We start from the raw sequence: 57,671 nt of genomic DNA, 5'->3' as shown, positions 1-57,671 counted from the left end.
TTAAATACGCCAGCGCGAAAGGCCATCGCGAGACCCAGTGCGATCAGCAATATAGGGGTGGAACGAGCCAGCGTCGACATGAAAAAGTAAAAGCTGCCAAATGCGCCGTTCCACATCTGCTGGTACGTCTCTGTGATCGATGCGCCCACGATGCTGATAAATACCGCGCCTGCCGCCAGACCGATTGCCGTGGCAATCAGCGGCTGCAGCAAGGAATTACGCAGTTGCTTGAGTGCTTCCATCGCCACGACCTCCCGCCATTAACATGCTGATTTTTTCCTCGGTTGCCTCCGCACGGGAGAGTTCTCCGACGATCCGTCCTTCGAACATGACCAGGATCCGGTCAGACAACGCTAAAATTTCACTCAATTCGGAAGAGACCAACAGGATGCCGTCGCCCTTGTTTCGCTTTTCCAGCAACGCTTGATGGATCGTCTCCATCGCCCCGATATCGACGCCGCGGGTAGGCTCTGCAGCCAGCAGCAGCGGTGTTTCCCGTCCCATTTCCCGAGCGACGATCAGCTTTTGCAAATTACCGCCAGATAAGTTCCCTGCCTTTTCGTGCGCAGAGCTCGTCTTAATGGCAAAACGCTCAATCCATGCCGCCACCAGATGGTGGAACCATTTCCGCTGGATGATGATCCCGCGTGAAAAAGCTGGTAGGCGGTGATACCCCATCAAGGCGTTTTCCGCCACCGTCTCCTCCTTGGCCGCTCCCCAAAAATAGCGATCCTCCGGTATGTGCGCCAAGCCTGTCTCCCGGATCAATGCGACGGTACGATTCGTCACATCGGTATCCTTCAATCGGATCGTTCCTGATTGCACCGCAGCGAGTCCTGAAATGGCCTGCAGCAGCTCGGATTGCCCGTTGCCCGAGACCCCTGCGATGCCGACAATTTCGCCATGATGCACTGCAAACGAGACCTGATCGAGGACAGGTTTTTTCTTTTTCTCCTGCATCGTCACTTGATGGACGACGAGAAGCGGCTCTCCACGCTGCTCCGTCCGTTCGCTCAGCTGCTCCAGATCACGCCCGACCATCAGCCGTGCAAGCTCTTCCGCGGATGTATCCTTTGCGGCAACCGCCCCCGTCACTTTTCCGCCTCGCAGCACGGTAATCCGATCAGCTACTTCCATGACCTCCTGCAGCTTGTGGGTGATCAGCAGGATGCTTTTGCCAGCCTCTGCCAGCGTACGAATGGTTGCCAGCAGCTCACTCACTTCCATAGGAGTAAGCACGGCGGTCGGTTCGTCCAGGATAATGATTTCCGCACCTTGGTAGAGGACCTTCAAAATTTCCACGCGCTGCTGTTCTCCGATCGAGCATTCGCCGAGCACAGCCGTTGGTGAAACCGGGATACGATACCGCTCGGCAAGAGCCGTAGCATCAGCCATTGCTTTTGCGCGGTCAAAAAAGCCACCCCGTTTTGGCTCATAGCCGATCACGATATTTTCAGCCACGGTGAAATCGGGAAACAGCATAAAATGCTGATGGACCATGCCAACCCCATGGCGAATCGCATCATCGGGTCCACGAAACGAAACCGGTTTGCCATCTAACAGGATCTCTCCCGATGTCGGCTCCTCCATCCCGTAGAGCATGCGCATCAGGGTGGTCTTTCCAGCACCGTTTTCGCCAACAATCGCGTGGACTTCGCCTGCTCCCACGGCAATCGATACGCCTTCGTTGGCAAGAAACTGGCCGTACCGCTTCGTCATATTTTTCATTTCCAGACGCACACTCATCCGCTTGCTCTCTCCTTTTCGCGTTGCTTGAATAGGAAACCGACTACGATCAAGCCGTAGTCGGTACAGTGGTTACTGTTTCAATGGATCTGGAACCTGCAATTTTCCGGATACAATCTCTTCATTAATCGCTTTTACTTTATCCACAACCTCTTGGCCGACAAAGGCATGGAGCGGAGTGGTGCTTTCATGAGTGATGTGGGTTACCCCAACGCCTTTTTCTTTCAATCCGTAAGAAACCACCCCTGGCTCAAACTTGCCTTCTGCAAAAGCTTTTACTGTTTCATACGCTGCCGTATCCGTGCCTTTCAGCTGGGACAGCACGATATGCTCCGGATCGATCGTGGTGCGGTCCACGTCTTGCCCTGCTGTATAGAAGCCTTTCTCCTTCGCGGCTTCAAATACGCCAAGGTCACCTACAGCAGCCGCTCCGGCGATGAAGTCCGCTCCTTTGGAAGCTTGCAGAAGCGCCAGCTCTTTTGCTTTGGCCGGATCGGAAAAGCTTCCGACATAGTTCACTTGGTACTCGGCGTTTGGATTGGTCGATTTCAAGCCTTCCTGGAAGCCCACGGTCCATTTTTTGATCATCGGGATGTCCATCGCAGCAACCATCCCTACTTTGTTGGTCTTGGTTGCCAATCCTGCCGCTGCTCCCAAGAGATAAGCAGCCTCATGCTCGCGGAAGGTTACGCTGCGCACATTTGGCAAATCGATGACCGTATCGATGATGGCAAATTTGCCATCCGGATTTTCCGCTGCCACTTTTTTCAGGGCGTCCTCGGATTCAAAGGAAGAGGTGATGACCAGGTCGTATTGTTCGGCTATTGCTACGCGCAGATTTTCTTCGATGGCGGAGTGGTCGGTTGATTCGATTGTCTTTAGCTCGACGCCAAACTCCTGAGCCGCCTTTTTCGCGCCTTCGTCCATCTGCTGGAAGAACGGGTTCACGCCGATTTTTTCCGGCAGGACCAGCGCAATTCGTTTTTTCGGAGCGGTTTCTTGTGCGGCTCCCCCCTGTGCATTGTCAGCAGGTGCCGGTGCGTTCCCCCCGCCGCATGCCGTCAACAGAATGGCTGCTGTGCTTACAACTGCTAGAAACTTTTTCATGATGATGATTCTCCTCTCCATCTTCTCTCTCATTTTTGTTTTGTGGGCAAACAAAAAACTCTTCCCTGAGGAAGAGTTCGCATCCGTATGCACTCTACCTCATCTGTCAAAACCTATCATGGTCTTGCAGGAATTGGCACCTTTCTGATGTGGTAATACCATCTTCAGTGGTTGCCGGGCTTCATCGGGCCAGTCCCTCCGCCGCTCTCGATAAGGATCATCGTAGCTATCAAGTTGTCCAACAATATTCTTTATTTTATCCAATACAGGTAAAATTGCAAATCTTTTTTATTGCTTAGATAAATTCTTGTTTGTGTATACATTGTGGTGTGGTAAGGGGAAAATGGGCGGGGCTTCGTTCTTGCCACACCCGCAAGTGAGTTATTTCTGTCCGGTTCCGCTTGCAAAAACGGTACGTCGCGCAAAAGGTTCGAGGAAGCTGATTCATACGTAGAGGTTGCGCGACAAGCGTGTACCGTTTTTGCAAGCTCCACCTCGGTAGGTGTGACAAAGACTCCGCCCGTCCCATTTTCCCCTCCCTCACGTGGCGATTTTCAAACGTCGAAGGGTTAAAGAACAAAAGGCGAATGCACTTCTTCTCTGCTATTGGCATTGAAATCGTAATTTAATTGGCACTTCATTGCTTTTATTTTTTCAAATAGCTTCTGCTACGCTGGAGAGCATGTTTCGAAACGGAGCGCCTGCGAAGCCCAGCCGAGCGGAGCAGTGAATCGCAGGAAAAAGGGCCGCAACGTGCCATGGGCGGCGTAGCGGCTACTCCTTTTGCGGACCCCTGCGATTCGCTGCGGAGCGGACAGCCCCAGCTTCCTAGTAGGGCGTAGAATGAAGCGGAGTTTCGAAACATGCTCTCTCCACCGCAGCCCCTAACCTACGGTTTCCAAATACCGAAAGAGCAAAAACCGCCCTCCCACAAGGAAGGACGGTGCATATTGCTCTAATTAGCTAAGCTTTTGACGAAGTGCTTGCAATTCGGCACTCTCCAAATATTCATCATACGTGATTTCTTTATCGATCACACCATTTGGCAGGATCTCAATGATGCGTGTCGCGATGGTCTGCACAAATTGATGGTCATGCGAGGTGAACAGGACGCACGCTGTGGTATCAATCAAACCGTTATTCAATGAGGTGATCGATTCGAGATCCAAGTGGTTCGTCGGTTCATCCAAAATCAGGACATTGGCGCCGCTCAGCATCATGCGGGACAGCATACAGCGCACTTTTTCCCCTCCGGACAGCACATTCGCTTTTTTCAGCGCTTCATCGCCGGAGAACAACATACGTCCCAGGAAGCCGCGAACAAATGTCTCGTCTTGGTCCTTGGAATACTGACGGAGCCAATCCACCAGATTCAAATCTACGTCGAAATATTTGCTGTTGTCCTTCGGGAAATGGTTGTAGCTCGCTGTTACGCCCCATTCGTACGTGCCGCTGTCTGGCTCCATTTCACCGGAGATGATCTGGAACAGAGTCGTGTAGGCAAGCTCGTTGGTTCCTACGAAGGCAATCTTGTCTCCATTGTTCACCGTGAAGCTGACGTTATCCAGCACCTTTTCGCCGTTGATCGTCTTGCTGATGCGATCGACGGCCAGGACATTTTTCCCCAGATCGCGCTCAGGCTTGAAGTTGACGAATGGATATTTGCGGCTGGACGGTTTGATGTCGTCCAGAGTGATTTTATCCAACAGCTTTTTCCGGCTGGTTGCCTGCTTGGACTTGGAGGCGTTGGCGCTGAATCGAGCGATAAACTTCTCCAGCTCCTTGATTTTTTCTTCCTTTTTCTTGTTCTGGTCGCGCATCATCTGCAAAGCCAATTGGCTGGACTCGTACCAGAAATCGTAGTTACCTACGAAAATCTGGATCTTGCCGAAGTCGATATCCGCGATGTGCGTACATACCTTGTTCAAGAAGTGACGGTCATGGGAGACCACGATGACGGTGTTCTCATAGTCTGCCAGGAAGTTTTCCAGCCAGCGGATCGATTCGATATCCAAGTGGTTGGTCGGCTCGTCAAGCAGCAGGATGTCAGGGTTGCCAAACAATGCCTGAGCCAGCAATACGCGAACCTTTTCGCTGCCTTCCAGCTCTTTCATTTTCTTGTCATGCAGCTCGGTTGGAATGCCGAGACCCATCAGGAGCGCTTCTGCATCCGGCTCTGCCTGCCAGCCGTTCAGCGTTTCAAACTCCCCTTCCAATTCGGAGGCTTTCATTCCATCCTCTTCCGAAAAGTCAGGCTTGCTGTACAATGCGTCTTTTTCTTCCATGATTTCATAGAGTCGTTTGTGACCCATGATGACGGTTTTCAGCACTTCGTATTCGTCAAATTCAAAATGGTTTTGCTTCAATACAGCCAAGCGTTGTCCCGGTGTGATATGGACGTGTCCGCTGGTCGGTTCGATTTCTCCGGAGAGAATTTTCAAAAACGTCGACTTCCCCGCACCGTTTGCTCCGATCAGGCCGTAGCAGTTGCCGGGAGTGAACTTGATGTTCACATCTTCAAATAATGCGCGTTTTCCGTAACGCAGGGATACCCCTGAAGTACTAATCATGTATCTGGTACCTTCCTTTTTCCTTGGTTAACGAACTTTTACCCGTTCCTGAATACTATACCAGTTTTTTGACGCGGGACAAATACTCTTCTACATCATCGTACATTCCTGCCTGGTTGGCGTACTTCACATAATTTTTAACCGTACGCAGCCATTCTAACGTGGAAGGCTTTGTACCTGCAATCGCTTGCTGCAAATCATTCATGGAGATGGGGCGTTCGTTTCCTGTCTTCATAATCTCCATGATAACCATTTCTGTCGCGATCTCTACCACATTTTCAATATCCGCGCCGGAATACAGCTCCGTTTGCTCCGCGAGCTTGGCAAAATCGATGTTAAGGGCAGGGCGATCGGCCAACTTTAATTGGAAAATGGTTGCCCGCGCTTGCTCGTCAGGCGGCGCTACAAAAATCAGCTTATCGAAACGGCCGGGCCGCTTGAATGCGGAGTCCACATCCCATGGCATGTTGGTGGCTCCGATGATCAGCAATTGCTCTGTGGAGGAATCGATTCCCTCGATTTCGGCAAGCAGCTGGTCGATCACGGTTCGCATATGCTGCGAAGACGATTTGCTGCGGCTAAATCCGATCGCGTCCACCTCATCGAAAAACAATACGCCCGGCTTCATCGCCCGTGCAGACGCGAAGATATCTTTCAGATTTTGTTCGCTGACACCTTGATACGGATCGAGAATATCCGTGATATGCACAGGGGTAAAACGGGCGCGACACTCCCCTGCGGTGGCGCGGGCGATAAACGTTTTCCCGCAACCCGGCGGTCCATACAGCAGGATACCGCCGCCTACTTTTTTACGGAAACGGGAAAACAGCCCCGGTTTGAGAAACGGATTGATGATTTTCATCCGAATGGTCTCTTTTAACCCTTCCAAACCGCCGATATCCGCAAACGTTACAGTCTTTTTCGATGTGGACAAGACTTCCTTATCCGCCTTGGTCATACCGCCGGGAATGACTTGCAGCCCTGCCGCTTCCCTGATCGATGCAGTGGGCGAAGGGACAGCAGCCATGACGGGAACGGTCGCGGGCTCCTCTGCTTCCTCGATCACGGCTTCTGCATGCACCTCTGTTGTATCCTGCACAGTCGAACGATCAGGAGCAGCAGCCGTCTGAGGGGCGGAAAAAGACGCGAGCTCGGCAAAAATTTTGGCCTGCAACTCGCCATCGCTGTGAGCGAGCGCTTTGGAAAATGCCTCCAAGACATCACTCATCCGCCCTTGTTCTTTATATTCCAAGCCCAGCAAATACCAGGCATAACCATTGGTTGGATTTTCCTCCAGCATCTTTTTGATCAAGTCCACTTTATCCATTACGCTTTGCTCCATTTCATCCAGATTTTATAGATCAGCGGCGTCGTCCAGCTCAGAATGACCAGCAGCAGATAAATCGGGGCGATGATGCCGGCCACTGCACGCAATTTCAGCCAGTCCAAAGCAAACATGAGCACGATAAATCCGAGCCAGACGGGAATCGGTCCGCCGAGTTTCATGATCAAGCGCTGCGGGAAAAAGAGAAAGTGTGTCGCCTCGTCCAAATCTTTTAAAATCTCCAATATGCGTGTATCAGTCGGATCCATCAGAAAAGCCTGACGATAATATTCGCGAGCCAGTTTGAAATTTTCTCGGGACAGCTCTGTCATACCCATGTGGATCAGCTTATTTTTTTCGGAATCGGCCACTTGCACATATTGCTCGAGGATATGATCCTGTTCGTCGTGTTTTTCTTTGGCCACCGAAAACATCAGCTGGTAATGAAGGACATTGCTGTTTTCCGGATCGAGGCGCAAAGCTTCCTCCAATAAACGGTCCGCTTTTTCTTCGTGCCCTGTGATCAGCATCAAGTACCCGTAGGCCGCCATGGAGTCCGCATCTTCCGGGTTGTGACGTAGCGCATGTAAAAATGCTTCTTCGGACTCGACATATTCCCCACTCTCCAGGTAGGTAACGCCCAGCAAAAAGTGGCAATACTCTTCTGAAAATCCCACGCGCAGCGCTTCCCGGGTGAAGTGAATCGCTTGTGCATATTGATCGAGCAGGTAATGGCAACGTGCGATTTTATATAGCAAAAGCCCATTCTCCGGATAATGGGAGAGAAGCTTCATCCCCTTTTCCAGCGCTTGTTCGGCACGCCCCATATTCAGGTAATGGTTGACCTCCATGATCGCTTTGTCATAGATCTGGTCAAGCTCAGTCGACATTGACAATTCCCCCGATCACCGCTGCAAGTCCCAAATCAAGGCCAAAGCCGGCGATCGCCCAGAGAATCGCCTTTTTCAAGATTGGTTCATCTCCACCGCCCTGAAATTGATGAACTTTGTATTTCGGTTTCAGCAACAAATAAAAGCCCCAGCCTATGAGCACTGTGGCGATTCTTACAGCCCACCGAACGTTTCTTTGTTCATATGCAAGGATATCCGCCGAAACAAGGGCTGTCACAACGGCTTTTGCGAGAATCAGCAGGATCCCGCATGCAAGCAGCAGGGAAAGCCCGGTCTTGTTGGCTCGCAGCCACTTCGCATTTTGGGTGCCCAGCACCAGTGTAGGGAGAATACCTCCGAAGAAAGCGACATAGAAGAAATTTTTGATCTCGTAGGACTGCGTTTTGTAATTTTGTTCCTGTTTCAAAGACGCTTGCAGAAGATCTTGTACCACCGTTTTTTCCTCCAGCTTCTTTCATTTCTCCGTTAAGAGTAAAGGAATCAGGAAACTTTGTAAATAATTAGGGAGTTTGGAGGAGTCAAAAAAACCGCAGTGGAACAGACTGTCCTCCACTGCGGTTGCTCATTTTTCCAACATCTTTTCCAGTCGCTTCATCCCCTCCAGGATGCCTGCTTCCAGATTTTTCACTCTCTCCATAATGACCTGGGGCTCGTCCAGTTCAATGCCTGGATGAGGGACTTCCCTGTATCGGTTCATGGACAGGTCGTATTGATTACGACGCAGCTCGTCAACGGATACCAGAAAGGATTGGTCCGTACGCTTCCGGCTCTTCTCCCCAGCCCGATGATGAAATCGTTCGATAATATCGGGGATATCGCTCGCAGGCTGCAAAGTGCGCTTGTCATCCAGCGAAAATCCGTCCTGCTCCATGCCATAAAACCAGACCTCCTCCGTTCCCCCTTGGTTGGTCTTGGTAAAAACGAGTATCGCCGTAGACACACCGGCATAAGGCCGGAAAACGCCGCTCGGCATGGAGATGACCGCTTCCAGCTTGTGTCCCTCGATGATTTCCTTGCGTATCGCATGATGGGCAGCCGATCTGCCAAAAAGCACGCCATCCGGCACGATCACCGCACAACGTCCGCCCGGTTTCAGCAATCGCAGAAAAAGAGCAAGGAACAGCAGCTCCGTTTTTTTGGTCTTGGTCAAGCGGAGAAGATCGCTGGATACCGATTCTTCATCCAAAGTTCCCTTGAAAGGGGGATTGGCAAGGATCAAGGTATACCGCTCGGCCTCCTGATTCTGTGCAGACAGTGAATTGCCATAAGCGATCTGGGGATGATCGACGCCATGCAGCATCATATTCATCGCCCCGATCCGCAGCATGGTGCGATCGATTTCAAAACCGTGAAACATCGCGTGATGAAAGTGATAAGAAAATACAGAATCACGAAACTGCTGTGGGTACGTATGTTTGATGTATTTGCTCGCTGCCACCAGAAATCCGGCAGAGCCCATCGCCGGGTCGACAATCACATCGGTTGGCACAGGTCTCGTCAAGTCGATCATGAGCTCCACGATGTGACGCGGAGTGCGGAACTGACCGTTTCTTCCCGAAGTGGCCACTTTCGCCAGCAGGTATTCATACAGGTCTCCGGTCGTATCCCGGTCCTGCATCGGGATGAACGAGATTCCCTTCATCACCTTATCCAGCATCGTGGGGGTTGGTATCATGAACTGGGCATCTTCCATATAGCGGGTATAGGCAGATTCCGGATGCTTGTGCAGCTGCTTGATGAACGGGAAGACTTCCCTCGAAAACAATGCATACCTTTCATCGGGTGGGCGGCTCATCAGCATGCTCCACCGCAAATGATCATGTTCGGGTGAAAAGACGGAAGCCTCCAATTCCTCCAGCCCTTTTATAAACAACAAATAGGTGATTTGTTCGATCACAGTCAGCGGATTGGTGATGCCGCCTGACCAAAAAATTTGCCACAGGTTATCAATCTTGGTTTTCAGCTCGCCGGTGATCATAGCCGTTTCCTCCATTTCTGCTCCCATTATACTAGTCGTAAAAGGGATCCGCATCCTCACCAGCTTATCCATGCATCAGCATGCGGGCCAGCCTTACAGCGCCTGTCACCGCCAAGATCGCCAATCCCATGCCGCTGAGCAGTCCGGTAATCAGCCGCAGGGGATTATTGCTGACCCGCCATCCTTTTTGCTGCGTCACGCCATCGACCAGCATGGGTACATGGAGCATGATGCCCAGCCACAGCGGCAGCAGCATTTTAACTGCCACCAGCAGCGGAACACCGAAAAATCCGAGGAGGATCCCTGTGCAACGGGCACATACCGGGAAAGGCTTTCCACGGAAATGAAAGCTTCGCGCAGGGAGGCGGTGGCATGGCATGAATGAAAGAGTGGCGACTTCCTTGTAAAGTTGCTTGATCATCTTCATCCGTTGCAATCGCAATCACAGTCCGGCTTTCCATCACAATCGATGCAATTGATGGGAATATCCACATAGTTGCAGTCGAGGCAGTCGTTCTTTCCCCGCTTACGTCTTTTGCGTGTCAGGTAAAACAGGATGGTCAGCAAAAATAGCAGAATGCCCCCCGCCATCAAACCGATGGCCAGCCCTTTCTGCTCCGGACTGTTCACCCATAAATAAACGCCCGCTCCACCGAGAGTCAGCGATAAGGCGAAGAGAATAAAGACCATCAATTCCTCCTCCTCTTGCCAGATCAGAGATAGGTCTGATCCGACACCTTTTGAAGGCTATGCTTCTTTATTTGATGCAGAATGGCCGTCGTCACCATCGATATCGCGGCGCCATACAGAGCCACAGCCATATCCTGTTGGGCGTCCCACTCGTCTCCCTGCGTTCCTAAAAACATCGTTCCGATTTCAGGAGCGACAATCTTGGCCACCCACATCTCGATCAGCTCATAAAAAGCACCCGCAGAAAGAATCGTGATCACCGCCAGGACATATGCCCATATGCCATTTACTCGAATCAGTCTGGAGAGGAATTCATAGGCAGGATAAGCGAGCAGCAACCCAAACGAAAAATGGACAACCCGATCGTAATGATTACGTTCAAAATCAAATAGCCCGTGAAGCCACACATCAACCGGCGTCGTTGCATAGGTATAATGCGCACCCAGTGTATGCAAAGACATGAATAGCAGCAATTGACCGTAGGAAGCGTTGGAAAAAGCAAACTGGCGATACGTCAGGCTGAAGACGATCACCGCGGCAAAGACCAACAAATTCTCCAGCAACCAGTTAGAGCGGTGTACCGGATTGATCGCCATCCATATCCAGAATACAGCAAATGCGGCAAGCATCAGCTGCAATTTCCGATTATGCCCAAAGGTTTGTATCATCATTTATGTATCCCCCAAATCGCGGTCCAGCGTTTATGGTAATCTATGGACCTCCTTGATATACATACCATCTTACATTTTGTCGCGAAAAAGTACATTAGAAAAAAGAAGCTCCGCCAAAACAATGGCGGAGCTTCGGTGCACTGATGGCAATGAAAAAAAATAACCCACACCGATCGAGTGTGGATTGTATTTATCACTTATGAGGGTCTTTCTGACAGCACCTGCTTGCTGCTTCTCCGATCGTATGTGATAGAGAGGAACAGGCTGATCAGCAAAATACATGCACCAAACAGATAGGGCAGATCGATCTGCACATCATACAAGATACCCGCCAAGCCCGGCCCGATGATATTGCCGAGGCTCATATACGCATTGTTCATCCCTTGCACAAAGCCCTGCTCATCGCCTGCCATTTTGGACAGCAGCGTGTTGATCGCAGGACGCATCACCGAGGTGAAGGTGAAGAAAAACATCGTCAGCAGCAGCACATACCAGAATTCACCAGACAACAGCATCATGACCAACGTAATAGCAGAAAGCAGAAACGTCAGGTTGATCAATTTTTTCTCCCCAAAACGACGCAGCAGCCACCCGATGCATAGCGATTGGATAATGACTCCCATCAAAGCCCCGACAGTGATCAGAATTGAAATATCGGTAGAGGTATAGCCATACTTCTCATCAACGTACAGCCCAAAGATTGCCTCGAAGTTGGCCAAGCCAAATGTCAGGGTAAATACGAGTATCAGAAGCAAAAAGTACGGCGCTTTCACCGACTTGAGCATCTGCCGGAAAATGTTTTCCCGTTTTTCCGTTGATGTGCGTGCCTTCATCTGCGCGTCGTGCGACAAGGTTTCCGGCAGCATGAACAAGGATGCAACCGTAGCAATCCCGGCGACGAGCGCAGAGACATAAAACGGCACCCGCAAGCCAAACACAGCAAGGAACCCACCGATTCCAGGGCCGATGACAAAGCCAAGCGACATCGCCGCTCCCAGCATCCCCATACCTTTTCCGCGATTGGCTTCCGTCGTAATATCTGCCGTATAGGCCATCATCGCCGGAATCAAAAAGGCCGCGCCGACTCCACCAAGCAACCTGGACACATACAGCATCCACAACTGAGTGGCCACGGCGAACAACAATTGGGACAAGGCAAACAGCGCAAGCCCGATCACGATCATCTTTTTTCGTCCGAATTTGTCAGACCACTCACCCGCAATCGGAGAGCATAGAAATTGAGTCAATCCAAAGGCCGCAATCATATAGCCCATCGTTGACCCGCTGGCACCGAATTCCTGAATAAAGTCCGGCAGAATCGGAATGATCAGCCCAATCCCCAGCATGGCAATAAACATATTCACCATCAAGACGATCAACGGTGCATTTGTTTGTTTTTCAGTTGGCATCTCTCAAACTCCCTTTTTTTATATATCCGCCTATTCTATCAGGTTATTGATTGAAATCAAGCGAAAGCGCAATGCAAAGTGCGGGTCTTTCGTCCAAAAAAAAAGAGGCTTCCATCTGCAAAGGTTGGAAGCCATTCAATGAGGATTGATTCGGGCTATTCGTTTTCAATCCATATCAATAATGTAATGCGAATACTGTCGAAATGCAATTGAAAATTATAACTGTTCTAGCACAACCTCACATGGGAAGAACAGGATCCTAAGATCTACGCCTATTTTCATAGCTAAAAAAATAGGTTTAGGCCTTTTTTCTCATGGGTATATTTTCTTTAGATCAACTTAGAACAAGTAGGAGCTGAAGAAGATAATGGCAAGAATTTTAGTAGTGGATGATGCGGCTTTTATGAGAATGCAATTGACCGACATCTTGCAAAAGGGTGGCCACGAAGTTGTTGGACATGCTGAAAATGGTCAGGATGCCATTGAAAAATATACGCAGTTGAAGCCGGATTTGGTCACCATGGACATCACCATGCCGGTCATGGAAGGTATTGACGCGGTTAAAGGGATCAAACAATTTGACCCGAACGCGAAAGTCATCATGTGTTCCGCGATGGGCCAGCAAAGCATGGTGGTCAATGCCATTCAGGCAGGAGCGAAAGACTTTATCGTAAAGCCTTTCCAACCGGATCGTGTCATCGAAGCAATTGCGAAAATAGTGTAATTCGTTTAAACCTTGCTGCGCCAAGCTTTTGGCGTAGCTTTTTTTATTTTGCTTGTACGTACATAGTGGTGGGGGAAGGGAAGAGAGGGCGGTGCTGCGTTCTTGCCACACCCACTAGGGGGTAAGACTGTCCGGTTCCACTTCAGCAGGTGTGACAAAGACTTCGCCAGTCCCTCTCTTCCCTTCCTCGCGTGGCTGTAGCATAAAGTCGTACAAAAAAAAGAAGCTGGCCATTTTCATGGCACAGCCCCATTTCCATCCATGAATCGCAATACCTACAGTTTCCCCGCGCCTGCTTTCGCTTTCACAATCGCAGGTACGCTCTGAGTCGGGTCAATCTTGTCGAATAAGCTCGGTTTCCAGCCAACGTCTTTGCTCACCTTGGTCGTATTGGCTGGATTCGCGTTATACGCATCCACGATCGAAACTTCATGATGCTTGCCTGCTCCATTCAAATAGCTGCCGGTCTCGTACAGAGCCGTTCCCTTTGCCAGCCAGATCAATTTTGCCGGATCAAAGCCGGGATCCATTTCGAAATAGTTGTTTTCTGCGTAGATCTTGGAGGATTTGCCGATGCCCCACGTGTAGACGTAATGCTCGTTGCCGTCACTTTTGTAGTAGTTGTTATAGAGATGCACCTGGCCGAAACGGACACGCGGCGCCCGTTCGCCAATGTTTTCGTAAAAGTTGTGGTGGAAGGTGATGCGCAGGCGGCCCTCATCCGTCGTGGCGCTGTCGCTGGAGCCGATCAGATTCGTTTTGCTGTGCTCGCTGAAATGATTGTAGGAAATCGTGATCAGATCCGCACCGCCTTTGGCATCGAGCAGTCCGTCGTGATGCTGGTATTCGCGTCCGTAATACGTTTCATTGAATGCATCAGGCCGCTCGCCATCATTGAATGTGCAGTGATCTACCCAGACATGCGTAGAGCCGACTATGGAGAGGTTGTCATATTCGGAATTCCAGTTGCCCTCTGCTCCATCAGTTGGGTCCCACTGTGGAAAATAATCGTAGGCATCCTGAAATTCGATGTTGCGGACGATCACATTATCCACCTTTGTCAGGAGCAGACCGCCTCCCACGATCTTGGCTTCATTTCCCAAGCCAACCAGCGTCGTGTTGGATCCCACATTGATGAGCACCCGTTCTGCCTGATTTTTCTGTGAACGAGCACGTGCCTCCTCCAACGGTCCGGCGACATCCTTTTTCCCCCATGTCTTCGGATCGTAAGCCTTCAAATACTCCTCAATGGTGTAGGCTGGATCCCGGTACTCGTTGTAGCCAAGCGGCCTGTTTTGATCATCGACGCTCAAATTGATCGTGCCTCTGACGTAGATGATTTTCGGCGTGTCATTGGCGCCATTCGTCTTGTTATCGCCGCCCAACGCCTTGACCAACTCCTGCCGATTCGTCACCGTAAACACCTGATCTGCGCTCGCCTTGCTGCCGCCCGTCGTACCTGTCGAATAAGCTGCCCATCCATCATTTTTCCCCAGCACTTCACGCCCCAGATCTGTCTGACTCGCTGATAACGGCGCGATTGCAGAAGCCCAGAATAAAAATGCCAGTGTCATCCCTGCGATTTTCTTCATGACCTTCCCCGCCCTCTTTTGCACCATTTTTATTTTCTGAATCTAATAGAGAAAATCTTCGCGCTGCGGTGTAAACACATCCAATATGATCGAACGGTCTTCGAGTGCGACTACCCCGTGCTCGACGTTGGATGGGATATAGACACTGTCTCCTTGGCGCAGAATCTGTGTCTCGCTGCCCAATGTGAAGGCAAAGCTGCCATGCACGATATAGCTCACCTGCTCATGCGGATGGGAATGCATCGCTCCGACCGCATCTTTTTGGAACGTCACCTCCGTCATCATCAATGTCCCGCCAGCGCCTAGAATCTTGCGCGTGACGCCTTCTCCCGTTTCGGTTACGACCACCGTTTGACCATTTACGAACAACGTGTTCACTCTCCTTTTCTTTTCGGGGGGATGCCCCCTCTATAGATGGATCAAATACAGCTGACACTTCCCATCGCGATCCGATGTGTATAGAATTTTTTGATTATCCCAGCTGAACGTCGGGTGACAATGGGTCTGCTGGGTGTACCACGAGGTCTGATGGGTACATAGTGTCTCGAGGCGTGCCGTATCACCTTCCAGATGGATCAGGACAAGATCCTCGACCTCGTCTCCTACCAGCAGGTTGTTCTCGCGATTCGCATGGTAATGATTGCAATAGTAGGGCAGATCGATGCGTCTGATCACGTTCCCAGATTTGTCCGCCCAGCCGATATACGGAATCTGCTCGGGATCCGGCTCCTGTGCGTGCTGAATCGTCGCCTGGGTCTTCTCGGAGGTGATCGTGCCGTCATGGCCTTTGCGCCGATTATCGAAAAAGATCAAGCCGTCCTCGGTCCAGAACTCATGACCGATGCAATCGTCCTCTTCCTGCCGGACACATGGCTCCACTTTTCCGGTCACGATATCCAAAAGCCAGATGCGCTGGTGTACCAGATTCCAGGGACCTTCGTGGCAAAACATCGCCAGCGTGCTGTCATCCGGTGCGAACTGGAAATGTCCGAGCCAGTGCGTATCCTCCCAGACATCTTCGGCCTTGTAGGAGCCGTCCAGATAGACCAGCGTGATCCACCCTTTTTTGGTGGCGTACATGGTCTCCTTGAAGCCGGAATAGTTGGCCCCACTGGGAATCGGCACTTTTTCATTTCGGGCGAGACCCAGATATTTTTTGTTGGGAGCGAAAAACGGATGCCCCAGATGAACCTCTCCTGCTTCTTCATACACCACCGTATTGACGTTGGTAGTCGTGTCAAGCACTTTGATCTGCTTACCGGTCACGTAGGCGATGAGCTGGCTGTCCGGCGTCTTGGTGTGCGAGCTGGGGACGATGCCCTCTGGTTCATCCGTCAGCTGGGTCATGATCCCCGTTTCCAGATCCATCCTAAAAAGATTGTAGACCTCCGACACCGCCGATGCTCGATCGGATAGGAAATAGATCTCTTTGTCGCCCAAGGTAAAGGAGTTGTCGGTGAAATAGAAATGGTAGTTGTTCGAGTCACCGGCCGTTAGCTGCCAGATGACTCTCCCGGTTTTCTCATCCTGTATCTCTCTTTTCTCAGATGGATAGGTTTTCCCGATCACGATTTTTCCCCTCTCCTACTTCAATGTTTTCACGTGGGCATCATATTGCTGCTTCGATTTTTCCAGTGTCGCAGCCCATTCGTTCAGGAACTCCTCTACGGTTTTCTTGCCGCTCATCACCGCTTGAATATTTGGATCGATCACTTGGTCGAGAATCGAACGGTAATCCGGCTGGTGAACGCCTGGATAGTAGTAAACGGTGTTTGGACTTTGCAGGACAGAGGTCGCCACCTTCAAATGCTGGGCATTTTGCACCCAATCCTCTTTCAAGGCGTCTTCATGCGTTGGCAATTGACCAATGTTTTGGTTCCAGTAGCTTTGGCTAGGCGCAGATGCCAGGAAGCTTACGAACTTCCATGCTTCTTCCGGATGCTTGGTCGTTTTGAAAATGCTGTAGCCGTTGGTGTTGTAGCCTTCCACCACGTATTTGCCATCAGCGGTTTTCGGAAGCGGCAGGGCGGCGTACTGACCTTCCTTCAGCGCTTTGCTGTGCTCGCCGTACGAACCGATATTGTGCTGGATCATCGCCACCGCACCGGTATCGAAGCCCGCTACCATCGCCTTATAGTCATTGGTAATATCACTGTCCGGGGTGTATGTCTTATACAGTCCCAAATATTTCTTCACAAACTCGACATGCTTCGGATCGTTGATGGTACTCTTGCCGTTCGCATCATAGAAATCGGTGATGCCGGAATACGCGTACATCATCCGCTGCAGCTGGAAAGAGCCGCCCTTCCCGCCGCGAATGCTGAAGCCGTACCGGTTTTTGCTCTTGTCGGTCATTTTCTCGACAGCGGTGTAAAATTCGTCCCATGTCTCGGGCGGTTTCACCCCGGCTTCGGTAAACCAGTCCGGGCGGTACCACAAGATGTCCAGGTTGATCGTGTTCGGCATCTGATACAGCTTTTTGTCGATCACGACATCGCGATTGGATTGGATCACGGCTGGATTGATCTTGTCCTTGTCGCTCCACTTATCGAAAAATTCGTCCATCGGATACAGCGCGCCGCGGATGGAGAAGTCTGCCAGCCATGTGGTTTGCACGCCCCCTACGTCAGGCAAATCCTCTGCCGCGATGGCTGCGTCGTATTTTTGCTTGGCGGATTTGTTCGGCAAGCCTACGTATTCGACGTCGATGTTCGGGTTTTCCGCTTCAAAGCGTTTGATCAGCTCTTCGTAATACGGAGTGCGCTGTGGGCCCGCGTTTTCATCCCAAAACGTAATCTTCACTTTTTGATCGGCAGCAGGGGCCTCTTTTGGACCTTCATCCTTGATCACCGTCTCCTGCGGTCCAGACCCACAGCCTGTTACCAGTAATGAAGAAAGGAGTACAGCAGTTCCTATTTTCCGAAAATCACGAAACATATGTGGTTCCCCCTTTTTCTGATTGGATCATCTCTTTATCCTTTTACCGCACCGCCAAGACCATTGACCAAATGCTTTTGCGCATAGGCAAACATCAGAATGGCCGGAATCAAAGCGATCACCGAACCTGCGGCGAGCGCTCCGTAGTTCACATTGAACTCACCCATCATATAGCTGAGGCCGATCGGCAGCGTAAACCGCTCCTCCTGATTGGTCAGCATGAAAGCGAACAAAAACTCGTTCCACACATGGATGAACGTAAATACCCCTGTCGCGACGATCCCCGGCATCAGCACCGGCAGGATCACCTTGAAAATGACCTGCAGCCGATTGCAGCCATCCACCATCGCCGCCTCCTCCAGCTCCCGCGGCACATTGGAGATGAAGCCGTTCATCAGGATGGAGTTAAACGGCAGCTGAAATGTCGTATACGTGATGATCAAGGATAAGGGATTGCTGATCAGGCCCAAGCTCTTGAAAATCAGGAACAGCGGGATGATCAGCATCGCCCCCGGCACAAACTGCGTGCAGAGCAGCAGCAGCATGAACGCGCCCTTCCCTTTGAACCGGTAGCGGCTCAGCGCATAGCCGACCAGCGTGGCGAAGATCAACACGAAAAACACGGTGCAAAAGGCGATCAATAGGCTATTCTGAAAATAGGTGGAAAATCCTACCCCTTCCCACGCCACACGGAAATTTTCCAGGGTAAAGGAAGACGGCACATACTCGAGCGGCGACTTGACGATATCCCCCTCCGGCTTGAACGCCGTATTGATCGTCCAATAAAACGGAAACAGCGTGAAAATCACGGTGATCGCCATCGGCAAATAGAAGACGAACAGGCGATCCATATTTCTTTGAAACGTACTCATCATCCCTCCTCCTTTTGAAACCGGCTGATTCGCAAGTAAGCGATTGCAAAAACGAGCAAGAGTCCAAACGAAACGACCGTCAAAGCCGAGCCATAGCCGAAATTGTTCGAATGGATCGCCTGCTCCGCAATATACATGGTCAGCGTCGTCGTTTCATGGGCTGGCCCACCGCCTGTCAGGTTGAAGATCAAATCGATGTTGTTGAATTCCCAGACGGTACGCAGCAAGGTCGTCAATATGATCGTATTTTTCAGATGCGGGAGCGTGATGTGGAAAAAGATTCTCCATCTGCTTGCCCCGTCTACCTTGGAAGCCTCGTAGAGCTCCTCCGGGATGCTCTGCAAGCCAGCCAGCAAGGTAATGGCGAAGAACGGGATCCCCCGCCACAGCTCCGCGATGACGACAGACGCAAACACCGTGTCCAGATTGGCTAACCATGCCTGATTCGAATCGATGATCCCCAGTTTTTTCAAGATATCGTTGATCACACCGATATGCTCGTTGTACATGAGCGACCACATGACGGAGGTCAAGACCCCGGAGATCGCCCAAGGGGTAAACGCGGCCGCACGGATAAAAGCGCGGAACCGGAAGCTTTGATTCAGCAAGAGCGCGACCCCCATGCCGATCACCAGCTGCAGGCTGACCTGGCTTACCACCCATTTCAGGGAGATGCCCAGACTCGCAAAAAACTGCGGGTCCTCCGTAAAGATCCGAACAAAGTTATCCAATCCGGCGAACCCGTTGTAATACGGCTGGCTCGCATCGTAATTTTGCAAGCTGTAGTAAAAGACGTTCCCGAGCGGATAAAAAAGAAATCCGACGATGAGGACGATGGCAGGAGAAATAAACAGATAGGGCATCCACTTTTCCAGCTGGAACGTTGAACCTTGCTTCTTTTCCTGCACCCGAATCTGTGCTTCTTCCTGTGCCTGTAATCTGCTTTGCATCTGCTCTCTCCTTTCTTACGATGGTGATTTCATTGTAAGAAAGCGTTTAAATTTTCTGAATGCAATTTCTTTTTGAAAACGTTTACTTTTTTTATGGCTGCGCTTCGCAGTGAACGTCAAAATGGGCTGAAAAACAACAATGCGGCTATCAAGGACCAAATACGAAGGTCCTTGACAGCCGCAGTTTTCCGCTCCCTTAATAGGGAGGAATGAATAGAAACACGATTAGAAAATGGTAGGCACCATTCCCCCATCCATACGGATTGGAGAACCTTTAAATGCGGATGCATAAGGACTGCAAACAAATGCAGCCAGTCTCCCTATTTCCATCGGCCTGATAAAACGCTGTATTTCAGATTGAGGCAGGTTTGTAGTCATGAAGTCTTTCTCTTTCTCTGAAAAAGTCATCTCTTCATTCGCATACATACCCTCAATGATTTGCTGCACTTTTTCAGTGAGCGTTGGCCCTGGCATGATCGTATTGACTGTAACATCTTTTCCTATCGTTAATTTGGATAAGCTTTTTGACAAAGACAATAGCATCGATTTTGTCATGCAATACTGAGGCATTTGCCCGGAAGGCATAATCGCTTCTTCACTCGCTATAAAGATGATGCGGCCAAAATCTTTTTCCAGCATTTTCGGCAAATAAAATTTGGATAATCCATTTGCGGCAAGAACATTCGTCCGGAAGTACGTTTCCCATACTTCATCGTCAACATCCTCATATTGCATCATTTCATAGATCCCCATATTGTTCACTAAAATATCTATCTGTGGGTATTTTTCAAATAAAGCTTCTCTTTGACGGATATCCACAATATCGGCTGCAGCGTTTTGCGGGAAGGTAGCCGGGTAAGCTGACTTAATTTCCCTTACAGTTCGTTCCACCTCATCATCATCTCGTCCATTAATGAGCACATGAACCCCTTCTTTGGCGAGTTCAATGGCAATTGCTTTGCCTATGCCCTTCGTAGATCCTGAAACGAAAGCTGTTTTATTCTGCAATCCCAAATCCATATAACCATTCTCCTTTTCATGTACGGATGAGCAAAACGGTCATGATCAGCTCCTCTATAGAAGCGCACCCTTCATTCGCTTGTCATTCACGTGAAGCCGATGAGCCGTCACGTTTCAAACAGTGTTTTGCTCCGGATAGTGATTATATTACCTTGTCAGGATTGTTCCGTAACTAACATATCGCGCCAAACTTCTATCTTAACACGCCAAAAGATAAGTCTTTCGTACATGCTCGCTTTCGGTCGATTGGGTTGGGCCGCGATTACTAGGAATGAATCGTCGGCATTCCCTGTCCTTCCTCATAGATCGAGGTGGTACCAACATATTTCGCACGCCAATTTGAAGGAGTATCCCCTTCCCAAAGGCGGAAGGCGCGGTAGAACGAATTCTGGTTATCATAACCAAGCAGAAACGCAACTTCTTTCATATCGAGCGAGGGGTCTGCCAAGTACTCTCGTGCCTGCTCATGCCTAGCTTGTGTCAACAGATGCTTGAAGCTCGTGTTTTCGTCAGAAAGCCTGCGCTGTAAGGTACGATCGCTCATACCCAACTCTTTCGCGACAGCCTGAATGCCAGGGCTTCCTCCGGTGAGGCTGCGTTTCATGATCCATTTGACCATCTCGGCAATGGAACGGCTGCGCTGCTGTTCATCCAACGATCGGTCCAGCACGGGAGTCAGGATCTCCAGCAGCTCTTCGTTGTACGAGACAAAGGGTTGATCCAGATCTCTTCGATGTAACGTCAGCCGGTTGCATGCTGCTCCAATCCGAATCCGGCAGCCGAAGTAAGCTTCCAGGGCTTGTACATTGCCCATGGTGTCCGAAAATTCGACGAGCCGTGCCGTCAATGGAAGACCTGTGCCCCTGCGTCCAAGCTCCAGAAGACATGCCAGCGTGATCCCAATCAGTATCGGCGGACCAGGCTGCCCGGTATCAAGCCATTCCAGTTCGATCGTACAGTACTCACCCTCCTCGGTGATACGCAAGCGTTCAGGGGGGCACAATTGTTTGTAGCGAGCCATTCGGTTTAAGGCGTCACGGTAGTCACGAGCGTGGAAAGTCGCTAAAACAGCCGGTGGATACGTCGCTGTTTCAAAGGCGGTCGCAAGCTTGATGATTCCTGTGGCAGTGTCCCCTATGAGATCGGAATAAGCCTGCCAGATCGCGAAATATTGGGCGGAGGTGACTACCGATTCAGTCATAAAGGCAAGCGGCAATCCCGCTTTGCGCGCGATGTCGGCGGCGGAAATCCCTAATGGACGCAACCCTGCCCATAATCCGGGCGGGATTTTAATGCGGTCAGAGGCATGAGCCTTCATCCATAACGCCTCCTTTCGTCACTTTCAGATGGATGGGACAGCTATTCATGGCATCTCCCCCATGTCGCACTTTGGTTAGAGGAAAGTGGCCTATTACTTTCCCCTGCAAAATGGAGCAAATCAAACGCCGATTGGTTGAGAAAAGGCAGTCGATCAACTTGTGCCGACTGCCCCTGCCATGTGGTTATGGAACGTACGCAAATAGATTTACTTGATCCGTCTGGATATCGGATGATCTTCATTGAGCTCCAGTAGATCCCATAAGTTTCCATATAAATCCTTAAACACAGCAACCATCCCATACGATTGTTCTTTGGGTTCTCTGACAAATTCGATACCCCTTGCGACCATTTCATGGTAATCTCGCCAAAAGTCATCGGTATTCAGAAAGAGAAACACTCTGCCACCCGTTTGGTTGCCAATAAACGACTCTTGTTCGGATGTCGATGCTCTAGCAAGTAAAATAGTAGTTCCAACTGAACCAGGGGGAGATACGACTACCCATCGTTTATCCTGCTCGGGCTGATAGGTATCTTCCACCAAAGTAAAATTCAGCTTTTTTGTATAAAACTCGATCGCCTCATCATAATCTTTTACGACGAGTGCGATATGCACGATAGATTGAATCATTTTCATCCCCCCAACGAACGATTGTCTATCCTCTTCACCATAGTCATACTCTATCATTTTTATTTCGATTTGGTAACTGAAACGGCTGCTCGCGACTTTGATGCGTGCTTCCACCCCCACCATTTACCCATCCTATTCCTAGAGCTGGAACAGATTTACCTTGACCGCTTTAATCATTTTTTTACTCCCAAGAGTGCGGATGCCGAAATAATATTTTCTCCCCCCAACAGTCGATCAATAATAGTTTCGAGCGCATAAAATTTCTTCGTGATTTCCTCATCGGTCCAATCGAATATCCCACGGTCGAATAGAAAAGATATGCCAACCAATAAAAACTCCGTAACCTCTTCAGGCGTATTGAGGTGAAACACGCCTTCTTCGATTCCTTGTCGCACGATTTCTGTCACATAAGGAATAAAGGCAGTAATCTTAGCTACCAGCCATTTTTGATGCAGGACACTATTGCTCTCGCTATGCAAGTATTCCAATATACCTTGGTCTGTCTCAGGAGCGGGAAAACCCTGCAGCAGTACTTTCCTCAATTTTTCCACTGCGGTGAGGGTAGAATCTTCCATTACGTTTTTCACAAAGTCCATCCTTGAAGAGAGAGAGCGCTCATGGGCCGCATTGACGATTTCCTCTTTCGATCGGAAGTAATAATAAAAGGTCCCCTGCGCAACGCCAACCTTTTTGACGATATCGCTGACTGACGTATGCTCATACCCTTTTGTATTGAATAACTCGATAGCGGCATCCAATATCTCATTGCGCCGTTCTTGTGGATCTTTTGCAATTCGTGGCATGGTAATTTCTCCCTTGCTGATTATGTGGCTATACCTAAATATAATTATTGACTGACAGTCAGTCAATGGAATAACATTTATAAATGAACTGACTGACAGTCAGTCAGTTATTATTTAGAGAAGGATGTGTATTTGTATGAAAACCCGAATCATTTTGTACGTGCTTGGCCTTTGTGCTGCTATCGTATCGTTGGCACAAAACCTGTATGTTCCTCTTCTTCCTCAATTGCAGCATGATTTGCACACTTCATTTTATCTCGTGAGTATGACCGTCTCCGCTTTTACTCTGGCTCTTGCCGTCATGCAAATCGTCTTTGGTCCGATCATTGACCAAAAAGGACGCAAAGCCGTGCTAGTGCCTGGTATGACTTTGTATGCTTTGGCCTCCATAGGCTGCAGCTTCTCCAGTTCTATCTATGTCCTGTTGTTTTTCCGCGTCCTGCAGGGAATAGGAGCAGCTGCCGTACCACTAGTAGCAGCGACGATGATCGGCGACTTGTTTGATGGCAAGGAACGAGCCAAAGGAATGGCGACCTACCAAATGATCTTGGGTATCGCACCTGCATTGGGGCCGTTAATCGGAGGGATAATCGGCAGCATCGCTGGGTACTCAGGTGCTTTCGGCTTTTTATCTGTTATGGCCGTGGTGATGTTAATGATCGCAGCCTTCGTTCTTCCCGAAACAAAGCCAACCTTCACTCAAGAAAAACGCTTCACTCTTCAATCATTTGTTCTGATCTTCAATAATAAGATCGGAGCTCTCGTTTTATTGATCGGATTCATTTTGTACGATATGTTCTATACCTTCATTGTCTTTTTACCCGACTTCTTAACTCACAGCTATCAGCTAAATGCGCAGCAAATCGGATCGATTTTTCTCGGGCTCATGTCGTTTAGTTTCATTGGAAGTAAATTCAGCGGGAAATTACAGGGGAGATTGGGGTCAGCGAAGAGCCTTATTGCCTCTTGCACACTCGCATTCCTCAGTCTTGTCCTTTTCATACTCCTAGCCAAGGTTTCCTTGGCGGGGCTGCTTGCGTCACTTGCCGTTGTCGGCTTCACTGCAGGAATCACCATGTCAGTCCCCCCCACACTCCTGGCAGAGGAATTTGTAAGAGAGCGGGCGACAGCTATAGGAGTGTACAACTTTGTGCGATACCTGGGAATGGCCGCAGCACCTTTGTTGGGAAGTCTGCTTTATCAAGCCGGAGGGATCTTGCTGCTGTTTGGTTGCACAGCATTGATAATGGGCCTGGCGATCTTATTCACCAAAAAGCAGCTGGAAACATGGGTTGCGGCCAATGGGAGCCCTTCTTCAAAGCAGCAATGAACCACACAAACCTGTTGAAATCCTCTACCCAGCTATACATAGCGAAAAAACCTCGCCATCGACGAGGTTTTTCGCTCCTTATTGCAAATGAATCGTTCCGATTTTTTCAGCGCCTTGTTCGCCTGCATGGTACACGATGAGTTTGCCGTCTTCATCTTCCACGACCCCATACGCACAGCAATCGTAGATAATGAGACCTCTCAATTTTCCTTCTACACGGTAAGATTCATGGTAGCCTTTTTTGAGATCATCAAAATCATTTGCGGTGTAAACGACAACTTCGTCTCCTTTTTGCTCCGCGTAATGATGGGAGGTCTTGCTGACGATTTTATCCTGCTTCTTCGTAAAGAGTCGTCCGCAATCATAGGCATCCACCGTATTTTCGTCATACGTGCCGTCCTTATCAAATTTCGGCCATAAATCGCTGAATACCATCAATCCTTTGCTTCGATTCTGGATGACGATCATCGGCACTTCATGTTCGGTGCCCTCTCCCAAGAGAAAAAGATCCTTTAATGGCCCGTACTGGGTAGTGCCTTTTGTCTGATAAATTGGCTTTTCGCCATCGAACACATACACCTTTGTGTTGATTTGAACGGCCGTATAATCCGCTTCCTGCTCAAGCTTGAGTTCATTCTTGGTTTTCTTGTGCTCTGCTGCGCTTGCCATGCCCGGCGCCATCGCCAGTGCGACCAGAGAAATGCCCGCTGTGATTTTCGCACCGGTGTGAAAAAGTCCTTTCATTCTATACCCTCCCGTTTCGCTTGACTGCATCGATCTTCTACATCAGATTATATGGCGAAACGAATAAGGCAAATAGGGCAGCCCACAGGGATTTCCTTGGGAAAATTCATGGGAATGATAGGATATCAGTCGGGAGTTGGGCACTCAAACCCGTTCCAGATGATGGTTTGCTCCACGGGAAAGCGCGAGGTCGGTCGAGCTGGTCTCGCCGCCTTGCCAATGGCTACGAGCAAAACCGGTACATAGCGCGGCGGAACATGGAACGCTTTGACAAAGGCGTCTGCGTCGAAACCAACCATCGGTCCCGAATCGAGTCCCTTCGCTTTCGCTGCGAGCATCAGCTGCATGGCGGCAAGCGAAGCATTGCGAATCGCCTCGTCGCGCCGATAGGTAGATAATGCACTCGCGTAAGCATCTTCGATTTGCTCGAACAGCACGGGATGGGAAGAATATCCCGCGAAAGCATCATCCAGTCCTGCCTGGATGACGGGTCTATACACGGCATCGGCATTTCGGTTGGCCTCCAAATCCCCGAGTACGGCGACGGTAATGGAAGCGTCGATGACCTGTTTCTGGCTGTTCGCGACCGGAAGCAGCTTTTCCTTGGCTGCCTCATCGGTAATGACGAGGAACTTCCAATGCTGAAGATTCCAAGACGACGGGGCCATTCCGGCGATTTCCAAAAGCTCCTTGACCTCCTGCTCACTGAGTTTGTAAGAAGCATCAAAATGCCGGATCGAGTGACGTTCACGGAATATGGAGAACACATCATTTTTCGAAGCGGTTGACATTATGCATCGACACCTTTCTCGGTCGATAAGAATTTATAAAATTCTCATCGACATAAGAGCAACTAAGCTCCGCCAAAGACTTGGCGTAGCCAAGTTGTTTCTAATTTTAGTAAGGTTCGTGTTCGCGAACTTGAAACCGTTACTGACATCATAGGCCGATCAGCAACGTGCAACAATCGCGTTTTTCGTAAATTGTATCGATACAGTTGTCCGCCTCACATATAATAGGTACGGGAAGGCGGGGAGCGGCTTGAAAAAATATACGGAAATTCTTGATGATTTGGAGCAAAAAATCAATGTAGGGCAATTCATTTCGGGTCAAAAGCTGCCCTCTGTCCGCAATGCCGCGAAGCAATATGGCTGCAGCGTCAGCACGATCATACGGGCATACGCGGAATTGGAGAAGCGCCACGCCATATACTCGATTGCACAAAGCGGCTATTACGTGGTGGAAAAGCCCGTGTACCAGCCCACCGCAACAGCGAGCAGCACGATCGATTTCGCTGCTGCGTCTCCGGATCCGGGCGTTTTTCCGTATTTGGATTTCCAACACTGCTTGAACAAAGCCCTGGATACGTACAAATACGATCTGTTCACCTGTGGCGATTCAAAAGGAATGGAACCGCTTCGTCATACGCTCGTTTCCCATTTGGCCAATGATCAAGTGTTTACCAAAGCCGATCGGATCATCCTCACGGCGGGTGCCAATCAGGCGCTTGAAATATTGGCGAAAATGCCGTTTCCGAACGGGAATTCGGTGATCCTGGTGGAACAGCCAAGCTATGATCTTTATTTACGGTTTCTAGAGTCGGAGCGCATCCCGGTATGCGGCATCGCTCGAACGGCCGCTGGTATTGATATGCAGGAATTGGAGGAGAAATTCAAGCACGGCGGTATCAAGTTTTTCTATACCATGCCGAGATACCACTGCCCGATCGGCACCTCGTACAGCGCGGATGAGAGGAAAGCGATCGCTCGCTTGGCCAGCAAATATGACGTATATGTGGTGGAAGACGATTACATGGCCGATTTGGGTGAAGAGCCGGGCCTCGACCCCATTTACGCCTATAACGGTACGTCGCACGTCGTGTATGTGAAAAGCTTCTCGAAAATCATCTTCCCGGGACTCCGTCTCGGCGCAGCCGTTTTGCCGGAAAAGCTATTGGAGACGTTCAGCGAATACAAAAGATACGCGGACACCTCGCAGCTGTCCCAAGCGGCACTGGAAGTGTATATCAAAAACGGCATGTACGAGCGTCATAAACGCAAAATACGCAGCCAGTATGCAGCGCGGATTCAGGCTCTCAACGAAGCGATCCGGCGGCATGACGATGGCGGATTGCTCGAAATATCCAATGTCCGCTATGGTGTGTATGTACAGTTCAAAATCCCGCGAACAGTCAATCTTGAACGCCTGATCAAGCGGCTTGCGTCCAAAGATATTCAGGTCGTCTCCGGCAAGCGGTTTTATTTATCGGATTATTGGGATGGGGAGAAGTTTTTGCGGATCAGTATCTCGCGAACGCAGCCGGAGCAAATAGACGAAGGGGTTAGAGAGATCATCGAAGCGGTACAGCGGGAAGTAAGGTCTCCCTCTTCATAACGGAAAACGAAAATTGTAGACTCGCAAGCAGTGTTTGCGCTTTTTTGCTGACGCGTCCAGCCGTGTCGCTCAAGATCGTGTAAGATGGCGAGTGCAGTGCCGAACAGCTGTTGTCATGCCAGCGAATCTGCCGGAAAAAGAAAAGCTTCATTCAGGTTCGTGTCCCTGAATGAAGCCAGAATGCACATCACTTTGTATCTTTCGCTTTTTCCGTCTCAAATTGCGCTACCACTTTTTTCAATTCCGATACCATATCCGTCAATTCATTCGCAAATTGCGATACTTCACGCGTGGAGGCCGATTGTTCTTCCATGGCGGAGGCGATTTGCTGGGAAGATGCGGCTGTTTGTTCTGATACGGCTGAAATGCTGTCGATGGATTCTACTACCACTTCTTTTTGCTCCTGAATCCGCTCGATCGTAAGCTGCTCCTCTTGAATATTCACAAGCATCTTGCTGAGCAGGTCGCTCATTTGCTTCATCGCATTGCTGACATGAACCACCGCATCTTTTTGCGTGTGGTTGACCGCATTCGTGGATTCCACCACTTCCACCAATTTGCTCATTTCTCCGATCAGGAGATTGATGGTCTCCTGAATTTGGTTGGTCGATTGCTTTGCTTGCTCGGCAAGCTGTCGAACCTCGTTGGCCACAACAGCAAAGCCTCTCCCGTGTTCACCCGCTCTTGCTGCTTCAATCGAAGCATTCAAGGATAACAGGTTCGTCTGTTCGGCGATTTCCGAGATCGCTTTCGTCACAGAAGAAATTGACTGGGATTTGTCACTTAATTCCTCTACGATTTTCGTCACCTGCCCAAAGGAGTTCTCCAATTTTTGATAGGATGATTCCAGATTTTCCACCTGTTCGTTTCCGCCCTTCACCTGAGCGCTGGCTCCTTCCAAGACCTCCTCAATGACATGGGATTGCTTGATCAGCAATTCGATTTCCTCATTCAAGACATGAACCGCCTGTGAACTGCTCTCGATCGCCACGGACACGTTGGTGGCTCCTGTCGCAATTTCATCCGCCGAACGAGCCACTTCCTCTCCGGCAGCAGCGTTTTCAACCGCTACGCTCCGCACTCCGTTAGCCGCACGATCAACTGTGGATATGTTGGCATGGACTTGACGGATCAGCGTTCTCATATTGGCAACCAATTGATTGTAGCTGTCATTCAGATCACCGATTTCATCATTCCTCGGATATGTGGCTTCCGATACCAGATCGCCATTTGCTGTTTTGGCCGTTACCTTCCGAAACATATCGACAACCTTGAGCAGCTGTTTCGCAATAAAAAACGAGACCACTGCACCGAACAGGAGCGCCAGAATCATCGCAATCATGCTGGTTTTCATGAAAGAACTTTGCGCCTGTGACAATTCGGCTTCATCGGCTAAGGCGACCAGCTTCCACCCTACATGAGCCACATCCGCAACGCTTGCTTGATAATGGACTTGCTCCATTTCCACCTCGATCAGCTTCGTCTCGGGAGCATATACTTGCGACACCCAGCCAAATGTCTTTGCGAATTCTTCCTTATTGCTGATCGCATCCTCTGCTCCCTTTATTTTTCCGCTGCTTTTCGGATCAAGCGTTTTACCGTCCATCCCCTGCAGATAGGAGGTGATCACCAGGCCTTGCTTATCAAGGACGATCAACTTGTTTTGCCCCAGTTTCTCGATCGACCCGCGGACACTGCTGAGCGATTGGAGATCGATATCGTACCCGATTGCCCCGAGCAGTTGGCCTTTCGCCAGCACGGGCGCGATCACAGAGATCATCATTTTTTGGGAGATCTCGTCTTTGTACACTTCCATCCACAGCGTTTTCTTTTTTTCCGCCACCTCTTTGTACGTTCTGGTCTCACGGGCGTCCTTGCCTAAATCAGCCGGCGGAGCAATATGTAGTTTTCCGGTCGCAGAGGAAATGAAATAAGCCGCGACCAAGGAAGGATCCTTTTCCTGAACAGCGGTAAGATACCGGGGCGCAAGCTCTTCGATATTGCCCCCATGGTTATGAACCAGCGCAATCGTATCGCCTAATTGTTCAAGCGAATACGCATACTGCCCCATCTGTTTCTCGATTTCTCGTGCGGCACTGATTGCTTTGAATTGATTTTTTTCCTCAAATTGACTGTCAAATGACTGGCGCGCGGTCTGATTCAGCATGATGGTAGTGCCTAGCAAACAAATAAAAACCGTAACCGTAATGAAAAGTATCCATCGGGCGAGAATCGAGATTCTCCGCCCTTTCAGCGTTTGGCCCTGTTGCGATTGTTTCATGCACGTTTCTCCTTTTCGTCATTTGTGCGTATATGTATGTTGTCATCTTATCCCTCCTTGTGAACATTTTCAATTTGAGCATATTTTTTGAGTTGTATGAAAAAAGAGAGGTATACATCCCCTCCCTTGTTACACCTGCTTTTTAAAATCCATCGGTGAATAGCCTGTATACTTTTTAAAGCACACACTGAAATATTGCGGATTGCTGTACCCAACCTTTTCCGCGACCTCATAAGCCTTCATGTTATGATGCCGCAAATACTCCATCGCTTTTTTCATTCGCGTTTCCAGCAAGTAGTCGGAAAAATTGACGCCTTTTTCCTGCTTGAAAATGATGCTGAGATACGTCGGACTGATATGCACCTGGGTGGCTACCTCCTGCAGGGAAAGCTCCTCGTTTGCATAGTTTTCCTCCATATAACGCATCGCCTTTTCTACCAGCTCGTTTTTCTGGTTCTCCCGCTGGTCGTTGATATGTCCGGAGATCTCGCCAATTAAGGCTTTCACCCGTTCAAAAATCTCCAGCACGGTCTGCAGCTCATGGACCTCGGTATAGTACGAGGTCAACTCATGGCGGTGCTGTTCCTCCCAGCCTTTGGCACATTCCGCCGCTTCGCGAAACAGGAGTACCACGATGCGGATGGCGATCAAGCGAACTTCATGCAGCGTACAATAATTATCCCGCAACAGCGCCGCCGCAAATTGATCAACGAGATGGATCGCTTCCCGCTTCAAGCCCAGTCGGATTTTGAGCACCAGCTCTTTTTCCAGGCTCGCGACATCCATGGACGATGGATTGGCGGGTGCCAGACCCGTATCCTTGATGGCGAAGACTTGATCCTTGCCGATCATATGCCGAAACTCAATGGCAGAACAGGCATCCTGGTAAGAGGCGGCAATCCCTGACCAGCCTTCATACACATTGCCCATCGCGATGGTGACGGTCGACTGCAAAAAGGTTTTGCTGTTGACGCGGATTCGTTCGGCCAGTTCGGCCATCATCGCCTCGGCCGTTTGCTGATCGGCAGGACTCGAACAGATCACGACCAGCTGGTCCCCCTGGCCGTCAAAGACAGCGCCTCTTTGCTCCGTCAGCATGATTTCTTCACAGATATTGTAGATGCAAAATTTCAAGATCTCCTTTTCCAACACCAGATCTCTCTCTGCAGCCGCATGCTGAAAGTAGTCATCTGCCTTTACCAGCAGCACGGAAAAATACGGTCCCTGCAGGTTAACGCCCAAATACTCTGCCTCCGTACGGACATTTTGCTCGTCCATGCGCGAATGGAGCAGATGCTGTAAAAACCGCTGCCGCAAAAATGGGATTCCTTCTTTGAGCTTTTCTTTGATCTTTTGGTGATGCTCCCACTCTTTCGACGCCTGGTTTACCTTTTCGAGCAGCACGGTGCTGTCCACCGGCTTCAGCAAATAATCAAACGCTCTGAGCTTGATCGCCTCATGTGCGTACCCGAAATCCTCATGCCCGGTCAGCAAAATGATTTTGGTTTCCGGCAGCTTCTCGCGCACGGCATTCGCCATCTCCAGTCCATCCATGAAGGGCATCTTGATATCGGTAATGACGATATGCGGCTGCGTCTCCTCCACTACCTGCAGGCCTTGTTCGCCGTCGCTTGCTTCCCCGACAATCTCATAGCCATTTTCCGACCATGGGATGGTGTGGCGGATCCCTTTGCGGATAATGCGGTCATCGTCAACGATTACAATCTTACGCACGGATCTCATCTCCCTTTTTCTTGCGGGATCATTACCTTGGCAATCGTCCCTGCCCCCGGGTTGCTTGTCAGCGTCAAGCCGTAGGCAGGTCCGTAATGAATCTGAAGCCGCTCGTGAACGCTTTTCAAGCCAAAGCCTATGGCATCACCGGCATAGTGCTTTTGCTGAATGCTTTCATTGATCTTTGCAAGCCTTTCTGGATGGATGCCCCCGCCATTGTCGTGAATCTCAAAGATCAGGTCATGGTCCTGCTGATAGCCTTTGACCTGGATCAGCCCTGCCCCGCGACTCTGCTTCACGCCATGATAGATCGCATTCTCAATGAGCGGCTGTAGCGTCAGCTTGATTATCGAATGGGGCAATATATGCGGTTCCACATCAATCGTGTAGGAAAAATCATCTCCGTAGCGCATCTCTTGAATGAACAAATAATTGCTGATATGCTCGATCTCTTCCTGAACCGAAATGATTTCCTGTCCTCTGCTGATGCTGATCCGAAAAAAATTGGACAGGGCCGTCACCATGGCGCTCGCATCCTTGTTCATGCCCATATCGCACAATCCTTTGATCGCATACAGCGTATTGTACAAAAAATGCGGATTGATCTGTGCCTGCATGACCGCCAGCTCCAGCTGCCGCTTCATCTCCTGCTCCATGTGCACCTGCTCGAGCAGCGCATTCACCTGCTGCATCAAGTCGGTAATCCCGTTATACAAAATGCTGATCTCACTGGGAGCGTGGATGCTCAGCTTCAGGTCAAAGCCATCATTGGTGACGGTCTTCAGATTGTTGACCAAAAAGGTAATCGGCTTGGTCAAATACTGTGCCAGCATATTGGCCAAAAAGAGCGCAAACACGATTAGGACGACGATGACCGCCAACGTGACGAACTTGATGTAATTCACCCGCTGCAAGATGTCTTCTTCCGGGAAGATCGCCGCCACCTTCCACTGGTTCACCGACAAGGTATCATAGATGGCGATCATTTTTTTGCCGTTTGGCTTTTGGAATTGAAAGCTGCCGTTCTTCCGCTGCAGCTGCTGGAGGTGTTTCACGACCACGTCATTCAGCTGGTATTCCTCTTTCACCTGTTTGAATGAGACGTAGCCCTCCCGATTCACGAGGATCAAATAGCCGTTTTGACCGATCAGCGCATTATTGAGGACATTCTCCAGAAAGTCGCGGCGGAGGTTGAACATGATCACGCCATTGGTCGGTGTGTTCGGGTTTCCGATCATTTTCAGCACGCTGATCACATCATTGTTTTCCTGCTGATTGCTGAAGACCTCTTCATGGTGCAGGGTTCTCCAGTAATATTCCTGGCGATTCCCGTGAAAGCGCTTACGATACTCGTCGTAGGAAAAGTCGATGCTGCTGGTAAGTGATTCGCTTTTGGTCAGGACGAAATGGCCATGATGCAAGTGAACCAGGATGGAATCAATCAGAGGATTATAAAAGGAATAAATGCGATTGATATGATTGTCCATCCGTATGTAATCGTCGGGGGCTATTTCTTCCGGCTTTTTCGTCATGATGGACAGCGTATCCGGATGATTGACGAGGGCGACAAGCTGTTCAAAGACATCGGATAGCCGATTATCCAGATAGCTTCTGGTCTGGGTGACCGTATCCTTGATGCTGCTGTATGCATTTTCTTCGATCTGTTCGGAAGCGAGTAAGTAGGAAGCCGTCCCTGTTATCAGGATAAAAAGAATGATGATCGGCAAATAGAGAAACAGGATGGATGATTTGAAAGAGAATGGGAGCAGCTTGCTGAGAACGGTCCGATATGGCGTGACAGGCTTGATTGCGATCCCCTCCCTTTTTCACGCGATTCTGTCTTTTTAGCATACAGGAAGATATGGAATTCTGCTATTGACTTGGGTTATTGTAGCAAACATTTTAGCGAATAGAATGGGCATTTCGTTTTAATATTTTTTTGAAAATGTTCACTATTTTACTCATTTGATTGATCGTGAGAAAAAGAAAAGGAGACGAACGATTTCGTCTCCTTTTTCCCTGATTCCTGTCGATATGCTATTCGACCGTCACCGCAATTTTTACTTCTTTTCCTTTGTATGTCGCGGTAATGGTGGCCGTGCCTTTTTTCTTCGCTTTGATTTTTCCTTTGCTTACCGTCGCGATGTCGGAATCGGAAGTCTTCCAGGATGCTTTTGATGCTGACAATGTGCTTCCGTTGTATTTTAGCGTCACCGATTTGGTTTTGCCTTTATCCAGGGTAATCTTGGTTGAGCTTGCCGTCAGCGTGCTCTCGGTGACAGTGACCGGAATTTTTACTTCCTTGCCATTGTATTTCGCCGTGATGGTCGCGGAGCCTTTCGCTTTGGCTGTAATTTTGCCATCTTTTACGGTAGCAACGGCCGAATTGCTGGTCGTCCAAGTCGCTTTGGAGGCAGTGAGCGATTTACTGTTGTAGGTGAGGCTGACTTTTTGCTCATCGCCTTCTTTCAGGCTTACGCTCGTGCGATTCGCTTTCAGCGTGCTGGCGCTTACCGTAACCTTGATTTCTACTTCCTTGCTCTTGTATTCCGCCGTAATCGTCGCTGTTCCGGCAGCCTTTGCCGTGATTTTTCCTTTGCTCACGGTAGCTACGGAGGAATTGGATGTCTTCCAGGTCGCTTTGGAGGCGGTCAGCTTTTTTCCTCCATACGTAAGCTTAATGGTCTTGGTGTCCGTTTCCTTCAAGGATACTTTGGTCGAGCTGGCTTTCAGCTTTTTGGAAGCGGCAGCTGATACCGTCTCAGCCTGCATGGTAAGCGTCTGAGCAGCAGCTGCTGCCGGTTGAACAGCGGTCCCTAGCGCCAGCGCTGTGACAAGGGAACAAATGACTGCGGTGACGAAACTCTTCGTTTTTCGTATCATAACGTACCTCCCGAAATGTTAATCCATAAGATAAGACGTATCACTCAGGAAAAAGTTACTACTTGACACGTATTTTTCTTATGAGGCAGGTACCACCGCATCGTGCAGATGCTTCTCCAATTCTTCGGCATAAGCGTGTTCTTGCTCCTGCGTCCAGCCGAAACGCTGCGCCATGTATGCCAGTACGGGCTTTTTCCACTTGTGAACCTCCTGGATGCAAAAGAGCAGCATGGATGTGCGTCTGACAAAGAAATCAACCGGTGTGACCACCATCTCCGCTTCGATGCCATAGACCAGGGAAGCGAAAAGATCTGCAGGCAATGCGAAGGGATCATTCTCTTTTGTCCGCTGCTGAACAATGTTGAACAGCTGATCGACATTGGAGCCATACATGCGGGTCAGCTTTTCCGCTTGTTCTTTCGCCAGACCCATCTCCATGCCTGTTTTCGTCTTCGCCGCAACAAACGCTGGGAAGTGGGCACTTCCTCCCACATCTCCGCCTGAGATCGGCAGATGCTTGGTGGCACACGGGCGGAAATCTGACTTTCCCTGGGCCCGCAGATGCTTGACGAGCAAGTCGACGACCATCTCCGCCATTTTGCGATAACCGGTCAGCTTACCGCCCGCTATCGTGATTAATCCCGAATCGGATTCCCAGATTTCGTCCTTGCGCGAGATCTCCGAGGCCGATTTCCCTTCTTCATAAATGAGCGGCCGCACACCCGCCCAGCTCGACTCGATGTCCTTTTCCGTGATATTCACTTCCGGGAACATATAGTTAATCGCTTGGATCACGTACTGACGGTCTTCCTCTGTCATGCGCGGATGCGCGATCTCGTCCTGGTAAAAGGTATCGGTCGTGCCTACATAGGTTTTCCCGTCGCGCGGAATGGCAAAGACCATTCTGCCGTCCGGTGTGTCAAAGTAAACGGCCTGCGTCAGCGGAAACCGTGATTGATCGATAATCAAATGGATGCCCTTGGAAAGCTGAAGCCGTTTTCCTTTTCGAGACCCATCCTTTTCACGCAAGGTATCGACCCATGGCCCCGTCGCATTGACGATTTTGGTGCCATAAAGCGTATACGCCTCTCCGTCAACCTGATCGACCACTTTCACGCCTACAACGCGGCCATTTTCATAGAGCAGCTCCTCCACTTTCGCATAATTGACCAGGTCAGCGCCTTGATGATGGGCAGCCTTTGCGACTTCGATTGTAAGGCGTGCGTCATCCGTGCGGTATTCTACATAGTTGCCGCCGCCAAGCAGTCCCTCTTTTTTGATCAGCGGCACCTTGCGCAGCGTTTCTTGCACATCCAGCATCCTGCGGCGCTCCGATCCTTTCACACCCGCGAGGAAATCATAGAGCATGAGCCCGAGAGACGTGCTGAATCTGCCGAATGTCCCTCCTTTGTGGAACGGAAGTACCATCCATTCCGGAGTGGTCACATGGGGGCCGTTTTCATACACGATCGCCCGTTCCTTGCCGACCTCGGCCACCATCTGCACCTCGAGCTGCTTCAGGTAACGCAGTCCCCCATGCACGAGCTTGGTCGAGCGGCTAGAGGTACCTGCCGCAAAATCCTGCATTTCCACCAGCGCTACCTTCAACCCCCTGGTAACCGCATCCAGGGCGATTCCTACCCCGGTGATTCCTCCCCCGATGATGACGGCATCGTATGTTTGGCCGCTCATGGCACGTAGCATTTCTTTTCTTTGCAATCCAGACATTTGCTTGAACATGGCAATCTCTCCATTCCCGCTGTCCATCTGTATGAAAACGAAAAAAAGAGACCACTATCAAGCACTATGGCTGTCGCCATAATGATTGCAATCGTGGTCTCTCCATTTTCTCCAGACGCGTTTATTCACTTATCACCATTGTAACATACGCTTTCCATTATTTAAATGCCATTGTTGCGCGAATCGCCTTTTTCCATCCCTCATACAGCTTCGTGCGCTGGTCTTCCCCCATGGCCGGTTCATATCTGCGATCCACCTGCCATTGGGTCGCAATCTCCTCCCGATCGCTCCAGTATCCGACCGCCAGTCCTGCCAGGTACGCTGCACCCAGCGCGGTGGTTTCATTGATGACTGGACGCTCGACGGGAACACCCAGAATATCGCTCTGGAATTCCATCAAAAAGTTGTTTTTGACCGCTCCCCCGTCCACGCGGAGCGCTTTCAGGGAAATGCCGGAGTCAGCCTCCATCGCGGCCAGCACGTCCTTTGTCTGGTAGGCTAGCGATTCCAGCGTGGCGCGGATGAAATGCTCCTTGCTGGTTCCGCGTGTCAGGCCAAACACGGCCCCGCGCACATCGCTATCCCAATACGGTGTACCCAACCCCACGAAGGCGGGCACGACATAGACGCCATCCGTGCTGTCCACTTTGGTCGCATAGTCCTCGCTGTCTTTTGCCTCCCGGAACATGCGCAGTCCGTCACGCAACCACTGGATTGCTGAGCCCGCGATGAAGATGCTGCCCTCCAGCGCGTATTCCACTTTACCATCCAGTCCCCAGGCGATGGTGGTCAGGAGTCCATATTCGGAGGACATCGCTTTTTCACCGGTGTTCATCAGCATAAAGCAGCCCGTGCCGTACGTGTTTTTCGCCATCCCCGCCTCGAAGCACGCTTGCCCGAACAATGCCGCTTGCTGATCCCCTGCTGCGCCTGCGATCGGAACTTCTTGCCCGAAAAAGTGATAGCCGATCGTATGTGCATACACTTCCGAGGAAGGGCGGACCTCCGGAAGCATGGATGGCGGGATGGTCAAAATGTCTAGCAGCTCCTCATCCCACTTCAATTCATGGATATTGTACATCAATGTGCGTGAAGCATTGGAGTAATCGGTGACATGGGCCTTGCCGCCGGAGAGCTTCCAGATCAGCCACGTATCGATCGTACCGAAGAGCAGCTCCCCTCTTTCCGCCTTTTCCCGTGCTCCCTCCACATTGTCGAGAATCCACTTGACCTTGGTCCCGGAGAAATAGGCGTCGATCAGCAGTCCTGTTTTTTGGCGGAACAGATCGTTGTAGCCTTTTTCTTTCAGCTCATTGCAGATGTCGCTCGTTTGCCGGGATTGCCAGACGATCGCATTGTACACCGGCCTGCCCGTCTCTTTTTCCCAGACCACCGTGGTTTCCCGTTGATTAGTGATCCCGATGCCTTTTATCTGCTCCGGCTTCACATCTGCTTCCGACAAGCAGGTCGCGATGACGGCCAAAATCGAGCCCCATATTTCGCTGGCGTTGTGCTCTACCCAACCTGGCTGGGGAAAAATTTGCGTAAACTCCCGCTGGGCCACATGCACGATTTCCCCCTGACGATTGAACAGGATGGCTCGCGAACTGGTCGTTCCCTGATCCAAAGCCAAAATATACGTTTCCATCTTCATACTCCCTTTCTATTAAATGAATCGTTACGCTGTGACCTTGCTATTCGATGCGCGGGTATCCTTCTTTTTGCCGAATGCAGCCGCCAGTGCGAGCACCACGATTATCAGGATGAGCACAGTCCAAAAGCTGCCAGCTACCTTCCCTTGAAAAACCGCCTTGTAAAACAGCCCGCCAAACGAACCGCCCAAAAGCGGACCTACGACCGGCACCCAAGCGTACCCCCAATTGGAGCCGCCCTTTCCATGGATCGGCAGCAGGAAATGCGCGATGCGCGGCCCCAGATCCCGCGCCGGATTGATCGCATAGCCGGTGGTGCCTCCCAGAGAAAGCCCGATGCTCAGGATCAAAAAGCCTACCACCAGCGGATTCAGCCCTTCCGTGAACTTGTTCGCTCCAATCGCCAGGATTCCGAGCACGAGCAGGAAGGTTCCAATCATTTCACTCAGCAAATTGGCGAACGTATTTTGGATGGCTGGGCCTGTTGAAAATACTCCTAATTTCGTACCTGGATCCTCCGTTTCCTTCCAATGGGGAAGATAATGTAAATATACGAGACATGCCCCCAAAAATGCACCTAACATTTGCGCCAGCATGTAGCCGGGAACGTTTGCCCATGGAAAATCTCCCGTTAGCGCCAGGGCAAGCGTCAACGCTGGATTCAGATGGGCACCGCTGATTCCCCCTACCGAATAGGCGGCCATCGCGACGGCCATCGCCCAGCCGAAGGTGATGACGATCCATCCCGAGCTTTGGGCGAACGAACGCTTCAGGCTCACTCCCGCACAGACACCTCCCCCCAACAGGATCAAGATCATGGTACCGATTACTTCACCCCAAAACGGCGTCATCCTTGTTCCTCCTTCCAATTTTTGAAAAATAAGGATTTATGAGCGCAAGAAAAAGGAGACCCGCCAGAAAAAATCCTGATTGCTCAAGGACCTTCTCGGTGGATCTCCCGCTCTCCGTCACCATGATTAACTTATCCATAGTCTAACCACCAATTGGAAGCGCTGTCAATCCCCAACATTTTTAAAATGGTCCCATAGCTTTCGATTGGACGTCGTGATGGCTGTCGCTCCTGCTGCAATGGCCAGCTGCACATCCTCGACACTGCGTATCAAGCCCCCTGCCAGGATGGGGATCTGCGTCTCGCTGTACACTTCCGCAATCATCTTGGGCATCGCACCGGGCAGCACTTCGATAAAGTCGGGCTTCGTCTTTTCGAGTAAGGCATAACTCTTTTCCAGCGCATTGGTATCGAGCAAAAACATGCGTTGGATGGCAATGACCCCTTTTTGCTTGGCTTTGAGGATCACGCTTGAGCGGGTAGAGATCAAACCCGCTGGTCGAATCTCCTGGCATAAATATTCGGTAGCATATTCGTCATTTTTCATGCCCTGGACCAGATCGACATGCAGAAATATCTTTTTCTGCCGCCTGCGTGCCAGCTCATAGACACTTTTCAACTGGCCGATATGCACTTCCAGGATGACGCCGTATTCATAGGGACTCTCCAGCAGCTTTTCAAAATCCTTAAGGTGCCGGGCGGCTGGCAGGATGACTTGGCCGTTAAAATTCATAGACTTCCCGCTTTCTATCGTTCGTTCCTACATTTCCATCATATGTACAGAAACGCGAGATCAGAATTAGAAATCAAGATTTTGAAAGACTCCCCGTGAACGGACGTGATAAAACAGAACATACAGCGAAGCCTTTTTAATCAAGGAGGAGTACGTTTCTATGCATAAAGTAATCGAACCGAAAATTTTATACTTTGGCACTCCTGTCGTCCTCATCAGTACAGTAAACGAAGATGGATCGGCCAATCTGGCGCCGATGTCCTCCGCATGGTGGCTCAACCAGTCCTGCATGCTAGGCATGAGCAAAAAATCACAGACTGTACAGAATCTGTTGCGGGAAAAAGAATGCGTCTTGAATCTTCCTTCTGCCGACATGGTGGAGGCTGTAGATCGACTGGCTCTGACGACCGGCCGTAATCCGGTTCCGGAAAATAAAGCAGAGGTAGGCTATCAATACGATCCTGACAAGTTCAAAACAGCCAGACTCACCCCGGAGCGTGCGGATCTCGTAAAACCGCCCCGTGTTGCTCAGTGTCCCGTTCAGCTGGAGGCCCAAGTCGTACAGGTGCATCCATTTGAGGAGCCTAGCACCCTAGTGGCGATTGAAGTGAAGATCGTGCGTGTTCATATCGATGAGCAACTTCTGATGGATGTTGAGAAACACTATATTGATCCGGAAAAATGGAGCCCGCTCATCATGAATTTTTGTGAATTTTTCGGTCTCGGTCACAAGCTGCATCCATCCAGATTGGCTCCGGTCTTTCAGCCAGTCCGGCAAAACACACGGATGTAATTCTCGCCTTTCTCATGTTATCATCCTCCTAATAACACTAGATGAGAAGGAAACGAGGATTGGTACCATGAGCCTGGAATATCGAATCTTGCTGCCAACAGATGCGGCCGCCTATGTGGCGCTGCGTCTGGAAGGACTGCAACACAATCCGGAATCGTTTGGCAATACGTATGAAGAAACCATGCAAGATCCAAATCTGCTGGAAACGTTCGCGAAGCGCTTGCAGCCAACGGAAGAGGCTGCTACCTTTGGGGCATTTGCAGAAGGGCAGTTAGTCAGTGTGGTGACAGTAAAGAGAGAAACGATGAAAAAAGTTCGCCATAAGGCCTCAGTGGTGGGGGTATATACAACACCTGCCGCACGGGGGAAAGGGATCGCAAAGCAATTATTTCATCATGCGTTAGCCTGGGCCCAGCAGCAAGAAGGTCTGGAGCAGCTCATTTTGTCAGTGCTGACAGACAATGAGCCTGCGCTGCGGCTCTATCGTTCCTGGGGATTTGAAGTGTATGGCACGGAAACGCATGCATTGAAGTACGAGGGCGTCTACTATGACGAGCATCATATGGTGTTGTTTTTAAATAGGCTATGTTAATTCTTTGTTGTTGATTTTTGTTTCAAAAGGAAACCGCCCACAAAAGGCGGTCATTTCCATAATTCACGCTAATGAAGTATAAACACGATCCGTATACTTAGTAATGGCTTCATCGTAATCTGGATACTTATATCCGAGATTTTCTGATACAGCTTTTGAATATTTTCTAAATAACTCATAACAAGTTAATAAAGACTGCCACATTTCCTGATAGCCATTTTCAGAATAGGTTGATAGGAGTTTTTCCCAATCTTCAATGGGGAGGTAACGATTTATAAATTTATAGTTCTTCCCTACACTAAAGGTGTACCCTTGCTCTGATCCGATTTTCCAAGCCATCATTCTCAATAAATTAGGTCTTGCAATTTCGTTTAAATGATCAATAGCAAATAGTATCTCTTTTCTCGCTAATCCTTTTACGACGTAAGTTGAAACCATCCAGAACTCATTACAACAATCATCAAATTCTCTTGCAGTTGGCTTTTTAATCCAATATTGACGATCAGTTGCGATCACTTCATTTTTGATAAGAGTATCTTTATCGAGCAACACCTTAACTAAACCGTCGTTATTGGAAAAATAATCTTCCACCTCGTTAATGGGAATAAGTGTTAGGTCTACTTTCGTTCCATCCTCAAAAAGCATTAAATATGAAAACCAATTACCTGTTTCTGGCGGAAAAAGCTCCATATCCTCGGGTTTTTGCATCATAACACGATTCCCAAATACTTGAAGCCATTGATCATTCCCCTTGAAAGAATCAATATCTGTTACAAAATAAGAAATGTCATAATCTTGGAATGAATCAGGTGGAATATTTTTGTTTGTACGTGAACCTTCCAAAGTTACCAATCGAATTCTGTTATCATTTTTAGCAAAGTCCATAAGGATTTTCATCATTTCTTGTTCACTTCTCAATACAGGTATCCTCCGTTCTAACCGTTTTTATTTGTAGCGTTAAAAAATAGAGCTTCTCTATAGCCACATCACTTTGACGAAGACTGACATTCGTGAAATTTATCGTGAAAAGACATGAAGTCACGCGACACCTTCTTTATTCATTGGCGAGGTGCGGATGCGTCGGTCTTCCGATTCTGTTTACAACGAGCAACACATGATAGTACAGGACGGATGCTCCCATTCCCAAACCAAAGAAGCCACGATTGGGCGATGTCCATACAAACAGATCTCCTTCGCTAATGATTACGAGAAAAAGATATGTCGTAAGGAGTCCCGCCAGCATATACGCAGACAAGCAGCGGACATAATCGATAACCTTATTCGCATCTCCCAGCTTCCCGATCAGTCTGTCAATCAACACAGCACATGGAACACCGCCGAGCAAATATACAGGGGCGGCATAGATCATATAGACCATGAACAAAGACCAATACGTCCAATGATACACATCCGGTTCACCTTCCTTTGCTGGCGAATAGCTGAACCATGCGAGAGCCAAACAAAATAAAATCGAAGACAATATGGCTACGATGATTTTTTTTAGCACTCTTAGGGCCCTCCTCAACATAGCAAAAGCACCCGCCTATCATGTTCTTCCCCAGCCTGCGTGTGCTTTTGCTTATTTATTGCTGCTATTGCTGAACTTCTTGGAAGCTCTGCATGATCCCCTGAAGCTCTTCCTTCACCCCATCGTATTTGGATGCAAGCGTCCAGGCATGAAGCTGATGAAAGTGTGTTCCTGTCTCAACCACGGTCACCATATAGGCCACTTCAATCCCGTCCTCCGCTTCCTGTTTGAATGAAAAGGCAATCGCCGGAAAACCATTCACACTGGTTTCTTGTGGAGGTTGGATGGGACCCTCCGACATCTCTACCGCATAATTCTCTTCTACGATCTGCAGATAATCTTGCAGCGTGACCCCACTGTCAAAGTCGTCCTTTTTTTCCGACAGCACCATGAAATATTTCACGCCAAAATCATTGGAAATCGAAATGTCTGCCTCATCGTTCAGCGTCGAATCGCTTCTCCAGCTGGAGGGCGCGGTGATCTGGAATTGTTGGTCGCGACTCAAAAAGGTCTCCGGCTTGCTGATGTTGGAAAAGAGGGAGAAAATGCTTGCGATCGCGGATGCCAATGCGATGGCGGCAATGACAGAAAAAATGCCGATCATGAGTCCCTGATTTCCTCTTGCTTCCGGGTCCAGATCCTTCACTTTGACTACAAAGGTTTTTGCCGCGATATCCCCTAGCCGCTGTTTTTCCCGTGAGGTGAGTACGCAGATTCCTGCAGGTATGCCTCCCAACAAGAGCGGATTGGTATCGACTACCCGTAGCAAGGTTCGGAGCAGAGACTTCACGAATCCCGGCGGACGGCCAGCCGGATCCACGGCCCGAATGCGGAGCGCAAATTTTCCAAGCGTATAACCGGTGAAGCCCTCTAGCAACAAATAATAGCAAAGGATGCCTGCAAATAAGCCGGCTGCGACAGGTCCGGCTACCTGTTCGCCAAAACGGTCATTGACATAGACAACGGCTCCCGTCAAAAATATCATCAGAATAAAATCGATCACGGTTGCGGCCCAGCGGCGAAAAAATATCGAAGCCCCATAGCTCGCGCATAACGCTCCCATCGTTCTTGGCTCCGGCATGAGATTGTTCATCCCCGATGGATCTTGTGCAGGATATTGCTCCAATGGATACACCTCTATTTATTTGATGAAATGCCAATGTAATTAAAGCATTCCAAATTTTTCATGTCAATGGAACCATTGTATGAGCTGTGCCTTGATGAACATGTATGTGTAGGAGATCTACAATGGCTTGCACTTCCTGCTTCCTCTTCTTACTGGGTGAAACCGCAATTCCGATTTCACGCTGGAGGCCGGGGACAAGGTGCCGTACTTGATATCTTCCCGATTCCCTTAGCGCCAGCTTCGGCAGGATCGTCACGCCGATATTTTCCTCGACCAGCTGTAAAATCGACTGCGTCTCTCGCAGTTCCATGATGATCGCAGGTGTTATTTCTGCTTCTTTAAACGCTTGCCGAATCAAGACCTGGCAGCCCGCGATCGGCATGATAAACGGCTGGGAAGCAAGCTCTTCCAAAGTCAGCGATTCTTTATTCGCGAGCGGATTATGTTCGGATACCGCGACTAGCAGCGGGTCATGGAAAAGATGCTGAAATTCGTATGGCTTTCCCAAAGGAGCTGTCGTAATGCCCAAATCTACCTTTTCCTGTTTGATCCATTCCTCGATTTCCACATATGTCCCCTCCATGAGCGACACTTCCACATTCAAGCTTCGTTTTTTCAAGTCCGGAAGTATGCATTTCGCGAGCCAATAGGTAGCGCTTGGAAAGGTGCCCATTTTCACGAGCTTCTTTTCCGATTGGGCTTGATCCTCTATTTTTTGCAGAAGCAGCGCTTCTTGGTAAAGGATTTCTTTCATATTCCCGATTAGGCTTTCGCCGGTTTCCGTTAAGCGTATTTTGCCATTGTCTCGGATGAGCAGCTTTTTCCCCAGTTCTCTTTCCAGGGCCGCAATCGTGTGGCTGACACCCGATTGGCTCAGATTGAGCAGCTGCCCCGTTTTTGTAAAACTCCCTGTTTCGATTACCTTCACCAGCACTTTTAACTGCAAAAACGTCATGGCTCCTCCCACCTCATGAATATTTCCTCATATTATACATGAAAACGATTCATTGGACTCATAGAAGAGAGGATTCTATACTAATGGCATATGAGGAGGGCGACTATGACACATACATACAATGTTGGGATCATCGGGGTAGGAGGAGTCGGAGAGGTGCTGCTGAAAGCCTTTCAGGAGCATCCGCGCACCAATGTCATCGCGATCCATGATGCCAATCAAGCGAAAATGCAAGAGATGTCTGGCAAATACCATCTTCCTTCTTTTCCAGACTATCATGAGCTTCTTGCAAACGAAGAGATCGATGTCGTTTATTTAGCCGTACCACCCAAATTCCACCACGCCATCGCGCTGGATATCATCCGCAGCGGCAAACACATTCTGTGCGAGAAACCCCTAGCGAATTCGGTACAAGAAGCTCGCGAAATGCTGGAAGAAGCAGAGAGAGCCTCTGTCATACACGGCATGAATTTTCCGACCATCTATCGGCCTGCATTTCGGAAGCTGCAAGACTTTGTGAAGAGCCGCAGGATCGGCAACATACAAGAGATTGAGCTTATCTGTCAGTTTTCCCAATGGCCGCGTCCTTGGCAGCAAAACGATTGGATTTCTAGCAGGGAGCAAGGCGGATTTGTAAAAGAGGTTTTTCCCCACTATATCCAGATGATCGGCATGATGTTTGGCGGGCTGGCGTTCTCTCACTCCAGCATCACTTATCCGGAAGACCCTTCGCTAAGCGAGATTTCGATTTTGGCAAAAGGGACCACGCTTGGTGGGATCCCGATTGCTGTAAAAGGTACGGTGGATGACCGCTTAGCGGAAGCGATCACGTTTACAGTAAAAGGGGACAACAGCGCTATGACGCTAAAAAACTGGAAGGAACTGTGGGAGATAACCGGGGATGGACAGACGAAGGAGGTGCAGCTCCCCGCAGAAAATCATCTAGCGCTCTTGATTGACCATTTCCTGCAGCATCTGGAGGGGAAACCCGCTGTTACGGTCACCTTTCGGGAAGGCTATCAAGTCCAAGTGGTGCTGGAAAGTCTGATCCAGATCGATGCTGTTTACAATGGGAAATAGGAGGCAACGCCCAAGCCTTATGCAGCATGGGCGTTGCTCTCCCCTTGCGATTGGCTGATCCCTGCTGATCACGACCCCATCAGCGGTTTTCGCCTTTGTCAGACTTACCCTTTCATGTCTTTCTCGATTTTCTTCAGTTTTTTCTTCTGCTTGCACGCTTTTTCCTGTTCCCCGGCCCATGGCTCATTGCTCAGCTTCTGCAGCTCATTCATCAGTTTTTTATCCGACGTGACATGAATCTTTGTTTCCGGAAACTTTTTCTTCAACGCTTGCGAGACTTCCTTTTCGATGGTCTCCAGACGAAACCGGTTGAAATTGCTGACCTCGATCGCCACATCCAGCTCGTCATCAATCTGAACCGCGACCGCCTTGTCAACGCCTTTTACCGCTTTTGCCTCTGCGATCGCCATTTCTTCCCATTTCTGATAGCGAATCGGTGTCGGGTTGCACATCGGGTCCTCCGCAGAGGTTTTCGCTTTTATCTGCGGTTTGGATTCCTGCAAGCAGCCTGTCAAAAACAAGGACAGGGACATGACGATTAACAGTGTGGTACACATCTGCCAAGACCTCCTGATGCCAATTTGCGTACCTATATGTTTTCCTTAAAAGCCGTTTTCAGTCCAAAAAAGAGAAGAATGTAAACAGAGGAGCGGCTTGCCACGTTTCCCGTTATTGGCTCGCCACGGGAAAATATCCGTGCTCATGGCTGAACCGCAGAATGGTATAGCGATCACGCAAATGGTGCGCTTCCTGCAGCGCTTTTTGCACCAAATCGGGAGATATTCCTAGCTCTGCTGGATCGACAGGGGCCCCCACCGCTTGCAGTGTGGAAGCCAATTGCTGCGGAGCCGGGATTTCATCCACCAGCGCCTTGATGGGTTCAAAATGAGGGACGATTTTTTCATCTTGACGCACGTGCTCATCCTGAAGCAGGCGCTTATACAAATCGGCGATCATGACCGTCGCCACTGCCACTTTTTCTCCATGCAGCACCTGTGGCACTCCCGTTTCCAAAAATGCCTGCTCCCAATAATGCGACAAATGATGCTCTGCGCCAGAAGCTGGACGGGAATGGCCTACGTAGAGCATGGCCAGTCCGGACTGCACAAGCGACTTCATCAGGGTGGTTATCCCGCTTTCACTGCCCTCTTTGATTTCATCCAGCTGCTCCACGCATGCGCTGAGCGCTTGGCGCGTCCATTTTGCTGCAGTAACGCAATAAGGTTCACCATTCATCACATGGGAAAAATACCAGTCCACTAAGGATGTATATTTCGCCAGCATGTCGCCGACCCCGGCTGCCCACAACCGCCGTGGAGCGGCGCAAAGCACATCGACATCGGCAAAAACAGCGACTGGACAAGCAGCTTGCACCGTGATTTTTTTCCCTTTGACGATGATGGGGGCACCAGCCGATGTAAAGCCGTCGACGGAAGGAGCCGTTGGTACAGCGATAAAAGGCTTATTCACTTGGTGGCTGACATAGCGGACAATATCGTGGATCGTGCCAGCGCCTACAGCCAAGAGAACTTCCACATCTGGCGGCATTTCCTGTCTGACCTGATCGATCGCGCTTTCATCAGCGACGACATCCCCTTGCCGGTCGGCTCTGAGTATGCAGACATGCAGCGAAGCTTCTTTACTCAGGTCGTGGGCAATTCGCTCACTTGCCGCCGCAAAGGTGTTGGCATCCGCCACAAGCATGACATGTCGCCACTGCCTCTCTTTCAGATAAGAGCCGAGCTGCGACAATGCATTTTTCTCGATCCGTATCTCCATCTCGATGGAATGATGGCTCCCGCATAAGCACTCCATGTCCCTACTCCCTTTCACGCCTTTTTGCCAATCGTATCATATTCCATGAACATTTTGGCAATTGAGCCGTGATCACGCCGTCTGCCATGACTGCCCCCCCTGTTGAATACGGAGTGACGGCTGTCGGATTGGCTGCGGTATTTCGAGCTTTGAGATCCTCGCTTTCCAGCACGAGATGCTCTACCAGCTGATAATCGCCAAACTGTCTGGCTTCGCAAGTGAGCAGCAGACTCGCTTCCAGGCCGCGATTGACCGCGAAGATGGTCAAGGCTTCCTCTGCCTCGTTATACACCGCCATCGCATCGAGATAAGGCACATCGGTTATTTCCTTGCTGTCGTACTTCGGTGAGGAAATGATCGGCCGCAGCGCTGTTCCTCTGCCATAGACGGAAGTGTGCATAAAAGGGTAATAGATGGTTTGCCGCCAAGCTCCTCCCCCTTTTTCGGTCATGATCGGGGCGATCACATTCACCAGCTGGGCAAGGCAAGCGATCTTCACACGATCTGCGTTCCGCAGCAGCGTGATCAGCATACTGCCGACCAATACCGCATCTTCATGGGTATATATATCCTCTAAGAGCGGCGGTGCGATGGACCACGGCTGCTGCTTTGCATCTGCTTCCCGGGAGTGATACCACACATTCCATTCGTCAAAAGACAGGTACATCTGCTTTTTGCTGCGATTTTTCGCCTTGATATAGTCGCAGGTCGCAATCACCGACTGGATGAACGCATCCATCTCCATTGATTTTGCCAAAAAGCTGGGTGTATCGTTCTCCGGATTGCCGTAATATTGGTGCAAGGAAAGATAGTCCACTTGCTCATACGTATGGTCCAGCACCGTCGCCTCCCACTCCGGGAAGGTGGGCATCTGCCGACTGGAGCTGCCGCATGCGACCAGCTCGATGGAAGGGTCCACCCACTTCATCACCTTGGCCGCTTCGCTGGCGATCCGCCCATACTCGACCGCTGTCTTCTGACCGATCTGCCACGGGCCGTCCATCTCATTTCCCAGGCACCACGTCTTGATCCGATGCGGGTCCTTGTAGCCGTGCGAAATACGCAGGTCGCTCCAGTATGAGCCGGACGGATGATTGCAGTACTCGACCAGATTGCGGGCGGCATCTATTCCCCTCGTCCCCAGATTGACAGCCATGTTCACTTCCGCATTGACCAGTTTGGCCCAGGATACGAATTCATTCGTCCCGATTTGATTGGGCTCCAGACTGCGCCAGGCCAGATCCAAGCGTTTTGGCCGCAGCTCGACGGGCCCTACTCCATCCTCCCAGTTATATCCGGAAACAAAATTGCCACCCGGATAACGGACGATCGGAACCTTGCATTCCTTCACCAACGCCAGCACATCTCTGCGAAAGCCTTGCTCATCGGCTTCCGGATGATCGGGCTCATAGATGCCTTCGTAGACGGCGCGCCCCAAATGTTCCACGAAGGAACCGTAAAGGCGCGGATCAATGTCCCCGATCCGGTAATCCTTATCGATGATCATTTTCGCTTTTCTTTCTACTTGCATGGTTGCACTCCTCCTTGTTTTTCATTCCTATCCCTTAATTCCGCCTACGGTAAGGCCGGAAATGAAATAGCGCTGGAAGACCAGATACAGAATCATGATCGGGATGACCGACAGAATCGCACCTGAAAGCAAAATGTCGTAGTTGTTGCCATACGGGGTAAGCAGAGAGGAAAGCCCGATCGGCAACGTAAACTTTTCCTCGCTGTGCAGCACGACCAGAGGCCACACCAGATTGTTCCAGCTGGTTAGCGCCTGCAGGATGGCCATCGCTCCAAATGCGGGAGCCATCAGCGGCCGCATGATCCGAAAAAAGATGCCGAACTCCGTGCATCCGTCAATCCTCGCCGCATCGATAAAGTCACGGGGAATCCCGATGGCATATTGGCGAAAGAAGAAGACGGCAAAGGGGCTGACCACAAACGGGAGAATGACGCCCCAATACGTATCGATGAGGCGCAGGCTGACGATCAGCTTGTAGAGCGGCAGCAAAATGATTTCGATCGGGATCATCATGACAAACAGGACGGTCGCAAAAATGATGTTTCTCCATTTGAATTGGTAAACAGCCAACGCATAGCCCACCATCGAGGAAAACAGCAGCGCAAGCGCCGTGTTCAGAACGGTAATGATGACGCTGTTGCTGAACCAGACAAAATAGATGCGGCCATCCGCGAGCAAATAGTAGTAATTGTTGAGAGAGAGGATTTCTGGCTGCAGCTGCAGATTTAGTCCGTAGCGCAACAGTTCGGTAGAAGGTTTGAACGAAGCGAGCAGCAGGCAAAAAAAGGGAAACAGCGCCAAAAAACTGAGTACGGCAAAGAGCGCAAACAAGAGCAGAGACAGCCATTTCTTTTTCGCATACATGACTACTCCTCCCTCCGAAATTGCCCAAACAGCTTGAGCTGAACAATATTGATCACGAGAATCGTAACCAGCAGCACGATCCCGATCGCGGAGCCGACGCCCATGTTGAAGTTTTCAAAGCTTTGCTGGTAGAGGTAGCCGATGAGGGTCAAGCCGATATCCCCGGGAGAATGATTGGTCCAGAACACATAGCTTTCTGTAAACATCGTGAACCCGCCGTAGATGCTAATGGTTAGCACATAAATGGTCACGGGCTTCAGCAGCGGCAAGGTAATGCGAAAAAATTTGCTGAGCGAGCCAGCCCCATCGATTTCAGCGGACTCATACAGCTCCTTCGGAATGTTTTGCAAGCCCGACAAAAAGTAGAGCAGATTGATGCCCATCCATCTCCAGGAAGCCAAAGCCACCATGAGAAACATCGCGGTGCCCCCCTCCATCGCCCATTGCTGTGGAGAAAAGCCCAGTTTGATCAGGATCGTATTCATCGGTGCCGTATCCATCTCGCCAAAAATGAGGCGGAAAATGGCGCCGCCCACTACGATCGAGGTCAGAGCAGGCAGGAACAGCGCAGAGCGGAACAGCACGGGTGCGAGCATAAAGCGGGAATGGATCAGCACGGCCAGGACCAAAGGGACGGGGATCAGAATGATCAAGGTCCAGATCGTATAGATCACCGTGTTGGAAACGGCTGCATAGAAGTGTTCATTGTTCAAAGCCTGGTAATTTTTCAAGCCGACGAACGTTTCCTCGCCTGGCAGAATTTCCTGAAAGCTCATGTAAAAGGCGCTAATAATCGGATAGAGCATAAACAGCAAAAAAGAGATAACAAACGGTGCGACAAAGAAATAAGGGGCCATTTTCTGCGAATGGAAGAATGAACGGAGACGTGTGGGCTTTGTTGGCACCGTTTTGCTATCGGCAGGTGCGGAAACTTGACGATCCATTTTCTTTCCCCCTTCTTTTCCAGAGGAATTGCTTGACCGCCTGCTCAGTACCGTTTGGAGAACAGGCGATCCGTTTGGCTACTTGCGCAGTTCGTCGGCCGCCTTCTTCAGAGCGTCCTCAGGCGTCATGCTGTTTTCCTTGAGCGGCTTAAACAGGACGTCTTTGCGGATCAGATCGATCGCCTGAGGTGTTTTTTCCGAGATGTTTACCGGCTGGATCTCGTCTTTGATCTCCAGCAAGATATCAAAGATTCCGTCGCCGAAATAATCGGTGTACTTGTTTTTCTCCTTGATTTCCGGAGCATCCCATACATCCCAGCGAATCGGGTCAAAGCCCATCGTTTTCCAGACACGGATATTGCCCTCTTTGGAAAGCTTCGCATATCCGAGGAATTGCCTTGCCAGCTCCAGCTGCTTCGACTGCTTGGTAACGACTGTGCCAGTGCCCCCCATGCCAGCGGAGCGTTTCCCTCCCGGCTCCCAGCTCGGCATCGGGCGAATGACGATCTTTCCTTTCAAATCGGGCATGTATTCCAGGAAGCGGCCCATATACCACATCGGCATCAAGACAGAGGCAGCTCCTCCTTTATTCATGAAGCCGTAGTATTCTTCTTTATGATGGTTGCCTCCTGGTGCGGGGACCGCAATCTTGCTTCCATGCACCATCTCGTGCAGGAACTTCAGCGTCTTGATGTTCGTCTCATTATCGAGCGTGACTTGCCCATTTTGATCGAACATGTCGGAGCCTTGCTGGGCGATCATCGGCCAAAATGTCCAGTTGTCAATCACCTCAACCGTCGTCATCGGCTTTCCGGTTGCGGCCAACACCTTTTTCCCGGCCTCCGCGTAATCCTGCCATGTCTTGATGTCGTCGATCTTTACACCGGCTTGATCCATGATCTCCTTGTTGTAATACATCACGGTTGCCCCGACGTGGAAATCAATCCCGTAGTTGTGACCGTTTTTGCTGTAAATGTCAAAACGCGATTGGATAAACTTGTCTTTCTCCGGTTGAATCAAGTCATCCAGTTCAGCCAAAGGGATGTTGCTGCCTTTTAAAAAGTTGCCGAATTTGCTGATTTCGATATCTGCGATGTCAGGGGCTCCTACCCCCGATTGCAAAGCGATCAACAGCTTGTTGTGCATTTCTTCGTAGGGGTAGACATTCGGCTTCAGCTAAATTTGCTGATCCGGATGCTGCTGATTCCAATCCTTCACGGCCTCTTCATAAAACCGGACGTGCAGTTCATTAAACGTCCAAAAGGTAAGTGTCGTTTTTCCTCCACTGTTTCCCGCACCAGCTTGACTCCCCCCTTCCGTCGTACTGGAGCAGCCGGATAGGACGAGTGCAATCTGCAGAATAAGTGCGAGCAAAAGCAAACCGATTCTTTTCATCACGTTCTCCCCTTTTCCCCACATTTGGCTACAACAGAAATGACATCAATACAATGGATCTCGAGCATCGTGAACGCACACGAAAAAGTTCATGATTAACAGACCGTGTGCGCACACGAAATTGTGCAATTGTATTTTCCTTTCGCTTTTCCCCCCTCATATCGTCGCCCCAGGAATGATGCGATACGGCAATAACGGAATAGCTGGTTCCTCCTGACGATCCAAAATCCCAACCAAGCATTCCACCGCTTTGACCCCAATCTCCTCCACCGCATATTCCACCGTGGTCAATGGCGGCGTCACATATTTTAGGACATCGATGTTGTCGAAGCCCATCAACCCGATATCTTCCGGGATCCGCAATCCCTTCGCTTTCAGCGCATTCATCACTTCCAAGGCGTAGTAATCGCAGGAGCAGATAATGGCTGTTCGCGGGACGCTCCCGGTTAGGGCGATTTGGTCCAGGGCATGGATGTAATTTCGCTCTTCGATCAGGATAAGCCGCTCTTCCAGCCCCGCTTCCCGGAGCGCCTCCTTGCACCCTTCGTATCTTTCTTCTTGCGTGTAAATATTGCTTTTCCCCCGAAAAGCCAGAGGCGGGCAAATGTAGATATAGCGCTCATACCCTTTGTCGATAATATACTGGACGGCATCCTTCATCGCCTGCCGATCATCGATCCCGACATAATTCCAGTCCTCGGACAGACGATTACAAATGGTTACAATCGGCGTTTGCAGCCTTTTGGCAAACTGCTCAAACTCTTTTCCCTTATTGACGGTAAACAGAATGATCCCGTCTACCTTGCGAGTGATCAGATGCTCGAGACATCTCAGTTCGTTTTCCTGATTCTTGTCGGTCAGCACCAGATCGACGAAATATCCGAACTCATTTGCCTTGTCAGCGATGGCGTTCATCAGCTGGGCAAAGGAGCGGTTGTGCACATCAAACAGGATCACCCCCAATGTCATCGTTCTTCCTTTTGCAAGGCTTCTTGCCGTGTGGTCGGGTCTGTAATGCATTTCCTCTGCGATTTGCAAAATCTTCTTTTTGGTCTTTGCACTGATCCCGGGCCGATTGTTCAACGCGCGATCGACTGTCCCTACAGACACTCCACACAATTCGGCAATGTCCTTGATCGTAATTCTCATAGCGCCTCCTGCAATCAACGGTTTTCTCGGGCTGCTTCCCATTTTCGTGTACGTACACGGATTTGAAAATAATGGGATCGTGTGCGGTCACGTAAAATGTATCATGCTGTTGGAAACGCTGTCAATTTCATTTTCTGACTATCCACAAAAATATGAAAACGTCCCGAAATCTATGAAAACGGTTTGTGCATTCATGGCAACATGAGCGATAAACTCCTAAACATTTTTCCGTGGTTTGGAAAGAGTTGACCCGATGTATTGGCGCACATCAATACGGAAAGGCCAAGATTACAAAATAATACATAGACAAATGATAATTTTGTTTATTATAATGCAAACATAATTTATTTTCGTTTGCAAATGATAAGGAGGTTAAAAATGAAAATACCAACTACTTTCCAACATAAGCCTGTTGTCATCTCAGAAAACTACGAGCGCGTTGACGGCCGCCTTGCTCGAAATACGGATGCAAAAGGCCTCTCTTTAGGATTGGTTCATCAGAACGATAAAGGAAAGGTCGATATTTCTGCCAAGGTATGGAGACAAACGGGCGAGCAATGGTCACCGCAATCGGAGGAGCTGCCACTCCATCGTGTTCTCGATTTGTCCATTCTGATTTGTCGGTCCGTTGCGCATTTTCGCGAAGCTTACCGATATGAGCATTTATATGATCCGCAGAAGCCCGTCATCGACCGGGTTGGCCTGCAAGGAGATGCCATGGACGTGGCGATCTGTACGGACAATGAGAGAATAAACGAAGACATTCAGCTGTTTAGCCAAGCTTTGAGCAATGATGATGAGATGATCAGCGAACGTTTGCGCATATTATCCACAATGTTAAAGGACATGGGGTATTAGCTTGACGGGATTCATGTTCTAGGGTCTTCCTGGTATTGTTGTCGCATCCCCTGAAGTCCAGCATCATGACGGGTAGGAGGAGTTATTCATGATTGAAAATGAAGAAAATTTTTTGTTGTCCCCCGCAAGACAGCTGACGGATGAAGAAAAAAAGCTCGTCTGGAAGAAGCCAGTCTCTCATAAGGTCAGCGAAGAAGAACGGCGCATTAGCAAAGAAGTAAAGCGCAACTGGCATCGTGGGGAAATGAAAATTGCCAATATTTTGCTAGAAGGTGACGCAGGTTCCGGTAAAACACAACTGGCAAAAGCCTTATCCGCTAATTTCGGGCTGCCGTATACAAAAGTAACTTGTTTTGCCGATATGGATAAATCCGATATCATCGGGGCGATTTTGCCAGTGATTCCTCCTGAACGATTAGAGGAACTGGAGCCCGTGGAGCAAACCGTTTTGAAAGCAGTCTATGAGAGCGATGGGTTTCAAAGCATCACTGAAGTTTTGATGGACGCACTGGGAATGACACAGGAGCAGGCCGCCTCAAAAATGAAGCATTTGCTGAAGCTTGCTGGTGAATGCGCGGATGGCGAAGCGGTTGAGTACCGATTTTACCCTTCGGAGATCGTCAGGGCCTATCAAAAAGGTTATCTTCTGGAAATACAAGAACCGAATGTCATTCGTGATGCCGCGGTATTGATGGCGTTAAACTCAGCCTTGGAGCTCGATGGCAGCATCAACCTGCCCACGGAAATCATACGCAGACATCCGGACTTTGTCGCGGTCATCACAACGAATCGCAGCTATGCTGGGTCCAGGCCACTGAATGAGGCATTGCGCGACAGGGTTCAGCACACAGAAAAGATGGATCTGCCCACCAAAGAAGTCATGATCGAACGCGCTATGGGCAAAACCGGTTATCAAGATGAAAAGGTATTGAGTGCATTGGCGGATATCATTATCATCTTGGACAAAACAGCCCGGGCCAATGCGATAAAAGGCGTGGCTGGAATGCGTTCATTCTTCTATTGGGCCGACGCCGTTGCCAATGGAGCCTCCGCCACAGAATCCCTTTACCACAAAGTCATCTACAAGATCACAACGGATTCCGAAGAAATTGCCATTTTGGAAGAAGCACTCCGAAATCATGGGTTGCTTTCCAGCTTGGAAGAGGCCCAGATTGAAGAAAAAAAAAACGAAACGCTAGCGATGCAATCGAAATCAGGACATGGGGCCATATAGACGACTCCGGTTTTGACGATGAACGCTCTGCGGAAAAACAGGGTATCGCATTAAAAAAGTCCGCAGATAGCGACGTAAGTTCTTCTCGTGTCGCTTTTGATTCTGCCCATATGGAAGGTTCAGGTTTTGGGGACAATGCTTCTCCCAAATATCATCAGACAAATCCAGAGTCACGGGCAGAGGATGCCCAACAAAAAGATCGCGATTTCCGCAAAAAGCTGAATCAAGTCGCAAGGGAGATTGTGTCTGATTCGATTCATAAACATATAAAACTCATTGTGCACCGTCCAGATTACGATCAGGAAAATCAACAGGAATATGCTGCACTATGCAAGGAACTCATGCCGATCGTACGGGAAATCGCCCGAAAGACACTTCCGCTCCTCGAACATGAGATTTCTTCAGAATTCGCCAGGAATCATTACTATGGAAGCAAATTCCAGGCTGACAGCGTTGCTTACAGGGATTATCGGCATTTTGCGAAGAAACGTCCCCCCACTGAATCCCCCTCCCTTGTTGTCGGTCTAAGGGTTGATGAATCTGCATCGATGTCAGCGTTTGGTAGACTGGAAGCAGCAAAACGAGCGGTAATCGCGGTCTATGAATTTTGTCAAATGTGCAATATTCCCATATTGATATACGGCGATACTGCAGATGTTTCCAAGCTGGAGCAAATGTCGATCTTTGCATATGCCGACTTTGATAAAATGGATTCCGCTGATCGATTCAGGCTCATGCGGATCCGGGCAAGAAGCAATAATCGTGATGGAATGGCTCTTCGCATCATGGCGGAACGGTTAGCTGTCTCCCCGCAGCAGACCAAGCTGTTGATCAGCATCAGTGACGGACAGCCAAAAGCGATGGACGACTATACCGGCAGTTATGCCATGAAAGACATGCGGCAAACAATCGAGGAATATGAACGGAAAGGGATTACTTTCCTTGCAGCCGCAATCGGTCAAGACAAGGATGTCATTAGCGAAATTTATGGGGATGAAAGATTTTTGGACATTACCAATTTGCATGAACTCCCTGCAAAGTTGGTTCGAATAATCGCTCGATATTTGTAATTTTAACTCTTACCAGAGAAAAGCCGATGAGTCCTTTTCAGAATCTCATCGGCTTTCACGTGTTTTACAGTTTGTTAAACGTGTCAGTGAGCACCGGCACGATTTGCTTTTTACGAGAAACGACGCCTTTCAGCACCGCTTGGTTATCTGCCAACTTCACATTGTACGCTTGTTCTACCGCGTTTGTCGCACGACCGAGTGCCAGACCCACCGAATCGTTGTTGAGAATGTCGGTCACGACAAACAGGAACAGATCCAATCCTTTTTCCTCAATGATGTTGGAAAGTGCGGTTTCCAGCTCGGCTTTGCGTGCCAGCACATCATTGACATCCACCGCATTCACTTGGGCGATTTCTACCTTGTAGCTGCCCATTTGGAATTCCTTGGAGTCCAGGGAAATCAGCTGGCTGATCGTTTTATCAGACAGGTCGGCGCCTGCTTTCAGCATTTCCAGACCGTAGCTTTCCAGATTAACCCCTGCGATCTCAGCCAATTCACGAGCGGCTGCCACATCTTGCTCCGTGCAGGTTGGCGATTTTAACAGCAGCGTATCCGAGATGATCGCGGACAGCATCAATCCTGCAATCTGTTTTGGAATTTCTACGCCGTTTTCTTTGTACATCTTGCGCAGGATGGTGGTAGTGCAGCCTACAGGCTCGGCACGATAGTACAAAGGATTGCTTGTTTCGAAGTTCGCGATGCGATGGTGGTCGATGACCTCAATCACTTCTACGCTCTCAATGTCGTTTGCGCTTTGCTGACGCTCATTGTGGTCGACCAAAATAACGGTTTTTGCTTCGTTGGCCACCGTTTCGACCAGACGCGGCGCCTCCACGTTGAAATAGTTCAAGACAAATTGTGTTTCGCCGCTGATTTCACCGAGACGAACCGGTTCTACAGATGCACCTAGCTTTGTTTTCAAATCTGCATAGACAATGGCCGAACAAATCGAATCGGTGTCCGGGTTTTTATGCCCGAAAATAAGTGTTTTTTCCATGAGAAATGCTCCTTAATCTTATTTTGGCGAGAAAATTATACCATAGAAATGGGGCATCTGCCCATTGGCGAATGCAACTTTATGCAAATGAAGAAGCTGCCCGTAATGAAGTGACCCCAAAAAGTTAGACACGTTTGTTTAATTAAG

54 protein-coding genes, 1 pseudogene and 1 riboswitch (1 of these 56 running past the window's edge) are annotated in these 57,671 nt (G+C 49.7%); of the genes and pseudogenes, 9 read left to right on the top strand and 46 right to left on the bottom strand.

Annotated features, from left to right (window positions below; translation table 11 throughout):
* From EIZ37_RS16405 to EIZ37_RS16350, 12 genes are all read right to left on the bottom strand, one after another.
* Positions 1-242, bottom strand: the start of a protein-coding gene (locus EIZ37_RS16405; protein ID WP_134685846.1) for an ABC transporter permease. 820 nt of this gene lie to the left of the window's left edge; the window shows 242 of its 1,062 coding nt (coding positions 1-242); its start codon is at positions 240-242; the stop codon falls past the left edge of the window.
* Positions 217-1,746, bottom strand: coding sequence for an ABC transporter ATP-binding protein (locus EIZ37_RS16400; protein ID WP_134685845.1), 1,530 nt, complete (start codon positions 1,744-1,746; stop codon positions 217-219). Before EIZ37_RS16400 ends, EIZ37_RS16405 begins: the two co-directional genes overlap by 26 nt.
* Positions 1,747-1,818: 72 nt before the next feature.
* The gene (locus EIZ37_RS16395; protein ID WP_134685844.1) at positions 1,819-2,853 is read right to left on the bottom strand and encodes a BMP family protein; all 1,035 of its coding nucleotides are present in this window, start codon (positions 2,851-2,853) and stop codon (positions 1,819-1,821) included.
* A 96-nt stretch (positions 2,854-2,949) separates the two neighbouring features.
* Positions 2,950-3,070, bottom strand: a riboswitch (SAM riboswitch).
* Between the two features lie 742 nt (positions 3,071-3,812).
* Positions 3,813-5,423, bottom strand: coding sequence for an ABC-F family ATP-binding cassette domain-containing protein (locus EIZ37_RS16390; protein ID WP_134685843.1), 1,611 nt, complete (start codon positions 5,421-5,423; stop codon positions 3,813-3,815).
* Positions 5,424-5,478: 55 nt separating this feature from the next.
* A complete protein-coding gene (locus tag EIZ37_RS16385) occupies positions 5,479-6,750 on the bottom strand; it encodes an AAA family ATPase (RefSeq protein WP_134685842.1) in 1,272 nt (423 codons plus the stop codon).
* Positions 6,750-7,637 (bottom strand): tetratricopeptide repeat protein, encoded by an 888-nt coding sequence (locus EIZ37_RS16380; protein WP_134685841.1) that lies wholly within the window; start codon positions 7,635-7,637, stop codon positions 6,750-6,752. The genes EIZ37_RS16385 and EIZ37_RS16380 overlap by 1 nt, the downstream gene beginning before the upstream one ends.
* Positions 7,627-8,091: a hypothetical protein gene (locus EIZ37_RS16375; RefSeq protein WP_134685840.1), complete on the bottom strand. Its 465-nt coding sequence runs from the start codon at positions 8,089-8,091 to the stop codon at positions 7,627-7,629. The genes EIZ37_RS16380 and EIZ37_RS16375 overlap by 11 nt, the downstream gene beginning before the upstream one ends.
* Before the next feature lie 129 nt (positions 8,092-8,220).
* Positions 8,221-9,636 carry a class I SAM-dependent DNA methyltransferase gene (locus EIZ37_RS16370; protein WP_134685839.1) on the bottom strand — a complete coding sequence of 472 codons (1,416 nt, stop codon included), beginning with the start codon at positions 9,634-9,636 and terminating at the stop codon, positions 8,221-8,223.
* Between the two features lie 64 nt (positions 9,637-9,700).
* Positions 9,701-10,057 (bottom strand): DUF2085 domain-containing protein, encoded by a 357-nt coding sequence (locus EIZ37_RS16365; RefSeq protein WP_205683845.1) that lies wholly within the window; start codon positions 10,055-10,057, stop codon positions 9,701-9,703.
* A gap of 2 nt (positions 10,058-10,059) precedes the next feature.
* Positions 10,060-10,326: a hypothetical protein gene (locus tag EIZ37_RS16360; RefSeq protein WP_134685838.1), complete on the bottom strand. Its 267-nt coding sequence runs from the start codon at positions 10,324-10,326 to the stop codon at positions 10,060-10,062.
* Positions 10,327-10,349: 23 nt separating this feature from the next.
* Positions 10,350-10,997, bottom strand: coding sequence for a DUF2238 domain-containing protein (locus tag EIZ37_RS16355; protein WP_134685837.1), 648 nt, complete (start codon positions 10,995-10,997; stop codon positions 10,350-10,352).
* 197 nt (positions 10,998-11,194) lie between these two features.
* Positions 11,195-12,406, bottom strand: coding sequence for an MFS transporter (locus EIZ37_RS16350; protein WP_134685836.1), 1,212 nt, complete (start codon positions 12,404-12,406; stop codon positions 11,195-11,197).
* A 367-nt stretch (positions 12,407-12,773) separates the two neighbouring features.
* Between EIZ37_RS16350 and EIZ37_RS16345 the strand changes: the two genes are divergently transcribed.
* Complete coding sequence (locus EIZ37_RS16345) at positions 12,774-13,130, top strand: response regulator (protein ID WP_134685835.1); 357 nt, start codon at positions 12,774-12,776, stop codon at positions 13,128-13,130.
* A 114-nt stretch (positions 13,131-13,244) separates the two neighbouring features.
* Here EIZ37_RS16345 and EIZ37_RS26570 read toward each other — a convergent pair whose 3' ends face one another.
* From EIZ37_RS26570 to EIZ37_RS16295, 11 genes are all read right to left on the bottom strand, one after another.
* Positions 13,245-13,370 carry a hypothetical protein gene (locus EIZ37_RS26570; protein WP_268898756.1) on the bottom strand — a complete coding sequence of 42 codons (126 nt, stop codon included), beginning with the start codon at positions 13,368-13,370 and terminating at the stop codon, positions 13,245-13,247.
* 35 nt (positions 13,371-13,405) lie between these two features.
* Entirely contained in the window at positions 13,406-14,722 is a 1,317-nt protein-coding gene (locus EIZ37_RS16340) for a pectate lyase family protein (protein WP_134685834.1), read from the bottom strand.
* 42 nt (positions 14,723-14,764) lie between these two features.
* Positions 14,765-15,091: a cupin domain-containing protein gene (locus EIZ37_RS16335; protein WP_235828065.1), complete on the bottom strand. Its 327-nt coding sequence runs from the start codon at positions 15,089-15,091 to the stop codon at positions 14,765-14,767.
* A 39-nt stretch (positions 15,092-15,130) separates the two neighbouring features.
* A complete protein-coding gene (locus tag EIZ37_RS16330; RefSeq protein ID WP_134685833.1) occupies positions 15,131-16,291 on the bottom strand; it encodes an oligogalacturonate lyase family protein in 1,161 nt (386 codons plus the stop codon).
* Positions 16,292-16,306: 15 nt separating this feature from the next.
* Positions 16,307-17,659 (bottom strand): ABC transporter substrate-binding protein, encoded by a 1,353-nt coding sequence (locus EIZ37_RS16325; RefSeq protein WP_134685832.1) that lies wholly within the window; start codon positions 17,657-17,659, stop codon positions 16,307-16,309.
* A 35-nt stretch (positions 17,660-17,694) separates the two neighbouring features.
* Entirely contained in the window at positions 17,695-18,531 is an 837-nt protein-coding gene (locus EIZ37_RS16320; protein ID WP_134685831.1) for a carbohydrate ABC transporter permease, read from the bottom strand.
* A complete protein-coding gene (locus tag EIZ37_RS16315) occupies positions 18,531-19,481 on the bottom strand; it encodes a carbohydrate ABC transporter permease (RefSeq protein ID WP_134685830.1) in 951 nt (316 codons plus the stop codon). Before EIZ37_RS16315 ends, EIZ37_RS16320 begins: the two co-directional genes overlap by 1 nt.
* A gap of 225 nt (positions 19,482-19,706) precedes the next feature.
* Positions 19,707-20,501 (bottom strand): SDR family NAD(P)-dependent oxidoreductase, encoded by a 795-nt coding sequence (locus tag EIZ37_RS16310; protein ID WP_134685829.1) that lies wholly within the window; start codon positions 20,499-20,501, stop codon positions 19,707-19,709.
* A gap of 265 nt (positions 20,502-20,766) precedes the next feature.
* Positions 20,767-21,819: a helix-turn-helix domain-containing protein gene (locus tag EIZ37_RS16305; RefSeq protein WP_134685828.1), complete on the bottom strand. Its 1,053-nt coding sequence runs from the start codon at positions 21,817-21,819 to the stop codon at positions 20,767-20,769.
* Between the two features lie 207 nt (positions 21,820-22,026).
* The gene (locus tag EIZ37_RS16300; protein WP_134685916.1) at positions 22,027-22,449 is read right to left on the bottom strand and encodes a VOC family protein; all 423 of its coding nucleotides are present in this window, start codon (positions 22,447-22,449) and stop codon (positions 22,027-22,029) included.
* 173 nt (positions 22,450-22,622) lie between these two features.
* Positions 22,623-23,252: a TetR/AcrR family transcriptional regulator gene (locus EIZ37_RS16295; RefSeq protein WP_134685827.1), complete on the bottom strand. Its 630-nt coding sequence runs from the start codon at positions 23,250-23,252 to the stop codon at positions 22,623-22,625.
* Between the two features lie 136 nt (positions 23,253-23,388).
* Between EIZ37_RS16295 and EIZ37_RS16290 the strand changes: the two genes are divergently transcribed.
* On the top strand, positions 23,389-24,582 hold the full coding sequence (locus tag EIZ37_RS16290) for an MFS transporter (protein ID WP_134685826.1): 1,194 nt from the start codon (positions 23,389-23,391) through the stop codon (positions 24,580-24,582).
* Positions 24,583-24,660: 78 nt separating this feature from the next.
* Here the strand turns inward: EIZ37_RS16290 and EIZ37_RS16285 are convergent, their stop codons facing one another.
* Both EIZ37_RS16285 and EIZ37_RS16280 read right to left on the bottom strand, forming a co-directional pair.
* A complete protein-coding gene (locus EIZ37_RS16285; RefSeq protein ID WP_134685825.1) occupies positions 24,661-25,326 on the bottom strand; it encodes a hypothetical protein in 666 nt (221 codons plus the stop codon).
* A gap of 125 nt (positions 25,327-25,451) precedes the next feature.
* Complete coding sequence (locus EIZ37_RS16280; protein WP_134685824.1) at positions 25,452-26,117, bottom strand: nitroreductase family protein; 666 nt, start codon at positions 26,115-26,117, stop codon at positions 25,452-25,454.
* 250 nt (positions 26,118-26,367) lie between these two features.
* Here EIZ37_RS16280 and EIZ37_RS16275 point away from each other — a divergent pair, with 250 nt between their 5' ends.
* Entirely contained in the window at positions 26,368-27,720 is a 1,353-nt protein-coding gene (locus EIZ37_RS16275) for an aminotransferase-like domain-containing protein (RefSeq protein ID WP_134685823.1), read from the top strand.
* A gap of 187 nt (positions 27,721-27,907) precedes the next feature.
* Here EIZ37_RS16275 and EIZ37_RS16270 read toward each other — a convergent pair whose 3' ends face one another.
* The 9 genes from EIZ37_RS16270 to EIZ37_RS16235 all read right to left on the bottom strand — a co-directional run bounded on the left by EIZ37_RS16270 (position 27,908) and on the right by EIZ37_RS16235 (position 39,593).
* Positions 27,908-30,001, bottom strand: a complete 2,094-nt coding sequence (locus tag EIZ37_RS16270) for a methyl-accepting chemotaxis protein (protein ID WP_134685822.1) — start codon at positions 29,999-30,001, stop codon at positions 27,908-27,910.
* Positions 30,002-30,130: 129 nt separating this feature from the next.
* Positions 30,131-31,735, bottom strand: a complete 1,605-nt coding sequence (locus EIZ37_RS16265) for a response regulator (RefSeq protein WP_167568941.1) — start codon at positions 31,733-31,735, stop codon at positions 30,131-30,133.
* Between the two features lie 5 nt (positions 31,736-31,740).
* Complete coding sequence (locus tag EIZ37_RS16260) at positions 31,741-33,462, bottom strand: cache domain-containing sensor histidine kinase (RefSeq protein ID WP_134685820.1); 1,722 nt, start codon at positions 33,460-33,462, stop codon at positions 31,741-31,743.
* Positions 33,463-33,772: 310 nt separating this feature from the next.
* A complete protein-coding gene (locus EIZ37_RS16255) occupies positions 33,773-34,618 on the bottom strand; it encodes an Ig-like domain-containing protein (RefSeq protein WP_134685819.1) in 846 nt (281 codons plus the stop codon).
* A gap of 78 nt (positions 34,619-34,696) precedes the next feature.
* Entirely contained in the window at positions 34,697-36,358 is a 1,662-nt protein-coding gene (locus EIZ37_RS16250) for a glycerol-3-phosphate dehydrogenase/oxidase (protein ID WP_407921148.1), read from the bottom strand.
* 157 nt (positions 36,359-36,515) lie between these two features.
* Positions 36,516-38,006 carry a glycerol kinase GlpK gene (glpK, locus tag EIZ37_RS16245; protein ID WP_134685818.1) on the bottom strand — a complete coding sequence of 497 codons (1,491 nt, stop codon included), beginning with the start codon at positions 38,004-38,006 and terminating at the stop codon, positions 36,516-36,518.
* Between the two features lie 30 nt (positions 38,007-38,036).
* Positions 38,037-38,861 (bottom strand): MIP/aquaporin family protein, encoded by an 825-nt coding sequence (locus EIZ37_RS16240; protein ID WP_134685817.1) that lies wholly within the window; start codon positions 38,859-38,861, stop codon positions 38,037-38,039.
* On the bottom strand, positions 38,842-39,000 hold the full coding sequence (locus EIZ37_RS26020) for a hypothetical protein (RefSeq protein ID WP_167568939.1): 159 nt from the start codon (positions 38,998-39,000) through the stop codon (positions 38,842-38,844). The genes EIZ37_RS16240 and EIZ37_RS26020 overlap by 20 nt, the downstream gene beginning before the upstream one ends.
* 26 nt (positions 39,001-39,026) lie before the next feature.
* Positions 39,027-39,593 carry a glycerol-3-phosphate responsive antiterminator gene (locus tag EIZ37_RS16235; protein WP_134685816.1) on the bottom strand — a complete coding sequence of 189 codons (567 nt, stop codon included), beginning with the start codon at positions 39,591-39,593 and terminating at the stop codon, positions 39,027-39,029.
* 160 nt (positions 39,594-39,753) lie between these two features.
* Between EIZ37_RS16235 and EIZ37_RS16230 the strand changes: the two genes are divergently transcribed.
* Complete coding sequence (locus EIZ37_RS16230; protein ID WP_134685815.1) at positions 39,754-40,386, top strand: flavin reductase family protein; 633 nt, start codon at positions 39,754-39,756, stop codon at positions 40,384-40,386.
* Positions 40,387-40,453: 67 nt separating this feature from the next.
* Positions 40,454-40,978 (top strand): GNAT family N-acetyltransferase, encoded by a 525-nt coding sequence (locus EIZ37_RS16225; RefSeq protein ID WP_134685814.1) that lies wholly within the window; start codon positions 40,454-40,456, stop codon positions 40,976-40,978.
* Between the two features lie 63 nt (positions 40,979-41,041).
* On the opposite strand, the gene ant(6) is transcribed toward EIZ37_RS16225, so the two are convergent.
* The 4 genes from ant(6) to EIZ37_RS16205 form a co-directional block, all read right to left on the bottom strand.
* The gene (ant(6), locus tag EIZ37_RS16220) at positions 41,042-41,896 is read right to left on the bottom strand and encodes an aminoglycoside 6-adenylyltransferase (RefSeq protein ID WP_134685813.1); all 855 of its coding nucleotides are present in this window, start codon (positions 41,894-41,896) and stop codon (positions 41,042-41,044) included.
* 136 nt (positions 41,897-42,032) lie between these two features.
* A complete protein-coding gene (locus EIZ37_RS16215) occupies positions 42,033-42,485 on the bottom strand; it encodes a hypothetical protein (RefSeq protein ID WP_134685812.1) in 453 nt (150 codons plus the stop codon).
* A gap of 85 nt (positions 42,486-42,570) precedes the next feature.
* On the bottom strand, positions 42,571-43,632 hold the full coding sequence (locus EIZ37_RS16210) for an RDD family protein (RefSeq protein ID WP_134685811.1): 1,062 nt from the start codon (positions 43,630-43,632) through the stop codon (positions 42,571-42,573).
* Between the two features lie 58 nt (positions 43,633-43,690).
* Positions 43,691-44,587 (bottom strand): LysR family transcriptional regulator, encoded by an 897-nt coding sequence (locus EIZ37_RS16205; protein ID WP_134685810.1) that lies wholly within the window; start codon positions 44,585-44,587, stop codon positions 43,691-43,693.
* A 105-nt stretch (positions 44,588-44,692) separates the two neighbouring features.
* Between EIZ37_RS16205 and EIZ37_RS16200 the strand changes: the two genes are divergently transcribed.
* A complete protein-coding gene (locus EIZ37_RS16200; protein ID WP_167568937.1) occupies positions 44,693-45,667 on the top strand; it encodes a Gfo/Idh/MocA family protein in 975 nt (324 codons plus the stop codon).
* Positions 45,668-45,771: 104 nt separating this feature from the next.
* On the opposite strand, the gene EIZ37_RS16195 is transcribed toward EIZ37_RS16200, so the two are convergent.
* The 7 genes and pseudogenes from EIZ37_RS16195 to EIZ37_RS16165 all read right to left on the bottom strand — a co-directional run bounded on the left by EIZ37_RS16195 (position 45,772) and on the right by EIZ37_RS16165 (position 53,365).
* The gene (locus tag EIZ37_RS16195) at positions 45,772-46,224 is read right to left on the bottom strand and encodes a YhcN/YlaJ family sporulation lipoprotein (RefSeq protein ID WP_134685808.1); all 453 of its coding nucleotides are present in this window, start codon (positions 46,222-46,224) and stop codon (positions 45,772-45,774) included.
* A 112-nt stretch (positions 46,225-46,336) separates the two neighbouring features.
* Positions 46,337-47,482 carry a sn-glycerol-1-phosphate dehydrogenase gene (locus EIZ37_RS16190; protein WP_134685807.1) on the bottom strand — a complete coding sequence of 382 codons (1,146 nt, stop codon included), beginning with the start codon at positions 47,480-47,482 and terminating at the stop codon, positions 46,337-46,339.
* Between the two features lie 4 nt (positions 47,483-47,486).
* On the bottom strand, positions 47,487-49,013 hold the full coding sequence (gene arfA / locus EIZ37_RS16185) for an arabinosylfuranosidase ArfA (protein WP_134685806.1): 1,527 nt from the start codon (positions 49,011-49,013) through the stop codon (positions 47,487-47,489).
* A 27-nt stretch (positions 49,014-49,040) separates the two neighbouring features.
* On the bottom strand, positions 49,041-49,877 hold the full coding sequence (locus EIZ37_RS16180; RefSeq protein WP_134685805.1) for a carbohydrate ABC transporter permease: 837 nt from the start codon (positions 49,875-49,877) through the stop codon (positions 49,041-49,043).
* A 2-nt stretch (positions 49,878-49,879) separates the two neighbouring features.
* Entirely contained in the window at positions 49,880-50,821 is a 942-nt protein-coding gene (locus tag EIZ37_RS16175) for a carbohydrate ABC transporter permease (RefSeq protein WP_134685804.1), read from the bottom strand.
* Between the two features lie 78 nt (positions 50,822-50,899).
* Positions 50,900-52,216, bottom strand: a pseudogene (locus tag EIZ37_RS16170) (ABC transporter substrate-binding protein).
* 156 nt (positions 52,217-52,372) lie between these two features.
* Complete coding sequence (locus EIZ37_RS16165; protein ID WP_167568935.1) at positions 52,373-53,365, bottom strand: LacI family DNA-binding transcriptional regulator; 993 nt, start codon at positions 53,363-53,365, stop codon at positions 52,373-52,375.
* Between the two features lie 378 nt (positions 53,366-53,743).
* On the opposite strand from EIZ37_RS16165, the gene EIZ37_RS16160 reads away from it, so the two are divergent.
* From EIZ37_RS16160 to EIZ37_RS16150, 3 genes are all read left to right on the top strand, one after another.
* On the top strand, positions 53,744-54,223 hold the full coding sequence (locus EIZ37_RS16160; protein ID WP_134685802.1) for a DUF6530 family protein: 480 nt from the start codon (positions 53,744-53,746) through the stop codon (positions 54,221-54,223).
* 88 nt (positions 54,224-54,311) lie between these two features.
* Positions 54,312-55,457: an AAA family ATPase gene (locus EIZ37_RS16155; protein ID WP_134685801.1), complete on the top strand. Its 1,146-nt coding sequence runs from the start codon at positions 54,312-54,314 to the stop codon at positions 55,455-55,457.
* A 110-nt stretch (positions 55,458-55,567) separates the two neighbouring features.
* A complete protein-coding gene (locus EIZ37_RS16150) occupies positions 55,568-56,527 on the top strand; it encodes a vWA domain-containing protein (protein WP_134685800.1) in 960 nt (319 codons plus the stop codon).
* A gap of 64 nt (positions 56,528-56,591) precedes the next feature.
* On the opposite strand, the gene EIZ37_RS16145 is transcribed toward EIZ37_RS16150, so the two are convergent.
* A complete protein-coding gene (locus EIZ37_RS16145; protein WP_134685799.1) occupies positions 56,592-57,524 on the bottom strand; it encodes a manganese-dependent inorganic pyrophosphatase in 933 nt (310 codons plus the stop codon).
* Between the last annotated feature and the right edge of the window lie 147 nt (positions 57,525-57,671).

Source organism: Brevibacillus migulae (assembly GCF_004521915.1).
In the GTDB taxonomy this organism is placed as follows: Bacteria; Bacillota; Bacilli; order Brevibacillales; family Brevibacillaceae; genus Brevibacillus_F; species Brevibacillus_F migulae.
The sequence above is the reverse complement of the archived record's forward strand: the minus strand, read 5'-3'. Positions and strand labels throughout refer to the sequence as shown.

Coding starts and splice junctions, on each gene's coding strand:
- EIZ37_RS16400 (WP_134685845.1), bottom strand. CDS start 1,746: ATGAGTGTGCGTCTGGAAATGAAAAATATGACGAAGCGGTACGGCCAG.
- EIZ37_RS16395 (WP_134685844.1), bottom strand. CDS start 2,853: ATGAAAAAGTTTCTAGCAGTTGTAAGCACAGCAGCCATTCTGTTGACG.
- EIZ37_RS16390 (WP_134685843.1), bottom strand. CDS start 5,423: ATGATTAGTACTTCAGGGGTATCCCTGCGTTACGGAAAACGCGCATTA.
- EIZ37_RS16385 (WP_134685842.1), bottom strand. CDS start 6,750: ATGGATAAAGTGGACTTGATCAAAAAGATGCTGGAGGAAAATCCAACC.
- EIZ37_RS16380 (WP_134685841.1), bottom strand. CDS start 7,637: ATGTCGACTGAGCTTGACCAGATCTATGACAAAGCGATCATGGAGGTC.
- EIZ37_RS16370 (WP_134685839.1), bottom strand. CDS start 9,636: ATGATCACCGGCGAGCTGAAAACCAAGATTGATAACCTGTGGCAAATT.
- EIZ37_RS16365 (WP_205683845.1), bottom strand. CDS start 10,057: ATGATCAAGCAACTTTACAAGGAAGTCGCCACTCTTTCATTCATGCCA.
- EIZ37_RS16360 (WP_134685838.1), bottom strand. CDS start 10,326: ATGGTCTTTATTCTCTTCGCCTTATCGCTGACTCTCGGTGGAGCGGGC.
- EIZ37_RS16355 (WP_134685837.1), bottom strand. CDS start 10,997: ATGATGATACAAACCTTTGGGCATAATCGGAAATTGCAGCTGATGCTT.
- EIZ37_RS16350 (WP_134685836.1), bottom strand. CDS start 12,406: ATGCCAACTGAAAAACAAACAAATGCACCGTTGATCGTCTTGATGGTG.
- EIZ37_RS16345 (WP_134685835.1), top strand. CDS start 12,774: ATGGCAAGAATTTTAGTAGTGGATGATGCGGCTTTTATGAGAATGCAA.
- EIZ37_RS26570 (WP_268898756.1), bottom strand. CDS start 13,370: ATGAAAATGGCCAGCTTCTTTTTTTTGTACGACTTTATGCTACAGCCA.
- EIZ37_RS16340 (WP_134685834.1), bottom strand. CDS start 14,722: ATGAAGAAAATCGCAGGGATGACACTGGCATTTTTATTCTGGGCTTCT.
- EIZ37_RS16325 (WP_134685832.1), bottom strand. CDS start 17,659: ATGTTTCGTGATTTTCGGAAAATAGGAACTGCTGTACTCCTTTCTTCA.
- EIZ37_RS16320 (WP_134685831.1), bottom strand. CDS start 18,531: ATGAGTACGTTTCAAAGAAATATGGATCGCCTGTTCGTCTTCTATTTG.
- EIZ37_RS16315 (WP_134685830.1), bottom strand. CDS start 19,481: ATGCAAAGCAGATTACAGGCACAGGAAGAAGCACAGATTCGGGTGCAG.
- EIZ37_RS16310 (WP_134685829.1), bottom strand. CDS start 20,501: ATGGATTTGGGATTGCAGAATAAAACAGCTTTCGTTTCAGGATCTACG.
- EIZ37_RS16305 (WP_134685828.1), bottom strand. CDS start 21,819: ATGAAGGCTCATGCCTCTGACCGCATTAAAATCCCGCCCGGATTATGG.
- EIZ37_RS16300 (WP_134685916.1), bottom strand. CDS start 22,449: ATGATTCAATCTATCGTGCATATCGCACTCGTCGTAAAAGATTATGAT.
- EIZ37_RS16295 (WP_134685827.1), bottom strand. CDS start 23,252: ATGCCACGAATTGCAAAAGATCCACAAGAACGGCGCAATGAGATATTG.
- EIZ37_RS16290 (WP_134685826.1), top strand. CDS start 23,389: ATGAAAACCCGAATCATTTTGTACGTGCTTGGCCTTTGTGCTGCTATC.
- EIZ37_RS16285 (WP_134685825.1), bottom strand. CDS start 25,326: ATGAAAGGACTTTTTCACACCGGTGCGAAAATCACAGCGGGCATTTCT.
- EIZ37_RS16280 (WP_134685824.1), bottom strand. CDS start 26,117: ATGTCAACCGCTTCGAAAAATGATGTGTTCTCCATATTCCGTGAACGT.
- EIZ37_RS16270 (WP_134685822.1), bottom strand. CDS start 30,001: ATGAAACAATCGCAACAGGGCCAAACGCTGAAAGGGCGGAGAATCTCG.
- EIZ37_RS16255 (WP_134685819.1), bottom strand. CDS start 34,618: ATGATACGAAAAACGAAGAGTTTCGTCACCGCAGTCATTTGTTCCCTT.
- EIZ37_RS16250 (WP_407921148.1), bottom strand. CDS start 36,358: ATGTTCAAGCAAATGTCTGGATTGCAAAGAAAAGAAATGCTACGTGCC.
- glpK (WP_134685818.1), bottom strand. CDS start 38,006: ATGGAAACGTATATTTTGGCTTTGGATCAGGGAACGACCAGTTCGCGA.
- EIZ37_RS16240 (WP_134685817.1), bottom strand. CDS start 38,861: ATGACGCCGTTTTGGGGTGAAGTAATCGGTACCATGATCTTGATCCTG.
- EIZ37_RS26020 (WP_167568939.1), bottom strand. CDS start 39,000: ATGGATAAGTTAATCATGGTGACGGAGAGCGGGAGATCCACCGAGAAG.
- EIZ37_RS16235 (WP_134685816.1), bottom strand. CDS start 39,593: ATGAATTTTAACGGCCAAGTCATCCTGCCAGCCGCCCGGCACCTTAAG.
- EIZ37_RS16230 (WP_134685815.1), top strand. CDS start 39,754: ATGCATAAAGTAATCGAACCGAAAATTTTATACTTTGGCACTCCTGTC.
- EIZ37_RS16225 (WP_134685814.1), top strand. CDS start 40,454: ATGAGCCTGGAATATCGAATCTTGCTGCCAACAGATGCGGCCGCCTAT.
- EIZ37_RS16205 (WP_134685810.1), bottom strand. CDS start 44,587: ATGACGTTTTTGCAGTTAAAAGTGCTGGTGAAGGTAATCGAAACAGGG.
- EIZ37_RS16200 (WP_167568937.1), top strand. CDS start 44,693: ATGACACATACATACAATGTTGGGATCATCGGGGTAGGAGGAGTCGGA.
- EIZ37_RS16195 (WP_134685808.1), bottom strand. CDS start 46,224: ATGTGTACCACACTGTTAATCGTCATGTCCCTGTCCTTGTTTTTGACA.
- EIZ37_RS16190 (WP_134685807.1), bottom strand. CDS start 47,482: ATGGAGTGCTTATGCGGGAGCCATCATTCCATCGAGATGGAGATACGG.
- arfA (WP_134685806.1), bottom strand. CDS start 49,013: ATGCAAGTAGAAAGAAAAGCGAAAATGATCATCGATAAGGATTACCGG.
- EIZ37_RS16180 (WP_134685805.1), bottom strand. CDS start 49,877: ATGTATGCGAAAAAGAAATGGCTGTCTCTGCTCTTGTTTGCGCTCTTT.
- EIZ37_RS16175 (WP_134685804.1), bottom strand. CDS start 50,821: ATGGATCGTCAAGTTTCCGCACCTGCCGATAGCAAAACGGTGCCAACA.
- EIZ37_RS16165 (WP_167568935.1), bottom strand. CDS start 53,365: ATGAGAATTACGATCAAGGACATTGCCGAATTGTGTGGAGTGTCTGTA.
- EIZ37_RS16160 (WP_134685802.1), top strand. CDS start 53,744: ATGAAAATACCAACTACTTTCCAACATAAGCCTGTTGTCATCTCAGAA.
- EIZ37_RS16155 (WP_134685801.1), top strand. CDS start 54,312: ATGATTGAAAATGAAGAAAATTTTTTGTTGTCCCCCGCAAGACAGCTG.
- EIZ37_RS16150 (WP_134685800.1), top strand. CDS start 55,568: ATGGAAGGTTCAGGTTTTGGGGACAATGCTTCTCCCAAATATCATCAG.
- EIZ37_RS16145 (WP_134685799.1), bottom strand. CDS start 57,524: ATGGAAAAAACACTTATTTTCGGGCATAAAAACCCGGACACCGATTCG.